A 56,913-nucleotide genomic window follows, 5' to 3' on the forward strand; every position below is an offset into this window, starting at 1 on the left:
GCTCTGGAACTGATCCTCCCCCGGACGTCGCGCGTCTTCCATGCGCGCCGCTTCCGGTGGCAGTACTTCTTCGATGCCATCTGGCAGCAGCCAGCGGTCTACCGTTGCCATTACGCCATTCCCCTTTGATCCGGGCGGCCAGCCTGCGGGCGAGCCTTGAGTGAAGCAGAAAATGACCGACCCGTTCAAAACGCACGCGCATGAACGACGCGGCGAAAGGCCTGTTACCGGCTTCGCCCATCACTTTCCTCGAAATACTCTCGGGCCATTCAACCCGATGCCTGCAACAAAAAACAGCAATCAAACGTGCAGACGCAAAAAAGCCGGGAATTTCCCGGCTGCCGCATCATACACACGTTTTCCCAAAGGATCACCCCGCCCGAGGTTTTAGCCGCCGGGCGGAATGATTCAGGTCAACGTCGTATCAAGGCTTGGACTTTTCCAGGTAACGGAAGAAGTCGCTGCTTGGGTCGAGGACCAGGACGTCGGATTTGTTCGCGAAGCTTTCACGGTAGGCGCGCAGGCTACGGTAGAAACCGTAGAACTCCTGATCCTGACCATAAGCCTTGGAGTAGATCGCAGCGGCCTGGGCATCACCATCACCGCGAACCTCTTCGGATTCACGATAGGCTTCAGCCAGCAACACGCGGCGTTGACGGTCGGCGTCGGCACGGATGCCTTCAGCCAGCTCGTTACCCTTGGCGCGGTGCTCGCGAGCTTCACGCTCACGCTCGGTGCTCATACGTTCGAACACGCTGCGGTTCACTTCTTTCGGCAGATCGATGGCCTTGACCCGGACATCGACGACTTCGATACCCAGCTCTTTTTCCGCCATCTTGTTCAGCGACGCGGTGATGTCAGCCATCAGCGCATCACGCTCACCCGACACCACTTCGTGCAGGGTGCGCTTGCCGAACTGGTCACGCAGGCCGGATTCCAGACGACGGGACAGACGCTCGTCGGCGATTTGCTTGAGGCCGGAAGTCGCGGTGTAGAAGCGCTCGGCATCTTTCACGCGCCACTTGGCGTAGGCATCGACCATCACGGCTTTCTTTTCCAGGGTCAGGAAGCGCTGCGTCGGTGCATCGAGCGTCATCAGACGTGCGTCGAATTTACGCACCTGGTTAACGTAAGGCACTTTCACATGCAAGCCTGGCTGAACATCGGCCTGAACCACACGACCGAATTGCAGCAGCACCGCACGCTCGGTCTGAGCGACGATGTAGAAGCAGTTCCAGCCGACCAATACCACAACGACGCCAACGATCAGGGCGATCAGCGATTTATTGCTCATCAGCGGGTCTCCCTTGTGCGCGACTGCGGCAGGTCAGTGACGTGCGGCGTGACATCCGTGTTGTTGCCAGCGGCGGCCGAACCGGTCACCGGCCCACTGCTACCCGGATTGTTCTGGATCATTTTGTCCAACGGCAAGTACAACAGGTTGCTCTGGCCGTTCTTGTTGCCGGTCACGAGTACTTTGCTGGTGTTGCTGAAGACTTCCTGCATGGTGTCGAGGTACAGACGCTGGCGGGTCACTTCAGGTGCCTTGCGATACTCGGCGACCAGTTTGGTGAAGCGGTCGGCCTCACCCTTGGCGCGCGAGACCGTCTCGTCACGGTAGCCGTTGGCATCTTCGAGGATGCGCTGGGCCTGACCACGGGCTTCCGGCACGACGCCGTTGGCGTAGGTTTCAGCCTGGTTGCGCGAACGCTGCTCGTCTTCACGGGCGCGGATCACGTCATCGAAGGCTTCCTGTACTTCACGCGGTGCGGCTGCGCTCTGTACGTTGACCTGAGTGACGGTGATACCGGTGCGATAGGTATCGAGGAAACGTTGCAGACGCTCCTTGATTTCGCTGGCCATCAATTCACGACCTTCGGTCAGCACCTGGTCCATGGCGGTCGAACCCACCACGTGGCGCAGGGCGCTGTCGGTCGCATGCTGCAGGCTGATTTCCGGCTGATCGACGTTCAGCACGAAATCCTGCAGGTTGCTGATCTTGTACTGCACGGTCAGCGGCACTTCGACGATGTTCTCGTCTTCGGTCAGCATCTGGCCCTGCTTGGTGTACGCACGCTCACGCGTTACGTTTTCCATGTACTTCTTGTCGATCGGCGGGAAGTAGATGTTCAGACCCGGGCCAACGGTTTCGTAGTACTTGCCGAAGCGCAGCACCACGGCTTGCTCCTGCTCGTCGACCACGTAGACCGCGCTGTACAGCCAGACGGCCGCCAGCACGACGAGGCCGATGCCGAGCAGACCGCCGAAGCCGCCACTGCTCTTGCCCGAACCACCGCCGTCATCACCACGTTTCTTACCACCACCGAACAACCCGTTCAGGCTTTCCTGCAGCTTTCGGAAGGCCTCGTCGAGATCTGGTGGCCCCTTGCGGTCGCCGTTATTGCGGCGTTTGCCACCCCAAGGATCCTGATTATTCGAGTTGCCACCCGGCTCATTCCAAGCCATAGCGCTCTCCATCTGATAAAGCAAAGACGCACCCACGGCGCGCCGACCAATGCTACAGAATGCCTGCCGTTACGGCACAACCGCTTTTTCAGGCTTTTATTGCAAAGTGTGTTGCTCGATGAATTCCATCGGCTGCAATCCTTCGCGGCTTACCAGTCGATTCAACTCGACACGGGGCAAACGAACGGCCAGCAAACTGATGCCTTCTTCGTCGTGTTCTTCTTTCTGCACCGCACCGAGCTCGAAGAACTGCGCACGCAGTCGAGCGAATCGTTGCGGCAAGCGCAAGGTACCGATGAACAAATCACTGCCAAGTAACTCGGCAATCGCTTGTTCAAGCAGCTCCAGACCCGAACCATCACGCGCCGACAGCCAGACCCGCTGGGGCTTGCCGTTTTCGTCGCGCTGGATTTGTGGCTCAACGCCTTCAAGCAAATCGAGTTTGTTATAGACCTCGAGGATCGGCAAGTCCTGGGCGCCAATCTCGCCGAGCACCACCCTCACCTGTTCAATCTGCAACATGCGATCCGGTTCGGCCGCATCGATCACGTGCAACAGCAGGTCGGAATTGCTCGACTCTTCGAGCGTAGACCGAAATGCCTCGACCAGCTTGTGCGGCAAGTGCCGAATGAATCCCACCGTGTCGGCCAGGACAATCGGCCCCAGGTCGTCAATATCAAGACGGCGCAGGGTCGGGTCAAGCGTGGCGAACAACTGGTCAGCCGCGTACACGTCGGACTTCGTCACGTTGTTGAAGAGTGTGGATTTACCGGCGTTGGTATAGCCCACCAGAGACACGGTAGGGATATCCGCACGGGAGCGGCCACGTCGCGATTGCTCGCGCTGGCTGCGCACTTTCTCCAGTCGGCCCTTGATCTGGCGCAGACGCACGCGCAGCAAACGGCGGTCGGTTTCGAGCTGGGTTTCACCCGGGCCGCGCATACCGATACCACCACCCTGACGCTCAAGGTGAGTCCAGCCACGAACCAGCCGCGTGCTCATGTGGTCAAGCTGGGCCAGTTCTACCTGGAGCTTGCCTTCATGGGTACGGGCGCGCTGGGCGAAAATATCGAGAATCAGACCGGTACGGTCGATCACGCGACACTCGAAAACACGTTCGAGGTTACGTTCCTGACTGGGCGTGAGGATGTGATTGAAAATCACCAGATCGGCTTCTTCGGCTTTGACCAGGTCGCGCAACTCCTCGACCTTGCCGCTGCCAATCAGGAACTTGGCGGTAGGCCGATGACGCGGCACGTTAAAAAACGCAACGGTCTCGGCGCCCGCCGAATTAGCCAGTTCCTGAAACTCCTGCGGATCTTCGCGCGCCTCAGGGTCCTGTCCATCCAAGTGAACGAGGATGACCCGTTCACCACCACCGTGGCGCTCAAAGAACAAAGGAGACTCCTATCAGGCGTTACCTGGCTCAGCGTCACCTGCTTCGGATTCGGTTGCGCTAGGCAGACGAATTGGACGCACTGGCACTACTGTCGAGATAGCGTGTTTGTAAACCATCTGGCTTACGGTGTTTTTCAGCAGGATCACGAACTGGTCGAACGACTCGATCGTGCCTTGCAGTTTGATACCGTTGACCAGGTAGATGGAAACCCCAACTTTCTCTTTACGTAAAGTATTCAAGTAAGGGTCTTGTAGCGAATGCCCTTTTGACATGTGCCGCACTCCTTTAAGGATTCAATAATAAAAAATAGGTAATTCAGATGGCTTTAGCCGCCACACCCCCAAGGATAGACGGCAATTGCAAGGACTCAGCTCAATATGGAGATGGTCCCAAGGTATTTCAAGGCGCGTGGCAGATTGTCGCAATCAAGACTGTCCAGCCAGTGTAAATCTTCCCAGCTGCGCAGCCAGGTGAACTGGCGTTTGGCCAACTGACGCGTGGCAATGATGCCGCGTTCCTGCATTTCAGCTAACGACAGCGTGCCATCCAGGTAATCCCAGACTTGGCGGTAGCCTACCGCACGTATAGACGGCAACCCCGAATGCAGGTCACTTCTTTTACGCAGGGCTACGACCTCGTCGATGAATCCCTGTTCCAACATATTTGTGAATCTTTGTTTAATGCGCTCGTGCAGTACCTGCCGATTTGCCGGAGCAATGGCCAAGTTCGCGACAGTATAGGGCAATTGTTGCAGTCCCGAAGCGGCTGCTTCAGTACTTTGCGCAGATTGTTGCTGGCGCAGGGCAGTCATGCTCTGACCGCTGACGCGATAAACTTCCAGCGCGCGACTCAAGCGTTGCGGATCGTTCGGGTGAATCCGCGCAGCAGATACCGGGTCGATGACCGCCAATTGATCGTGCAAGGCCTGCCAGCCAAGGCGTGCAGCTTCTTCTTCGATCTGCGCGCGGATCTCCGGATCGGCCGCTGGCATATCCGCGAGACCTTCGACCAAAGCCTTGTAATAGAGCATTGTGCCGCCGACCAGCAGCGGAATTTTTCCGCGCGCGGTGATCTCAGCCATGGCCTGCAAGGCATCGCGACGGAAATCCGCAGCCGAATAGGCTTCGGCCGGATCGAGAATATCGATCAGACGGTGCGGAAATTCGGCCAGCAGTTCTTTCGAAGGCTTGGCGGTGCCGATGTCCATGCCGCGATAGACCAGCGCCGAATCGACACTGATCAGCTCGCAGGGCAGCACTTTGGTCAGTTCGATGGCCAGGTCGGTCTTGCCCGCAGCGGTCGGGCCCATCAGGAAAATCGCTGGAGGGAGCTGGTTCATCAACGACCGCGCAGGAACAGTTTGTCGAGATCGTCCAGGCCCAGTTGGGTCCAGGTCGGTCGGCCATGGTTGCATTGACCGCTGCGCTCGGTGTTTTCCATGTCACGCAGCAGGCCGTTCATTTCCGGCAGGGCCAAGCGCCGGTTGGCGCGGATCGCGCCGTGGCAGGCCATGGTGCCGAGCAATTCGTTGAGGTGCGCTTGAATGCGGTCGCTGGTACCGTATTCCATCAGGTCCGACAGCACGTCGCCGACCAGACGGTTGGCTTCAGCCTGCTTCAACAAGGCCGGAATCTGCCGGATCGCCAAGGTCTCCGGGCCCAGACGCTGCAATTCGAAGCCCAGGCGCTGGAACCATGCCGCGTGCTCTTCAGCACAATCGGCTTCGCGCTGACTGACCGCCAGCGACTCCGGGACCAGCAACGGCTGGCCGCTCAAGCCTTCGCTGGCCATGGCGATTTTCAGGCGTTCGTACATGATCCGCTCGTGGGCGGCGTGCATGTCCACCAGCACCAGGCCTTGGGCATTCTCGGACAGAATATAGATGCCCTTGAGTTGCGCCAGTGCGTAACCGAGCGGGGGAATGTCTTCCTGCCCGGCCGGCAGCGCATTGGCATTGGCCTCAGGCAGCGGTGCGAAAAACTCGCGATACGCAGCCTGAGCCTCGGCAGCCGGCGGCATCGCCGATTGCGGACGCGGTGTGTATTGATACTGATAAGCGCCACCGGCACTGGCGCCGGACGCGGTATTGAACGCCGGTTGCGCCTGCGGCTGCTCCAGCAAAGCGTTGGCCGCCAGACGCATTTCACCTTGCGGACCGAATTCACCGGCATCAAGGCCGGTCGGGCGGACGATGGCAGTGGTCACCGAGCCGGCCAACTGATCTTCCGGACGCACATCGCCCAATGCGCGGTGCAGCGTGCCATAAAGGAAGTCATGCACCATGCGCCCGTCACGGAAGCGCACTTCGTGTTTGGTCGGATGCACGTTGACGTCGACGGCTGCCGGATCCACTTCAAAAAACAGCGCAAAGGTCGGATGACGACCGTTGAACAGCACGTCGCGATAGGCCTGACGCACGGCGTGAGCGACCAGTTTGTCGCGCACCGCCCGGCCATTCACGAAGAAATACTGCAAATCCGCCTGGCTGCGGTTGAAGGTCGGCAAACCGACCCAGCCCCACAGGTGCAAACCGTTGCGCTCGATCTCGATCGGCAACGCCTGCTCGAGGAAACCCGAACCGCAAATCGCCGCCACACGCCGGGCGCGGGCCGCATCATCGTGGGCCTCGTGCAGGCTGAGGATGGTTTTGCCGTTGTGGCGCAGATGGAACGCGACGTCGAAACGCGCCAGCGCCAGACGCTTGATCACTTCTTGCAGGTGATCGAATTCGGTTTTTTCGGTCTTGAGGAATTTGCGCCGCGCCGGGGTGTTGAAGAACAGGTCGCGAACTTCCACCGAAGTGCCGACCGGGTGCGCCGCCGGTTGTACCCGAGGGGCCATGTCGCGGCCTTCGGTTTCAACCTGCCAGGCTTGATCGGCATCGCGGGTGCGCGAAGTCAGGGTCAGGCGCGCCACAGAACTGATCGACGCCAGTGCCTCACCGCGGAAACCGAGGCTCATCACTTGTTCAAGATCTTCGAGGTTGCGGATCTTGCTGGTGGCGTGACGGGCCAGCGCCAGCGGCAGGTCATCGGCGGAAATACCGCTGCCATCGTCGCGTACACGCAGCAGCTTGACGCCGCCCTGCTCAACGTCGACATCGATACGCTTGGCACCGGAGTCGAGGCTGTTTTCCAGCAACTCCTTGATCACCGAGGCCGGGCGTTCGACCACCTCACCGGCGGCAATCTGGTTCGCCAGCCGTGGGCTGAGCAGTTCGATGCGCGCGGCAGCGTTCAGCACTTCGTTCATTCTTTGGACGCCAGTTCGGTGCCAGGAATGGTCAGGTGCTGGCCGACTTTCAACTCATCGCTTTTCAGGTTGTTCGCGCTGCGCAATGTGGCCGGCGACACCTGATAGCGCACGCCGATCATCGCCAGCGTTTCACCCGGGCCGACGCGGTGATCGCGCGGGCCTTGGGCGATTTTGCCGGAATCACGCAGCCAGGCGATGTAGGTGCCCGGTGGCGGATTCTGCTGGAAGAACTGACGCACGCCGCTGCTGATCGAACGCGCCAGCGCTTGCTGGTGGCTCGATGCCGAGAGCTTGTTGGCTTCGTTGGCGTTGGAGATGAACCCGGTTTCGACCAGGATCGACGGAATATCCGGCGACTTCAGCACCATGAACCCGGCCTGTTCCACGCGCTGTTTGTGCAGCGGCGTAACGCGACCGATGTTGGTCAGGACCTTCTGGCCGACGTTGAGGCTGGAAGTCAGCGACGCGGTCATCGACAGATCGAGCAGCACGCCGGCGAGCATGCGGTCCTTGTCGTCGAGGCTGACGTTGCCGGCACCACCGATCAAGTCAGAACGGTTTTCGCTGTCGGCCAGCCAACGCGCGGTCTCCGAAGTGGCGCCACGATCAGACAAGGCAAACACCGATGCACCGAAGGCTGCGGCGGATGGCGCGGCGTCGGCGTGGATCGAGACGAACAGGTCGGCGCCCTTCTTGCGGGCAATTTCGGTACGGCCGCGTAACGGGATGAAATAGTCGCCGGTACGGGTCAGTTCGGCGCGGAAGCCTTTCATGCCGTTGACCTGACGCTGCAATTCGCGGGCGATCTGCAACACCACGTCTTTCTCACGCTGGCCGCGCGAGCCGGACGCACCAGGGTCTTCGCCACCGTGGCCGGCGTCGATCACCACGACAATGTCGCGCTTGCCGGCCGGTGCTGGCGGCAGCTTGATTGCAGGTTCTGTCGGCGTCACCGGGACTGCCGGCAGGGTTGCCACCTGTGGCGTTGGTGTTGGCGCAGGTGGCGGCGCGGCGTCGGCCGGGTTGTCGAACAGATCGACCACCAGACGGTTGCCGTACTGCGCATTAGGCGCCAGCGAGAAGCTTTTCGGGGTGACGGCTTTCTTCAGGTCGATGACCACCCGCAGGTCGGTCGGCGTACGCTGGGCCGAGCGCATCGCAGTGATCGGCGTGTTTGCGGTCGGCACATTCAGTGGCGCACCGAGGGTGGCGCCATTGATGTCGATCACCAGCCGATCCGGAGCGGTCAGGGTAAAAACGCTGTGCTGCACCGGGCCGCTGAGGTCGAAGACCAGTCGCGTGTTATCCGGCGCCCGCCACAGGCGCACGCTGTTGACCTTTGAATCGGCCACAGCGTTGACGGTTACTGCCATCAACATCAGTCCAGCGGCAGCCACCAACGCGCGAAAGCGCATACCTAACCCCATCATTTAATTGGATTCCAATGCCAAAGCGGCACACCAGGCCTCGCCACGCGAGCCCTGGGATAAAATTTTCAGCGAACGCCCGCTGTCTTGCGGGCTAATGGTAATGGTCAGGTCGGGCTTTGGCAAAAAGCCTGCACCTTTATCGGGCCATTCGATCAGGCACAGGGCATCGTCGTCGAAGTAGTCGCGGATGCCGAGAAACTCCAGTTCTTCCGGATCGACCAAGCGATACAGATCAAAGTGGAAAGCGCGGATGTCACCGATTTCGTAGGGCTCGACCAACGTGAAGGTCGGACTTTTTACCGCGCCAACATGGCCCAACTCGCGAATGATGCCCCGCGACAGGGTGGTTTTGCCCATTCCCAGGTTGCCTTCGAGGAAAATCAGGCCATGGCCCTGGGTCACGCGGGCGATCCGTGCGCCAAAGTCGCTCATCGCCTGTTCATCGGCCAGGTACAGGGTTACTTCAGACACGGTGCTTGCTCCTCCAACAACTGACGAATGGCTGGAATCAGATCACTGGCCGCCAGCCCACGGCCGAATTTTCCTTGTTGCATGCCCGCATTGGCGTGCAGCCAGACCGCCAGGCAGGCGGCATCGAAACCGTCCATGCCTTGCGCCAGCAGCGCGCCGGTCAAGCCGGCCAGTACATCACCGAGACCCGCCGTCGCCATGGCCGGATGACCTTGGTGACACAACGCCAAACGGCCGTCGGGATGAGCGATCAGGCTACCGGCGCCCTTGAGCACCACCACCGCTGTATATTTTTTGCTCAATGCCAGCGCCGCCGCCGGGCGATCAGCCTGCACCTCGGCAGTACCGATCCCCAGCAACCGCGCCGCCTCGCCCGGATGCGGCGTGATCACACAATCCTTCGGCAGATCGACGAAACCGCTTGCGAGCAAATTCAGTGCATCGGCGTCCCATACCTGCGGCAATGCCGCATTGGCTGCCGCCGACAGTAACGCACGGCCCCAACTGGCCTGACCAAGACCGGGACCGACGACCAATACCGACACCTTTTCCAGCAGTCCCATCAATTGATTGGCCGACGATGTACCCAGCGCCATGGCTTCCGGGACTCGGGTCAACGCTGCCGGGACGTGCTCAGGGCGGGTCGCCAGCGAAACCATGCCCGCGCCGCTGCGCAAAGCGGTTTCAGTGCTGAGCAGAATCGCGCCGCCAAAACCGTGATCGCCACCGATCAGCAGCACATGACCGAAGTGGCCCTTGTGCGCAGCCGAGGCACGCGCCGCCAGCCTCGGAAGATTAGCCGGGCTGAGCCGTCGGGCGATCACGGGAATGTCACGATAGATGTCGGCGCTGGCTTGCAGATCATTAAACAGTAACGAGCCGACGTGGTCCGCCGCGTCGCCGGTGAACTGGCCGATTTTCAGTCCGATGAAGGTCACCGTCAGATCGGCCTGCACAGCAACGCCCAGCACATGCCCGGTATCGGCACACAACCCGGAAGGAATATCGACGGCCGTCACCGGCAAACCGCTGGCGTTGATAGCCTTGATCGCCGACAGGTAGGGTTCGCGCACATCACCGCTCAGACCGGTACCGAGCAAAACATCAAGGATGACCCCGCGCAGTTCGCTCCGGGCTTGCCAGCCTTGCACCGCAACACCTTCGGCCACAGCTTCGGCATGGGCTTGCGCCGCATCGCCCTGCAAACGTTGAGGCTCGCCAACCGCCAAAACCTGCACCTGCCAGCCGGCCCGCTGCGCCATCGCCGCAACCAGATAACCGTCACCGGCATTGTTGCCATGCCCGGCCAGCACGGTCAGCTCAGTCGCCGCCGGCCAACGCCGCACCAGCGCTCGCCACGTCGCATGCGCGGCGCGCTGCATCAATTCGAAGCCCGGCGTGCCGGCGGCAATCAGCCGTGCATCGAGCTCGCGCACCTGTGCAGCGCCATACAGCGCGTCGGGTAATTGATCTTTCGTGTGCGGCATGCGTCTTCAGGCTCCGATGTCTGGCAGAATTATACGCACCTCAGCTCCGGTTTCTCTCGCCTCATGTCCGCCATTACCACAGACCTGCCCGCCCTCGCCCAATCGATCAAGGATTGGGGCCGCGAGCTGGGCTTTCAACAAGTCGGCATCAGCGGTCTGGATCTCGCCGAACATGAGCAGCATCTTGCGCGCTGGCTTGAGGCCGGCTACCACGGCGAAATGGATTACATGGGCGCCCACGGCAGCAAACGCTCGCACCCGGAAGAACTGGTGCCGGGCACTTTGCGCGTGGTCTCGCTGCGCATGGACTACCTGCCCGGCGACACACAAATGGCACAAATGCTCGCGCAACCGGAAAAAGCTTACGTGTCGCGTTATGCCTTGGGTCGCGATTACCACAAATTGATCCGTAAACGCGTGCAACAATTGGCCGACAAGATTCAATCCGAGATCGGCCCCTTCGGTTTTCGTGCGTTTGTCGACAGCGCGCCGGTACTGGAAAAAGCCATCGCCGAGCAGGCCGGGTTGGGCTGGATCGGCAAAAACACTCTGGTGTTGAACCGCAAGGCCGGCAGTTATTTTTTTCTCAGTGAGTTGTTCGTCGATCTGCCGTTGCCGGTCGACGAGCCACACAGCACTGAACACTGCGGCCGCTGCACCGCCTGCCTCGACATTTGTCCGACCAATGCCTTTGTCGGCCCCTATGTGCTGGACGCGCGACGCTGCATTTCGTACCTGACCATCGAACTGAAAAATGCCATCCCCGAAGATTTGCGCCCGCTGATCGGCAACCGGGTGTTCGGCTGCGATGACTGCCAGATTTGCTGTCCGTGGAACCGCTTCGCCAAACCCTCTGGCGAAAGCGACTTCAAGCCACGGCACAATCTAGACAACGCTGAACTGGCCGAGCTGTTTTTGTGGGATGAGGACAAGTTTCTCAGCAGCACCGAAGGCTCGCCGCTGCGCCGCGCCGGGTATGAGCGCTGGTTACGCAATCTGGCGGTGGGACTGGGTAACGCGCCGTCGAGCATTCCGGTGCTGGAAGCGTTGAAAGCGCGGCGGGACTATCCGTCGGAGCTGGTGCAAGAACACGTCGAATGGGCCCTGAAACAACACGGAATCGCGTAACACCCCTGGAGCTGCCGCAGGCTGCGATCTTTTGATCTTGAAACAACGTCAAAAGATCGCAGCCTGCGGCAGCTCCTACATGGGATATTGCGTTACGGCTGATCGTTATAGACGAACTTCGGCATTTCCCAGTGAAAACGGATCGCCAGCAAGCGCAGCAGGAAGCCGCCAAACAGAGTGATCAAAATCGCCTGCTCGCCCGGCACGTTCAGATACAGACACAGCATGTAGCACCACGCCGCCGCGAACGAGACGCTGGCATACAGTTCCCGGCGGAAGATCAGCGGGATGTCGTTGCAGAAGATGTCGCGCAGGATGCCGCCGAAGACCCCGGTGATGACGCCGCTGACCGAGGCCACCAGCATGCCGTGGCCCATTTCCAGTGCAGTCATGCAGCCGATCAGGGTGAAGGCCACCAGGCCGACCGCGTCGAGCACCAGAAACAGTGAGCGCAGGTGACGCATCCAGCGTGCCGTGAACACGGTGAACATCGCGGCGACCGAGGTCAGCACCAGGTATTCCGGGTGTTTGACCCACGTCAGCGGATAATGCCCAAGCAGCACATCGCGCACCGAACCGCCGCCCAACGCCGTGACGCAGGCGATCAGCACCACGCCAAACCAGTCCATGCCACGACGGCCGGCAGACAGCGCGCCGGTCATGGCTTCAGCGGTGATGGCGACGAGATAGAGCATCAGCAACATGGTGGCGATCCAGGCAAGAAGGCGCGCAGTCTAGCCATTTCGCGGCGGCACCAAAAGAGGGCGTCGCAGCAAACACAAAACCCTGTAGGAGCTGCCGCAGGCTGCGATCTTTTGATCTTTGTTTTAAACCTGAAAATCAAGATCAAAAGATCGCAGCCTTCGGCAGCTCCTACCGGGATCGCATCAGAATTTGATGAAGTGCTTGCGGTAGTGCTGCAGCTCGGCGATCGATTCGCGGATATCGTCCAGCGCCAGGTGCGTGCTGCCCTTCTTGAAGCTGTCGCGTACGTCCGGTGCCCAGCGTGCCGCCAGTTCCTTGAGCGTGGAGACGTCGAGGTTGCGGTAGTGGAAGTAGCTTTCCAGCGCTTTCATGTGGGTATAAAGGAAGCGGCGATCCTGGCAGATGCTGTTGCCGCAGATCGGCGACTTGCCCTTCGGCACCCACTTTTCCAGGAAGGCGATGGTTTCGGCTTCGGCTTCGGCCATGCTGATGCGGCTATCGCGCACGCGCTGGGTCAGGCCGGAATTACCGTGGGTGCGAGTGTTCCATTCGTCCATGCGCGCGAGAACTTCGTCGCTGTGGTGGATAGCGATCACCGGGCCTTCGGCCAGCGTGTTGAGGTCGCTGTCGGTGACGATGGTGGCCATTTCGATGATGACATCGTTGTCCGGGTCCAGACCGGTCATTTCCAGGTCGATCCAGATCAGATTCTGCGGGTTTTGCATATTTCGGCTCCTAGGCAATGCTGCGCAGTTTAGCCTAGGCCAGTGGCCGGGCGTGCTAAACTCGCGACCGTTTTACCTAATCGCTGCATTCTTCAGACGGAACACCCATGGCCAAACGCCAACTCAATCGTCGTCAAAACTGGCGCATCGAAAAGATTCAGGGCGAGCGCGCAGCACGCGCCGCCAAACGCGAGTCCTCGGCTGTCGAAGCCCTGGAGGGTGGCGACCTGGGCCCGGAACAGACCGGCCTGGTGATCGCCCACTTCGGTGTGCAAGTCGAGGTCGAGGCCACTGATGGCGATCAGGCCGGCCAGGTATTCCGTTGCCACCTGCGCGCCAACCTGCCAGCCCTGGTGACCGGCGACACGGTCGTCTGGCGTGCCGGCAACCAAGGCATCGGTGTGATCGTCGCGCAATTGCCGCGCACCACCGAACTCTGCCGCCCGGACAGCCGTGGCCAGTTGAAACCGGTGGCGGCCAACGTCGACATGATCGTCATCGTCTTCGCCCCGCTGCCCGAGCCGCATGCCAACCTGATCGACCGCTATCTCGTCGCCGCTGAACACGCCGGCATTCGCCCGTTGCTGCTGCTGAACAAATTCGACCTGATCGACGAGCAGAACGCCCCGGCGCTCAACGCGCTGCTGGCGGTGTATCGCACGCTGGGTTATCCGGTGTTGGAAGTCTCGGCGCACCACGGCAACGGCATGGAACAACTGCAACAGCAGCTCGACGGGCGCATCAGCGTGTTCGTCGGCCAGTCCGGCGTCGGCAAGTCGTCGCTGGTCAACAGCCTGCTGCCAGAAGTTGAAACCCGCGTCGGGCCGTTGTCCGAGCTGTCCGGTCAGGGCACGCACACGACGACCACCGCGCGCCTGTTCCACTTCCCTGGCGGTGGCGAGTTGATCGACTCCCCGGGTATCCGTGAATTCGGCCTCGGCCACGTTAGCCGCGCCGACGTTGAAGCCGGTTTCATCGAGTTCGACGACCTGCTCGGCACTTGCCGTTTCCGCGACTGCAAGCACGACCGCGAGCCAGGCTGTGCACTGCTCAAGGCGCTGGAAGAAGGCCGCGTGCAGCAACAACGCATGAACAGCTACCGCTCGATCATCGCCAGCCTGCCTGAAAACGGCTATTAAACAGCTGCACCGGCGGCTCTCGCCCGAGGGCTGCCGGATGTCGGTCTGCATCTGACACAGCCCTGTCCTTTTTAAACATCAGGCTTTTCTGTAGGACTTCTGCACGCCTGATTGCAGGACATTTCTCTTTGTTCCTGCACACCTTGTCGGCGCGTTTCACAGGCCTACATTCAGTTCCTCTTCGCACTTTCGCGTCCTTGAGGATCTGCCATGCAAACCTACCATTTGTTCATCAGCCACTCGTGGAACTACTCCCACGCCCACGACAATCTGGTGCGCCTGCTCAGTGCCCACCCCGACTTCACTTATAAGAATTTTTCGGTGCCGACGCACAACCCGATCATGGGCGCACAGACCGACAAACAGCTTGAAGAAGCCATCGAAAACAAGATTCGTCCGTGCTCGGCGGTGCTGATCATGGCTGGCATGTACTCGACCTATAGCAAGTGGATCAACAAGGAAATCGAGATCGCCAAGCGCATGGGCAAGGTGATCATCGCGGTGAAACCGTTCGGCGCCGAGCGTATTTCCACGGTGGTGCGTAACGCCGCCCACGCCGAATGCGCGTGGAACACCAACAGCATCGTCGGCGCGATCCGCCTGCACACGGCGGCCTGAACATGCGCAAGGGACTGTTTATCGGCATCAACGACTACTCGCATATTTCGCGCCTGAGCGGTTGCAGCAATGACGCCATGGCCATGGCCTCGGTGCTGAAAACCGACGCCGACGGCGACCCAAACTTCAAGAACGTCGTGCTGACGTCCGCTGAGGATTACCTGAGCCGGGAGATGCTCGAAGATCAGATCCGCGAGCTGTTTTCCGGCGACTGCAACGTTGCGCTGTTGTATTTCGCCGGGCACGGCGGCTTCGACACCGACAATGACGAAGGCATGCTGCTGCCCCAGGATTATCGCAACGCCAAGGACGGTATCCGCATCAGCGACATCCTCAACTGGGCGAGCAAAGCCACGCGCATCAAGAACAAAGTGATCATCCTCGATTGCTGCCAAAGCGGCGCCGCCGGCGAGGTGCGCGCGTTGCGCAGTGAAAGCAGCGTGGTCGGCGAAGGCATGACCATTCTCACCGCTTGCAAAAAGGAAGAGCCGGCCATGGAAGGTGCGCAACACGGCGTGTTTACCGGGTTGCTGCTGCAGGCCTTGCACGGTGGCGCGGCGAACATCCTCGGCAAGATCACTCCCGGCAGCCTGTATTCCTTCGTCGACAACGCGCTCGACGCCTGGGAACAACGTCCGGTGTTCAAGACTAACGTCTCGCAATTCATTTCCCTGCGCGAAGTCTCGCCGCTGATCCCAAAAGAGATCCTGCGCAAACTGCCTGACTGGTTTGCCGAAGCCGAATCGACTTACCCGCTCGACCCGAGCTACGAGCCGACCGAAGCCAACTTCAACCCGGACCACGGCGAAATCTTCGCGCAACTGCAAAAGTGCAATCGCCACAGCCTGATCGAACCGGTCGACGCCGAGCACATGTACTACGCCGCCCTCCACTCCACCGGCTGCCGCCTCACCGCCCTTGGCGCCTACTACCGCGAACTCGCGCTCAAAGGACATTTCTGATACCTGTCTTCATCAGCTATCGCCATATGGATCGCCTGCATGCCGTGGCGATCAACAATCGCCTCAAGCAGGCCAACATCAAGACTTATCTGGATGTGCTGGACCCGGAGTCGCAGACCACCGACGACATCACCGGCGTGATCACGCGCAACATCACCGAATGCACGCACTTGCTCGCGGTGGTGTCGGAGAGGACTGCTTTGTCGTGGTGGGTGCCGTTCGAGATTGGTGAGGCGACGATTAGCAACCGGCGGATCTGCTCGTTCAAGACCGGGCCGGCGGAGCTGCCGTTATATCTGGATAAATGGCCGAAGTTGAGTACGGACAGAGATCTGGATTTCTTTATCGATGCTTATCGTGAGGAAGTGATGAACAAGCGTTCGGTGATGCTGGATTCGATGAGTGAGTCGATGAAGGGCACTTACAAGAGGAATGCCGAGCAGTTTCATGATCAGTTGAAGAGCAGGATTCGGCGGGGGTTTTGATGGTCGGTTTGACTTGAGAGCCCCTCACCCTAGCCCTCCCGAAACGTCGGACCGCCCGGAGGGAGAGGGACTGACCGTGGTGAATGTTCGAGGTACGCCGACCTGAATTCCTGAGTCGTACGCAGATTCTGAACAGCATGAAGATCGGCTCCCTTTCCCCCTCTACCCCTTGGGGGAGAGGGCTGGGGTGAGGGGGATGGATCTCAAGTCCCGCACAATAACCAAACCGACAGCCACAAAAAAGCCGACATCTCTGTCGGCTTTTTCGTCTTTTACTGCTTCGGCGCAGGAGCCGGCGCTGGCACCGCACTCCCCGGCACAGCCGGCTTCGGTGCGGCGTCATCGAACAGGTTCAATCGCTCGCGCAACTCATGCGCGGGCACCGGTTGCTGATCCGCTGGCAGTGCGTTCGGGTCGACCGGCGTCGCCGGAGCGCCGCCGTTCTGGCCTTGATCCGCCGGTTTCGCCGGATCGGCACCTTGCGAGCCTTCGATGGCAGCCTGGGCTTTCTTGGTCAGCACGACGATGTCGATACGACGGTTGACCGGGTTGAACGGGTTTTCCTTGTCGAACAGCGCCGACGAGGCATAACCGACGACCCGCGCCACTTGCGCATCCGGATAGCTACCGGCGACCAAGGCTCGACGGGCCGCGTTGGCACGGTTGGCCGAGAGTTCCCAGTTACCGAAATCGCCGGTGCCGGTGTACGGCTTGGCGTCGGTGTGGCCGCTGATGCTGATCTTGTTCGGCACCGCTTTGATGGTGTCGGCCATGGCCAGCAGGATGTCTTCGAAGTACGGCTTCAGGCGTGCAGAACCCGAGTCGAACATCGGCCGGTTCTCGGCGTCCATGATCTGGATGCGCAAGCCGTTCGGCGTGATCTCGAAGAGGATCTGATCCTTGAATTTCTGCAGTTGCGGGTTCTCGTCGACCTTGTTCTGCAGTTCTTGCAGGAGCAGTTCGAGGCGTTCCTTCTCGACCTGTTCGGCCATGCCTTCAACCTGCTCGGTGTCGACCGTGACCTTGTCCGGTTGCGGCTGCGACTTCACTTCCGGGTTGAGGGTGTTTTCCGGCGCCAGGGTCGGCGTGCCGCCCAGATCGATGATGTACGGCGTGCCGCTTTCGGAAAAGCCGACCGGGTCCTTGAAGTAACCGGCGATGGCGATCTTCTGCTCAGGTGTGGCGGTGGACAACAGCCACAACACCAGGAAGAACGCCATCATCGCCGTGGCGAAGTCGGCGAAGGCGATTTTCCACGCCCCGCCGTGATGCCCGCCGGCTATGCGCTTGACGCGCTTGATGATAATCGGCTGATTATTTTCCATGGCTTAGCGACCGCGAACGGCTTGTTCCAGCTCGGCAAAGCTTGGACGGTGGGCCGGGTACAGCACCTTGCGACCGAACTCGACCGCCAGCGATGGCGGCATGCCGGAAGCCGAAGCCACCAGCGAGGCCTTGATGGCTTCGTAGACGTTCAGCTCTTCCTTGGCATCGTGGGCCAGCGAGTGCGCCAGCGGGCCGAAGAAACCGTACGCCGCGAGAATACCGAAGAAGGTACCCACGAGTGCCGCACCGACGTGCAAGCCGATGGACTTCTGATCGCCTTCACCCAGGGATGCCATGGTCACCACGATACCGAGTACCGCCGCAACGATACCGAAACCGGGCATGGCATCGGCAATGCCGTTTACCGCGTGGGATGGGTGTTCGAGGTCTTCTTTGAGGCTGTACAACTCCATGTCGAACAGGCCTTCGAGTTCGTGCGGGGCCATGTTGCCGGACGACATGATGCGCAGGTAATCGCAGATGAACGCGGTCATGCGCTCATCTTTGAGCACTGCCGGGTACTTGGCGAAGATCGGGCTCGCAGCGGCATCTTCAATGTCGCCTTCGATGGCCATCATGCCTTCGCGGCGGCTTTTGTTGAGAATCTCGTAGATCAGGCCGAGCACTTCCAGATAGAAAGTGTGGCTGAAGCGCGAACTGAACATGCTCAGGGATTTCTTGAGCACGTGCATCGTCATGTAGCCGGGGTTGGCCTGGAGGAATGCGCCAAGGGCCGCACCGCCGATAATCATCACCTCGAAGGGCTGGATCAGGGCGGCAATCTTGCCGTGGGAGAGCACGTATCCGCCGAGCACGCTCGCGAATACGACGATGATGCCGATAATTTTAGCCATAGGTAGGAAAGTACTTACTGAGTCGGGTTCAAGGTCATATTCGGAAGTTAAAAAATCTCTTCTTCTACTTATCGGCAAAACTGCGCCAGACTATAGCCAGTTCAGGCGAAAAGCCAATTTAGCCCATGCCGGGCGCGTCTACAGTCAGTGAAGATCCCCTCCAGACATGGCTAATGAAACGAACGTCCCACACGCAAAACCGACTACGCTCGACGGCTGGGTCAAGCTGCTCGACAGCGTTCGACTGCCCGTACCGCAAGAGGCTCACGACAAGGTTTGCCGGGCGATTCGCGACAATCGCAGCTCGCTGCGCGACATCGCCGATCTGATGCAGGACAGCCCCGCACTGGCCTTGAGCATCATCCGTGAGGCCAATCGTCACACCCACGGCAATATGGCTTCGCCGGCGGAAAATCTTGAAGTGGCGATCAACCGTCTCGGCCTGGCGCGTACCGAAGAGTTGCTCGCGCGCTTGCCCGCCGAGCCACTGATGCAAATTCCCAAGGCCCTGCGCCAATTGCAGATGATCAGCCAGCACGCGACGCAACAGGCCAACGGTTTTTTCGCCAGCCGCCTGGCGCGGCTGTGGCAGGACATTCATTGGGGCAGCCTGCTGTTTCTGTCGCCGTTGTGGCCGCTGGCGCTGACCTATCCACAGTTGCTGGAAGAATGGGAACTGCGGGTTATCCACAAGGGCGAGTCGGCACGCACCGTCGAAAAGCAATTGTTTGGCGTGCGCCTGTTGAGAATCGCCGACGCGCTGGTCGAAGCCTGGCATCTGCCGATCTGGGTTCAGCAGGGCTACAAACTGCTCCTCAGCGAACAACGCGAATTGGTCAAAGTGCTGCGCATCGCTCGCGACAGCGAACATCCGTTGCGCCAGCAAAACCGCCTCGACGATGATCCGACATTGCGCCGCTGGCTCAATCAGCCGGCCAACACAGTGCTACTGGCCAATGGTCTGGCGCTGTCGGCGCAACAGGCCTGGGACAGTCCGCACAGCGAACGCTGGCAGTACCTGACCAGCCTTTACCTGCAAATTTCGATGGATGAAGTGCAGCAACAATTGCACCAGCAGGCCGCCAACAGCGCCCGTCATCATGCAATGCCAGACTTGTGGCACCCGGCGGTTTCGCTGTTGTGGCCGTGGGGCACCCGGCGCTTACCGGCCGGCATGTTGCCCGCCGCAGCGCCCAACGCCGAAGACCTGACGCAATGGCGCAAGCAGTGCGCCGAACTGCTGGCAGAACCGAGCCGCTTCACCAATGCCATGAGCCTGACCGTTGCGGCCCGCGATGCATTGGTTGCCAGCGGCATGCGTCGGGTGCTGATCCTGATGGCCGACCGCACGCAATCCAGTCTGCGCGTGCAACAAACGCATGGTTTGCCAAAAGAAGCCGCTGCGCTGACGTTCGCCGTCAGTCAAAGTACCGTGCTGCAACGCCTGCTCGCGCAACAAGCGCAGGTGCGCATCAACCAGGACAACAACGCACAGTTTTCCGCCCTGCTGCCTCCGAGCCTGCGCGCACTGTTTCGTGGCGAGCATCTGCTCTTGCGTTCATTGGTCAATAACGGCCGGGTGATCATGATCGTCGTCGCCGACCAGGGCGGCGGGCCGTTCGCCGATATCAGCGTGCAAGCCTTTGGCAAAACCGCGCAATGCATCGAAAAAGCCCTGCAAAGCTTTAGCAGCCGTGGCCGATGAGGCTGCGCTACAATCCTCCCCTTTGTGCTCTGGAGACCTCACATGTCTGACTTCTCTGGCTTGCCGCTCGTCATCGAACCGAGCGACTTGCTTCCTCGGCTTGAGGCCAGCAACCTGATTCTGGTGGACCTGACCAGTCCCGCCCGCTACACCGAAGGTCACCTTCCCGGTGCACGCTTTGTCGACCCGAAACGTACCCAGCTCGGCCAGCCGCCGGCGCCAGGTTTGCTGCCGGCCAAAGCCGATCTGGAAGCATTGTTCGGTGAGCTGGGCCATCGCAAGGACGCGGTCTACGTGGTGTATGACGACGAAGGCGGCGGCTGGGCCGGGCGCTTCATCTGGCTGCTCGACGTGATCGGTCACGACAAGTACCACTATATAGACGGTGGTTTGCCGGCATGGCTGGCAGATGGCATGCCGATGTCGATCCAGGTGCCACCAGCAGTGGGCGGCCCGGTCGCGCTGACCTTGCACGACGAGCCGACCGCAACCCGTGAATACCTGCAAAGCCGCCTCGGTGCTGCCGATCTGGCGATCTGGGACGCGCGCGGGCCGCTGGAATATTCTGGCGAGAAAGTGCTGGCCGCCAAGGCCGGGCACATCCCCGGTGCGGTTAATTTCGAATGGACCGCCGGCATGGACAAGGCCCGTCAGTTGCGCATTCGTACGGACATGCCACAGATCCTCGAAGACCTCGGGATCAGCAAGGACAAAGAAATCATTACCCATTGCCAGACCCATCACCGGTCGGGCTTCACTTATCTGGTGGCCAAGTCCCTCGGGTATCCGCGGGTCAAGGGCTACGCCGGTTCCTGGGGCGAATGGGGCAACCACCCTGACACGCCTGTCGAGATTTAAGGTTTTTAAGGACAACTAATGAAAGAGCGTCTGTTTATCCTCAGCCAGTACCTGCTGCCTCATCACCTGCTGTCGCGCCTCGCCGGCTGCATTGCCGAGTGCCGCGTGCGCTGGTTCAAGAATGCCTTCACCCAGTGGTTCGCCAAGCGTTACCAGGTGGACATGTCGCAAGCGCTGGTCGAAGACCTGACCGCTTACGAGCACTTCAACGCCTTCTTCACCCGCGCTCTGAAAGACGGCGCGCGCCCACTGGACGAAACCCCGGGCGCGATCCTCAGCCCGGCCGACGGTGCGGTCAGCCAGCTCGGCCCGATCGAGCACGGTCGCGTATTCCAGGCCAAGGGCCACAGCTTCAGCGTGCTGGAATTGCTCGGCGGTGATGCCGCCAACGCGGCGCCGTTCATGGGCGGCGATTTTGCCACCATCTATCTGTCGCCGAAGGACTACCACCGCGTGCACATGCCGTTGGCCGGCACTTTGCGCGAGATGGTTTACATCCCGGGCCGGATCTTCTCGGTCAACCAGACCACCGCCGAAAACGTGCCGGAGCTGTTTGCCCGCAACGAGCGCGTAGCGTGCATTTTCGACACCGAGCGCGGGCCGATGGCCGTTGTACTGGTGGGCGCGATGATCGTCGCTTCGATCGAAACCGTCTGGGCCGGTCTGGTCACGCCGCCGAAGCGTGAACTGAAAACCTTCCGTTACGACGAAGCCGCGCGTGCGCCGATCCATCTGGAAAAAGGCGCCGAGCTGGGCCGCTTCAAGCTGGGTTCGACTGCCGTCGTGCTGTTCGGCCCGGATCAGGTGAAATGGGCTGAAGAACTGGTAGCCGGCTCTCCAGTACAGATGGGCCAAGGCCTGGCAGTGCCAAAAGCCTGATTCTAGAAACACACAATCCCTGTAGGAGCTGCCGCAGGCTGCGATCTTTTGATCTTGGTTTTTAAAATCAACATCAAAAGATCGCAGCCTTCGGCAGCTCCTACACGTTGTTATGTGTGCATCGTCAATGACGAAGCGTTGAGGCAGAACACCAGTTCGCTTATTTGCTGCTATGGTTTTTGGCATGAGCCAGGCCATTTCCCCACCGCAGCTACGCGCACCGACCCCGAGTCAGCCACGCCTGTCGTTTTGCGAAGCCAGCCCGCGCGACCTCAAGCGCTGGATCGCCGACTTGCCCAAGGCCAACATCGGCGAAACCGCCCGCCTGCTGTATCAAGGCCTCGGCGAACTCAACCAACTGCTCACCCCCAGCGACAACCGTCTGCAGTTGCTCGAATTGCTGCGCCCCGAGGTTTACTTCGTCTGCCAGCATCTGGAGCGACACTTTCTTCATCAGGCGATCATGCTCGACGAGCGCTCTCGCAAGATCAGCAATCTCTGTCAGGCGCTGCAAAGTCATCTGGCCATCGGCTACAAACAGATCGTCCTGCGCATTGCGCCGAAGTACGCCAAGGATCGCGCAGCGCTGCTCAGCACCGCACTGCAACGCGCAACGCACGCGTCGAAAGGCCAACTGGTCCGCGCGACTCAACTCTATAGCCCGCCACCGGAACACCTGTGGTTTGAGCTGCATCAGCTGTATCGCACAGCGTGTGAGTTGCAACTGCAACAGCGTCGAGTGCATGACGATCTGGCCAGCCTGACCACCGAATTGAGCCTGGAGCAGACCTACATCGCCGCCCTGCTGCTGGGCAGCGCCCGCTGCAATCAACTGCGCCAGAACCAGATCGCGCGATTGGCAGAAGTGCTCGAACCATGGAGCGCTCTGCTCAAGCTGCATCCCGCCCGCCCGGACGACGGTCTGTTTGCGGTCAGCGCGCAAATCGACGCCGGGCCGCGTTATCGCAACATGTTTCGCAGTGAGCAACAGGCCGGATTGCTCGGCTTCGATCCACAGCCGCTGGTAAACGCCATCGAAGCGCATTTGCTGCACCAGGACACGTCGACACCCTTGCCGATCCCGACCGGGCTCAGCTTCGACACCTTGCAACACCTGCATGCCGCATGGGGCCAGGCCGCCGAGCGCAGTTTTCAGCGCACCGTCGGTCAGGGCAATCTGACCGTGTGCGTGGGCATGAGCGCCCTGCACTTCTACCTCGGCGGCGAGCGTAGCTTCAGCGATATGCTCAAACACCCCGGCGCCCGCGCGGCGAATTTCAGCCACGCCGTGGCAAAAGGTGAGAAGGACAGCTGGAGCCAGGCTTTCGACGCGGCGCCGCAGAATAACGAGCAGTTTTTGCCCTACGAAGAAATCCAGTACGACCACCTCGTCGAAGACGAAAGCAGCGCCGATGCGGCGCCGCACTACCCGACTTACGCATTGCCCGTGATCAATCACAGTCCCGGCGGTTACTGCCTGGGCTGGCCGAAAGAAGTGCCTGCCGAATTGCAGGCCGGAGAAATGCTCGGCATTCAGGACAGCGTCAGTCTGGGCTGGAGCATCGCGGTGATTCGCTGGATTCGTCAGGTGCGCGGCGGCGGTACGCAAATGGGCATTGAACTGGTGGCGCCACATGCGCAGCCCTGCGGCTTGCAACTGGTGCGTTCACGCGACGATCACAGCCAGTATTTGCGCGGATTATTGTTGCCGGAGATCAGCGCGATCGACGTGCCCGCAACGCTGCTGGCGCCACGCTTACCGTTTCAGGAAGGCAATAAAGTGCTGATCAACACTCAGGGCGAAGAACACCGCGCCGGCCTTGATCGACGGGTGGCGAGTACGCACAGTTTCAATCAGTTTGCTTATCGCTCGCTGGAGGCCGCGCAGAATGGCGCGAGCGAGGAGGATTTTGATTCGTTGTGGAAATCGCTTTAAAGCAAAAGATCGCAGCCTGCGGCAGCTCCTACAGGAAACCTATGTAGGAGCTGCCGAAGGCTGCGATCTTTTGCTCTTTATTTACAACTGCCCGTCGCGATCACGAAAGCCCAGCAGATACAGCACGCCATCCAGACCCAACGTCGAAATCGCCTGCTTCGCCGATTGCTTGACCAGCGGCTTGGCACGGAACGCCACGCCCAACCCGGCAATCGCCAGCATCGGCAAATCGTTCGCGCCATCGCCCACGGCAATGGTCTGCTCCAGACGCAAACCTTCTTTGTGCGCCAGCTCTTTCAACAGATCCGCCTTGCGCTGCGCATCGACAATCGGCTCGATCGCCACGCCCGTGCACTTGCCATCCACCACTTCCAGTTCGTTGGCGAACACGTAGTCGATGCCGAGCTTGGCCTGCAACTGTTTGGCGAAATAGGTGAAGCCGCCAGACAGGATCGCGGTCTTGTAGCCCAGACGCTTGAGTTCGGCGAACAGCGTTTCGGCGCCTTCGGTCAGACGCAGCGAAGCACCGATCGAGTCCAGTACGCTGACATCCAGACCTTTGAGCAAGGCCAGACGCTCTTTGAAACTGGCACGAAAATCCAGTTCGCCGGCCATTGCCCGCTCGGTGATCTCGGAAACCTGATCACCCACGCCGGCAGCCTTGGCCAGCTCATCGATGACTTCGGCTTCGATCAGCGTCGAATCCATGTCGAACACCGCCAGGCGACGGTTACGACGGAACAGCGAATCTTCCTGGAAGGCGATATCGACATTCAGTTCCTGCGCGACACTGAGGAATTCGGCGCGCAGCGCCTGCGGATCAGCCGCTTCGCCACGCACGGAAAATTCGATGCAACCTTTGCCTTTATCGGCCGGAGTGTCCAGCGGCATACGACCCGACAGACGGTCGATATGATCGATATTCAAGCCATATTTAGCGGTGATCGAACTGACGGCCTGCAATTGGCCGGCAGTCACTTTGCGGGTCAGCAGGGTGACGATGTGGCGTTTCTTGCCCTGATTGCCCACCCATTGCTGGTAGTCCTCTTCGGACACCGGGGTGAAGCGCACCTGCTGGTCAAGCTCGTAGCCCTTGAACAGGATGTCCTTGAGCACGGATTTACCTTGCTCGGAGTCAGGAATTTCAACCAGGATGCCGAACGACAGGGTGTCGTGGATCACCGCCTGACCGATATCGAGAATGTTCACACCACCTTGTGCCAGAACACCGGTAATGGCTGCCGTCAGACCCGGACGGTCGACTCCCGTGATGTTAATCAGGACGATTTCGCGCAACGCGCACCCCCGCAACTGGAAAAAAACCGCATTCTACCCACTTTCAGTGACCATCGGGCACCGCGAGCGCTTTGCCGGTCTAGGGCCTGTCGCTATACTGCGCGTCAACTTCACGGACAAAAGAGCCGAGCTCAGTGAACCGGCCCACGCCAGTTAAAACCGATAACTTCTTCCTGCTGATCTTCCGTGCACTGCGCCACCGCCGTGTACCGATTGCATTGCGCATTGCCAGCCATAACGTGATCCTGGTCGCTCTGGCCCTGGTGATCTATGCCGGCGTGATGGGTTTACAATTCAAGCAGGCCATGCACCAGCAGGCCGATGCGCTGGGCGAAAGCCTGACCACGCAGACCGCGACCTCTGCCACCGAGCTGTTGGTGTCCAACGACATCCTCAGCCTCAACGTGCTGCTCAACAACCTGACCAAGAACAAACTGGTCGCCCACGCGGCGATCTACAGCGTGGATAACCGCATCCTCGCCGAGTCCGGTCAGCGGCCCAAGCACAGCCTGCTGGGCGAAGCCGAAGGCATGTACGAGAGCAAGATCACTTTCCAGGACGTGACCGCCGGGCAACTGCGCATCAGCCTGGACATGGATCAGTTCCAGCAGCCAATGACCATCAGCCTGCAAAGCATGGGCATTCTCAGCGGGATTCTGCTGGCGCTGTCGCTGGCCTTGAGCCTGCGCATGGGCCGCTATCTGTCGACGCCGCTGCTGCAATTGCGCGTCTGGCTGCGCAACATCGACGAATACACGCCGGGCACTGATCGCCAGGACGAGATCGGCGATCTGGCGCGCCAGTTGCACGCCAACTACGCCCCGGAGCCCGCGCCTAAACCTGAGCCGGAACCCGAGTTCGAAGAAGAAGAAGAGGACGACGAGCCGGAGTTCGAAGTGCGTAACCTGCGCGACCCGAGCTTCGACGAAACCCGCCCCCTGGCCGCCCAAAAGCCGGCGCCGCGCCACGTGGTCAGCACCGTTGAAGACGATGAAGACGACGACGCCTTCGCCGATCTGCGCGACGAATCCCTTGATACCGCGCCCCAGCCGGTAATCCGCAAGGCCACGCCAAGCGTGCCGCAACACAGCGCTGTGCTGGCGGTGCAATTGGGCTCGCAGGAGCAACTGCGTCGTCTGCCGCGTGCGCGTCTGGAAGAGTTGCTGGAGCGCTATCGCGATTGCCTCGATCAAGCGGCGTCGCTGTATCAGGGCGAAATCGAAACCCTGAACGACGGCAGCACGCTGATGCTGTTCCACACCGAAGACAGCGGCGACGATTACCTGACCAACGCGATTTGCTGCGGCGAGTTGCTGCGGGCGCTGGGTCATCAGTTGCAGATCGAGGTCGCAGACAGCGGCATCACCCTGCAATTGCAACTGGGCCTGACCCTCGGTGACGAGTTGTTCGGTTTGAGCCAGATCGATCTTTTGCTGACCGATTCGGCCCAGGACGCGTTGGCCTTGTCGCAACATAGCCGCAATCTGTTGCTGGTTGAGCGCAAGATCAGTGACGATGCGCTGATCCGCCAGCGTGCGCGGATCCGCCCGATTGCCAGTCCTGAGGGGGCTTGCTGTGTCGAGCGGTTGATGGAGCCTTATCCGTCGATGCTGGAACGGCAGCTCGCGCGGATGCATGAACGCCGGGCGTAGCCTCAAGCCCGATGTGAAAAAGCCCGCAGACAAGCGATTGTCTGCGGGCTTTTTTGTAGGTGACTGAAGAGCCCCTCACCCTAGCCCTCTCCCAGAAGGAGAGGGGACCGATTGGGGGATATTCTGGAGCTACACCGACTTGAACGTCTTGCTTTGAATCCATAATCGCCAAGATCTTTCAGGTCGATGTAGAGCGCAAGACACCTCGGTAAGTCCCCTCTCCCTCCGGGAGAGGGTTAGGGTGAGGGGCTTTTGATCTTGCCTACCAAACCCCAGACACAACAAAGCCCGCACAAGGCGGGCTTTGTCTTGAATCGATCCAGACTTAGAAGCGGAACACTTCCATGTCCGTACGAATCGGCGAGGCCATCGGGATCTTCGGCTGCTTCTCGGCTTCCGCCGCCGGCGCTGCTGGCTTCGGTGCCGATTTACGCGGCGCTTCAGCCACTGGTGGCTGGTTGGCCAAGGGTTTCAGCGCCACCGACAATTGCTCGGCCAGACGCTGCAACAGAATCCCCTGCGCCTGTACCTGCGACGCCGTGCTGCCGGCGTGCAACTCTTGCAAATGAACAATGCGGTTATCGCGCACCTGACCACGACGGTCGATCAAGCGCCACTGCGCATCGAGAATAGCCGGCTGCTTCTCACCAGAGTCCAGACGGGTGATGGTCAGCAAAACCTGCACATCCGGGGTAAATCCGCTGGTGGCCGGTGCCAGCACTACACGTTGGCTGTCGAGGTGACCAGCAACCTGACGCATCAACAACTGATCGATATCCGACGAAAGGCTCCCTGCCCAACGACCATCGGTCGCTGCTTGCAGGCTGCCGTCCGGTTGACGTTGCAGCAAAGTCTCACGTTGCAGGTAATCAGCCACGACTACCGGGCCCAACAAAACTGCCATGCCCGCGCTTTGCGCAGGCTGAACCGGACTTCCGCTGTCCAGTTGATACAGCGACACCGGCTGGTGAACACTGCAACCCGCCAGGCCAAGAACGCCGGCGAGCAACAAAATAAGTGGAAGGCGCAGCGCAGTCATCATCCCGTCCAGGTGGCCGCCACAAGGCTGACCACAGTGAAAATACTCAATAAATATGAAGAACGCTCGGCCACGCCGGCGCTTGGAAAGGCCATATCATCCGTGAATATGCGTTCCGACTCCAGCGCCAAAGCGTCGATCTACGCGTTAAATCGTAGATCGAACGCTCTAGGGCGCCTAATTGAGGTTTTCGACGAGCAGCGCATCTACCCGCTGGAAGCCCCGTGGGAGTTTATTCCCGCGACGTCCACGCTCACCTTTGTAGTGTTCGAGGTCGTCGGCTTTCAGCGACAAGGTACGTTTTCCGGCCTGCAACACCAAGGTGGCGCCTTCCGGAATGACGGCGATGTCCGTGACATATTCTTCGCGACTGGCCACACGTTCACCGGGAATACCGATGATCTTGTTGCCTTTGCCCTTACCTAATTGTGGCAGATCGCTGATTTTGAAGATCAGCAGGCGACCTTCGGTCGTCACCGAGGCCAGCCAGTTGTGCTCACGATCGGCCACTGCTCGCGGCGCGATCACCTTGGCGTTGTTCGGCAGGCTCAACAGGGCTTTACCGGCCTTGTTCTTGGCTTGCAGGTCTTCGCCTTTGACGACAAAACCGTAACCGGCGTCGGAAGCGATTACGTACAACGCTTCGTCTTCCGGCATCAGCACGCATTCGAACGTCGCGCCCGGTGGCGGGGTCAGACGACCGGTCAACGGTTCGCCCTGGCCACGCGCCGACGGCAGCGTATGCGCAGCAACCGAATAACTGCGGCCGGTGGAGTCAATCACCACGGCAGACTGGTTGGAGCGCCCCGCCGTCGAGGTCTTGAAGCCGTCGCCAGCCTTGTACGACAGGCCGGTGGCGTCGATCTCGTGACCTTTGGCCGAACGGATCCAGCCCTTTTCCGACAGCACGACGGTGACTTTCTCGTTCGGCAGCAGATCGTGTTCGGTCAACGCTTTGGCTTCGCTGCGCTCGACGATTGGCGAGCGGCGGTCGTCGCCATAGGTTTCGGCATCCTTGATCAGCTCGGTGCGCACCAGCTTCTTCAGCTTGGCTTCGCTGCCCAGCAAAGCTTGCAGTTTGGCTTGTTCCTTGAGCAGTTCGTCCTGCTCATCGCGCAGCTTCATCTCTTCCAGTCGCGCCAACTGACGCAAACGGGTGTCGAGGATGTAGTCGGCCTGGATTTCGCTGAGGGCGAAACGCTCGATCAGCTTGGCTTTCGGGTGTTCCTCGGTACGGATGATGTGGATCACTTCATCCAGGTTGAGGTAAGCGATCAACAAACCGTCCAACAGGTGCAGGCGACGTTCTACCTTGTCGAGACGAAATTGCAGGCGGCGACGCACGGTCTGCACGCGGAATTCCAGCCACTCGACCAGCAGCGCGCGCAAATTCTTCAGCTGCGGCTTGCCGTCCAGACCGATGATGTTGACGTTGACCCGGTAGGTCGACTCCAGCTCGGTGCTGGCGAACAGGTGCTGCATCAGCGCATCGTGATCCACGCGGCTGTTGACCGGAATGATGACGATGCGGCACGGGTTTTCGTGGTCGGATTCGTCGCGCAGGTCAGCGATCTGCGGAGCTTTCGACGGTTTCGCCTGCATCAGCGCGGCGATCTGCTCCAGCACTTTCGCACCGGAGACCTGGTGCGGCAGCGCGGTGACAATGATGTCGCCGTCCTCGACGTGGTAAACGGCGCGCATGCGCACCGAGCCCTTGCCGGTTTCGTACATTTTCAGCAGGTCGGCGCGCGGCGTGATGATTTCCGCTTCGGTCGGATAGTCCGGGCCCTGAATGTGTTCGCAGAGCTGTTCAACCGTGGCTTTCGGCTCATCGAGCAGACGCACACAAGCAGTGGCGACTTCGCGCAGGTTGTGCGGCGGCACGTCGGTGGCCATGCCCACGGCGATGCCGGTGGTGCCGTTGAGCAGAATGTTCGGCAGACGCGCCGGCAGCACCAGCGGCTCCTGCAGGGTGCCGTCGAAGTTCGGGCCCCAGTCGGCAGTGCCCTGGCCAAGCTCGCTGAGCAGTACTTCGGAATAACGCGACAGACGCGCTTCGGTGTATCGCATGGCGGCGAAAGACTTCGGATCGTCCGGCGCACCCCAGTTGCCCTGGCCGTCGACCAGCGTGTAGCGATAGCTGAACGGCTGAGCCATCAACACCATCGCTTCGTAGCACGCCGAGTCACCGTGCGGGTGGAATTTACCGAGCACGTCACCGACCGTACGCGCCGATTTCTTGTGCTTGGAATCAGCGTCCAGCCCCAGCTCGCTCATCGCATAAATGATGCGACGCTGTACCGGTTTCAGACCGTCGCCGATATGCGGCAGTGCACGGTCCATGATCACGTACATGGAGTAGTTGAGGTAGGCACTTTCGGTGAAGTCAGCCAGCGACCGGCGTTCTACACCGTCCAGGCTGAGATCAAGGGGATTGCTCATGCAGGCCTCATCGGTTCGTTGTCTGGCGCAGCAACATGGTGCCACCGCGCTGAGTAAATTCAAGTTTGTTCAGGGCGCTCATGCCGAGCAGCACCTGATCGCCATGCAGCCCCGGCGCCACCAGTGCGCGAACATCCCGCAGCACAATGTCGCCCAGTTGCAGGCGGTCGATTTTGCTCCGATAGCCCTGGCTCAGGCCGTTGGCCGTGCTCAGGGTCACACCGAAACCCTCTTCCAGCTTCAAGCGTTTGGCCAGATCCGCCGGGATCGCCACGTCAGTGGCGCCGGTGTCGAGCATGAACTCGACCGGCTCACCGTTGATCTGACCGCTGGCGACAAAATGCCCTTGAGCGTTGCCGGCCAGTTTCACTTCGATAAAACCTTCACCCTGCTCCGAACTGACCACCACGTTCGGATTCTGCTGGCGCTGCTCCCACTGGCCGAAAAACCGCGTGGCCAGAAACAACGCCGCGCACCATGCCAGAATCATCAGCACCCGCCCGGCGCGTTTGCCCGCAGGTTGCTGGCTCACGGCTTGGCGCTCCAACCGCCATCCGGCGCGGCGAAGCGCCAGATGATCGGGCGTTTTTCGCCGTCGGCGCGGACGCCTTCATTGTTGTCGATACCGATCCACGCGCCCTGCGCATCCACCACCAATGCTTCTGCCAGACCGTAGGCCTGTGAGTATTGGCGCTGCGGTTGCAAGGCATCTTCAGCATACGACCAGCAATGTTCGACTTTAGCCGTGACTGCATCGCGGCGGCAGATCTGGAAGGCGTTGCGCTCCAGCGTGAACAGTTTGCCGCTGAACAGTGACAGGTCGGCGAAATCACGGGTCACGGCGCGCGCCTTGGGAAACTGCGACGGCTGCATTTCGACCCCGGCTTCGCTGAGCAGCACACAAGCACCGTCACAATCCCAGACCGTTTGCTGGCGCTTGATCTTCAGCAGGCCGCGACGCTCGCGCTCGGCCGCCAGCCATAACTGATCGCCCGCCGGGTTGATCGCCAAACCTTCGAACAGCGCATTGAAGTGCAGCAACATGCCACTGGCACGGGCTTCTTTCACCAGCATCGGCGAGATTTTCAGCCATGACGCCGGGCCTTGTGGCGGCACTTGCAAAACGGCCGCATGAGCTTCGCTGACAATGAAGCGATTGCCGGCGTTGTCGCAGGTGATGCCTTCGAAGTCCAGATCGCCACCGCGAACAAATGATGCCGCCCAGGTGCGCGAACTCAAGCCCCACGGCAAGCCGCTGTCGGGCACTGGCGGGACGTCGATGTGCACGGTTTCGGCCTGCCAGACCTGGTCGCGGGTGTCGAGACGGTAGATCTGATCGTCATCGCGATCCGACACCGTCCACAACTCGTTACCGCACAGCGCCAGGCCCGAAAGATTGCCGCCGCGCATGCCGTCGACCGGATGCTCGGCAAGCAGGCGCAACTCCTGTAACGGCTCGGCCGATACTGTCATCGCACTCAGCAGCAACGCACCCGCCAAGGCCCAGCCAAACTGCATCAGGTCAGCACCTCGGCGAGGTTGCCTTTGGATTCGAGCCAGGTCTTGCGGTCACCGGCGCGTTTCTTCGCCAGCAGCATGTCCATCATTTCCGCGGTTTCGGCAAAGTCTTCGCCCAGCGTCAATTGCACCAGACGCCGAGTGTTCGGGTCCATGGTGGTTTCACGCAGCTGCGGCGGGTTCATTTCACCCAGACCTTTGAATCGGGTGACCTGCGGTTTGCCGCGTTTCTTCTCGGCGACCAGACGGTCGAGAATGCCGTCGCGCTCGGCTTCGTCGAGGGCGTAGTAGATCTCTTTGCCCAAGTCGATGCGGTACAGCGGTGGCATCGCCACGTAGACGTGACCGGCATCCACCAGCGGGCGGAAATGCTGGACGAACAGCGCGCACAACAAGGTCGCAATGTGCAGACCGTCGGAGTCGGCGTCGGCGAGGATGCAGATCTTGCCGTAACGCAGCTGGCTCATGTCCGCCGCACCCGGATCGACACCGATGGCCACGGCAATGTTGTGCACTTCCTGACTGGCGAGCACTTCGCTGCCATCGACTTCCCAGGTGTTGAGGATCTTGCCGCGCAACGGCAGGATCGCCTGGAATTCCTTGTCCCGCGCTTGTTTGGCGGAACCGCCGGCGGAATCACCTTCGACCAGGAACAGTTCGGAACGCATCGGATCTTGCCCGGCGCAATCCGCCAGTTTGCCCGGCAATGCCGGACCTGCGGTGACGCGTTTGCGCTCGACTTTCTTGCTCGCCTTGAGGCGACGGCCGGCGTTGTTGATCGCCAGTTCGGCCAGGGCCAGACCGGTTTCCGGGTTGGCGTTGAGCCACAGGCTGAAGGCGTCTTTAACCACACCGGAGACGAATGCCGCCGCTTCACGGGACGACAGTCGTTCTTTGGTCTGGCCGGAGAATTGCGGCTCCTGCATTTTCATCGACAGGACGAACGCAATGCGCTCCCAGACGTCTTCCGGCGCCAGCTTCACGCCGCGCGGCAGCAGGCTGCGGAACTCGCAGAACTCGCGCATCGCATCGAGCAAACCCTGACGCAAACCGTTGACGTGGGTACCGCCCTGCGCCGTCGGGATCAGGTTGACGTAGCTTTCCTGTACCGCGTCGCCACCTTCCGGCAGCCACAGCAGTGCCCAGTCGACCGCTTCTTTATTACCGGCGAAGGCGCCGCAAAACGGCTCGTTCGGCAAACGTTCGAATTCGCTGACGGCGTCGACCAGATACGAGCGCAGGCCGTCTTCGTAATGCCACTCGACTTTCTCGCCGGTGCCTTTGTCTTCGAAGCTGACCAGCAGCCCCGGGCACAGCACAGCCTTGGCCTTGAGTACGTGCTTGAGGCGGCTGATGGAGAATTTTGGTGAATCGAAATATTTCGGATCCGGCGCGAAGTACACGCTGGTGCCGGTGTTGCGCTTGCCGACGGTGCCGACGATTTCCAGCTCGGAGGCTTTGTAGCCATCGGCGAAAGTCATCTGGTATTCGTTGCCGTCACGCTTCACACGTACGCGCACTTCGGTCGACAAGGCGTTGACCACGGAGATACCGACGCCGTGCAGACCGCCGGAGAACTGGTAGTTCTTGTTGGAAAACTTGCCGCCGGCATGGAGTTTGGTGAGGATCAGTTCGACGCCCGACACGCCCTCTTCCGGGTGGATGTCGACCGGCATGCCACGGCCGTCGTCGCTGACTTCCAGCGAGTGGTCAGCGTGCAGGATGACCTGCACCGATTTGGCGTGACCGGCCAGGGCTTCGTCGACGCTGTTGTCGATGACTTCCTGGGCGAGGTGGTTCGGCCGACTGGTGTCGGTGTACATGCCGGGGCGTTTGCGCACCGGGTCGAGGCCCGAGAGGACTTCGATGGCGTCGGCGTTATAAGAGCTAGCGCTGGGAGTGGCCATAGGGTCTCGTCGTCAGTCATTCATGAAATAGGGGCAAGACTTCACAGTGCGGTGAAATCGATTGCCTTATACAAATCGGCGCCAATGCCGGCAAAACTCAGCAACGCCGGCAACTGCCCGACGAAACCCTGAAAACTGTGGTCGCCGCCGGCCTGAATGCGCAAGGCACAGGCCCGGTAATACTGCTGGGCGAGGCGATAATCCAGTGTTTCATCGCCGGTCTGCAACCAGACCTGATAGCGCTGGGCATCCTGAGGCGCCGGCACTTCCAGTTCGGCCAGGGCCGTGACGTGGTCGTGGGTCAATTCCCAGGTTTCATCGGTATACAGGTTTTTCTGCGTGCCCAGATAGCCGTCGAACATCCGGTGCGGGCTGACCGCCGGGTTGACCAGCAGGGCTTTCAGGCCATGGCGTTCGGCAAGGTGAGTCGCATAGTAGCCGCCGAGTGAACTTCCCACCAGCAATGGGCTGCCCAGCTCGGCGATTGCCTGCTCCAGCTGACCGATGGCTTCGCGCGGATGGTGATGCAGCGCCGGCACCCGCAATTGCTCGCTCAAACCCAGCCGCTCCATCACCGCGACCAGCTGACAGGCCTTTTTGGAGGCCGGGGCGCTGTTGAAACCGTGGATATAGAGGATCGAACCGGACATTTGAGCTCCCTGAGTGTCGGCCAAAGATAGCGGAGTTTACAGGGAGTCAGGGCAGGATGGGCCATCCAAATGATGCCCGCCTGCATCCTGTAGGAGCTGCCGAAGGCTGCGATCTTTTGATTCTGTTTTTAAAATCAAAAGATCGCAGCCTGCGGCAGCTCCTACAGGGATTATCAATAGCCGTTGGAGCCGTAGTCGACGGTGAAGGCGAAATTGATGACGCGTTCGACGCCAGTTTCCAGCCGCCCATCCGGCAACAACCTTAACCACCGATACCCCGGTGCCTGCTCTCCCACTTTGAAGTCCTCACTGCCCGGCTCGAACTGAATGCACGTCGAAGGCGAAGCCATCAGGCGCACGCCATTGCGCTCGCGATCAATCTCTTGATGCACATGTCCCCACAGCACCGCGCGGGCCTGTGGAAAACGATCCAGCACCTCGAAAAACGCTTCAGGATTGCGCAAGCCGATCGGCTCCATCCATGCGCAGCCGATCGACACCGGATGATGATGGAAGCACACCAGATGATGACGCTCCGGCGCTTCGCTCAGCGAACGGGCCAACAGTTGCAGTTGATCGTCCTGCAAATACCCCGGCACCGAACCCGGCACCGCCGAATCCAGTAGCGTCACCCGCCAGCTGCCGATATCGACCACCGGTTCGAGCAGCGCGCTCTGCACGGCGGCCTCGGCCATGATCATCGGTTCGTCGTGATTGCCGGGAATCCAGCGCGCCGGGGCGTCAATCTGCGCGCTCATCTGGCGAAACTGCTGATACGACTCCAGCGTGCCGTCCTGGGAAATATCCCCGGTAGCCAGAATCAGATCGATCTGCGGTTGTTGCCCCAGCACCAGCTCAATGACCTTTTGCAGGCTCTCGCGGGTATTCATGCCCAGCAGCGTACCGTCCGCTTCAGCGAACAGATGGCTGTCGGACAACTGCACCAGCAGCGCCGCATCGGCGGTGGTCAACGTGGATACGCTCGGCAAGGCGTCCTCCCAAGGCAAAAGCACGGAATCGATCGAGTGCCGCAATTATGCTGGGGGATCAGTCAAAGAGGAAACCGCCGAACCGGACGCAGTTCACAACTAGCGTACGACTTCGTACTCATGCCCCAATGCCAGGCAATGACTCAGCCATTCCCCCAGGAACAGATTGAGCTGGGCCTTTTCATCTGGCTGATGCATGGCCGCGTTCGGATAAGGATAGATGCCGCGAAAGCGTCGTGCATGTTCGGCGCTGACCACTTCGGCCATGCGTGCGTCGTGATAGACCTGCACTTCCAGTTGCGGCACCGGCAGCCACGGCAGGCTGTGCTCCTGACGCACTTGCAACGTCGTGGTGTACGGACAGGTTTGCAGCACTTCGAGGGCCAGCACGCCGAGCATCTGCTCGCCCTGGGTCACGGCGATGCGCCGCGCCTCCGGGTCGTTGCGCATGTCCGGGACCAGTCGCATCAGGCGCGCGTAGTTGGCCTCGCAGGCGGCTTGCAGCCCCGCGAGGTCGACTCGATAACGATCGCGCAACTTGTTTACGACCATAACCCCCTCACTTCGGCGCGGTTCAGCGCCAGCCACTGCAAAGCGATGATGCTCGCCGCGTTGGCAATGCGTCCGTCGCGGACGGCCTGCAAGGCATCTTCAAAAGCCCAGACCGTGACGCGGATATCTTCTGCCTCTTCTTCCAGGCCATGCAGACCGCCAACGCCCTCGGTGCTGCAACGCCCCAGATACAAATGCACGAACTCGTTGCTGCCGCCCGGCGACGGGAAGTATTTGGTCATCGGCCAGAGGGCCTTGATGTCCAGTCCAGCTTCCTCCTGCGCCTCGCGGTGAGCAACTTCTTCCGGTTGTTCATCCTTGTCGATCAGACCAGCGACCAGTTCGACCAGCCACGGGTTGTCGGTCTTGCCCATGGCGCCAACGCGAAACTGCTCGATCAGCACCACTTCGTCGCGCTGTGGATCGTAGGGCAGCATGCACACGGCATCGTGACGGACAAACACTTCACGGTTGATCTCGCGGCTCATGCCACCGGCGAACAATTCATGGCGCAGGTGCAAACGGTCGAGCTTGTAGAAGCCCTCGTAGCAGCGTTCGCGCCGTACGACGTCGACGGTGGTCGGAATAGCATTGGCAAAATCAGTCATGAGCATCCTCTTTACTGCACATCCATTACGAAGTTGCCGTGTGTGAATGGCAACCTCGACTTCGCGCCATCCTAACGCGCCCGAACGGTTTGATGCAGCCCCTTTACCGTCAGCGGGATGGACGGTGGCGGCGAAACGCACTCTAATTAGCTTAGTGGCGAACTGACTGCTTCGTTGAGAGTCGAAGCGGTAACTTTTTGCCTTCCCTTGCTTTCGAAAGGACGCCCATGTCGCTTTTCAAAATTGCCTCCGTGGCCGCCATTGCCCTGACTCTGGGCGCGTGCGCAAGCCTGTTCCAACCCAACTACCGCACGCCGCTGGAAACTACCCGCGATGCGTCGGAACAACTGAAACCGGGCTGTTCAAATCCGGATTGCCCGCTGGTCAACATCGACACCCTGCGCTTCCCGGCAGAACCTGCGCTGGACGGCATCATCGAAAAACGTCTGCTGCAAATGACCCGCACCGAGAAAAACGCCCCGGTAGCGCCAACCCTGGCGGCTTATCGCGATCAGTTTCTGGCCAGCGCCGGCCCGCGCAACAGCAGCTACCTGCAAGCGAAAGTACGCGAGCAGCATGACGGCTTGGTGATCATCGAGTTGTCGAGCTACCTCGACACCGGTGGCGCGCATGGTACCCCGGGGCGCGGCTTCATCAACTATTCGCGCCAGCAGCACAAGGTACTGAACCTGTCCGACATGCTGATGCCGGGTCAGGAAGACGCTTTCTGGAAAGCGGCGCAGGTTGCGCACAACAGCTGGTTGATCAGCACCAAGCTCGATCAGGAAGCGGAGTTCGTGAAGAACTGGCCGTTCGTGAAAACCCCGAACGTGGCGCTGACCTATGGCGGCGTGGTCCTCAAGTACGACGTGACCACCATTGCGCCTTACGCGCTGGGCCACGTCGAACTGAAGATTCCTTATCCGCGTCTGAACGGCATTCTCAAGCCCGAGCTGTTTCCTGGCCGTAACTGAAGGCCCGGCCCAGCACTAGCTGCAACAGCCCTGCCAGCACCAGCGCCGGCAGGGTTGCGCCGACATCCGGATACAGATTCGCCAGCAAATGGTAGGTGCTGACGCCACCCAGCCACGCCAACAACGCCGGCCAGCGCAATGCGGCTGAAGCGACCTGAGCGCTGCGCTTGCGCAGGATGAAGTGATCCACCAGCACCACGCCAAACAGCGGCGCAAACACCGAACCAATCAACAACAGGAAATTCTGGTACTGCGCCAACGGCGCCAGCAGGGCGATCAGCGTGCAGATCACGCCGATGGCCAAGGCCAGATGCTCGACTTTCAGGCGCAACAGAATCCCGCTGGAGACCGCTGCCGAGTGAATGTCGGCGAAGGCGTTTTCCGACTCATCGAGCAGAATCAGCAACAGCGGAATGCCCAGCCCGGCACCGGCCAGTGCCAGCAACAGTGCGTTGACTTCACCGCTCGGCGCGAACGCCAAGGTGTAGGCAACGCCGAGGCTCATCAGCCAGAAATTACCGATGAAGAAACCGACGGCCGTGCCACCGAAGACATTCTTCGCGCGCTTGCCGAAACGCGAGTAGTCGGCGATCAGCGGCAGCCACGACAGCGGCATCGCGATGGCAATGTCGAAGCCCACGGCGAAGGGCATCGAACCGTCACCGGCGCGCGACCAGAGATCGGCCAGATCGGCTTTGGCAAACAGGTTCCAGGTCAGCCAGAGGCACGCGGCGAGCAGCAGCCAGATGCCCCATTTGCGCAGGATCTGCCGGACGAAAGTCAGCGGCCCGCTAACCGCAAGCAAGGTCGCCAGCGCGCCGAAAAACAGTGTCCACAACACCGGGTTCGACCACAGCGAACCTTCGCTGAACGCGCGGGTACCGAGCAGGCTGGCCGCATCGCGCATGACGATGATTTCGAACGAGCCCCAACCGATCAGTTGCAGCAGGTTGAGCAGCGCCGGCAGGCTCGCGCCTTTGCTGCCGAGGCTGAGTTTCAGCGCGGCCATCGACGACAGGCCGGTGTCGCTGCCGATCACGCCGACAGCGGCCAGCAGCAGCACGCCGACCAGCGTGCCGAGGAAAATCGCCAGCAACGAACCGGACAGGCCCAGACCCGGCGCGAGCAATGCGCCGGTCTGCAAGACCATCAGGCCGATGCCGAGGGAGAACCACAGGGAAAACAGATCGCGACCGCCGAATACACGCTTGTCGGCGGGCACGGCGAGGTCAGGGGAATAAGTGCTGGGTTGAATGCTCAAGGGTGTTATCTCAGAGGGACATTTGTTGTTGTGTTGTGATCGTTCCCACGCTCTGCGTGGGAATGCCTCTAGGCACGCTCCGCGTCCAGTGACGCGGAGCGTCACGGGCTGCATTCCCACGCGGAGCGTGGGAACGATCAGTACGGGATCAAACTTTTTTGTACAGCTGACTGCCTTCCTTCTTGAACCGCTCGGCCTGTTCCGCCAGGCCTTGGGCGATGTCCACGTCGACCGCTTCGATCCGCTGGTTGGCCGCGTATTCGCGGACTTCCTGCGTGATCTTCATCGAGCAGAATTTCGGCCCGCACATCGAACAGAAGTGCGCGACCTTAGCCGAATCCTTCGGCAGAGTTTCATCGTGATACGAACGCGCGGTGTCCGGATCAAGTCCCAGGTTGAACTGGTCTTCCCAGCGGAATTCAAAGCGCGCCTTGCTCAAGGCGTTGTCGCGAATCTGCGCACCCGGATGCCCTTTGGCCAAGTCCGCCGCATGCGCGGCGATCTTGTAGGTGATGATCCCGGTCTTCACGTCATCCTTGTTCGGCAGGCCCAAGTGTTCCTTCGGCGTCACGTAGCAGAGCATCGCGCAACCGAACCAGCCGATCATCGCCGCACCGATACCCGAGGTGATGTGGTCGTAACCCGGTGCGATGTCAGTGGTCAGCGGGCCGAGGGTGTAGAACGGCGCCTCGTCGCAGCACTCCAGCTGCTTGTCCATGTTCTCTTTGATCAACTGCATCGGCACGTGGCCCGGGCCTTCGATCATGGTTTGCACGTCGTGCTTCCAGGCGATCTTGGTCAGTTCACCGAGGGTTTCCAGCTCACCGAACTGGGCAGCGTCGTTGGCGTCGGCAATCGACCCCGGACGCAAGCCATCACCCAGCGAGAAGCTGACGTCATAGGCTTTCATGATTTCGCAGATTTCTTCGAAATGCGTGTAGGCGAAGTTTTCCTTGTGATGCGCCAGGCACCACTTGGCCATGATCGAACCGCCACGCGAAACGATACCGGTCACGCGTTTGGCGGTCAGCGGCACGTAGCGCAGCAACACGCCGGCGTGAATGGTGAAGTAGTCGACGCCCTGCTCGGCCTGCTCGATCAGCGTGTCGCGGAACAGCTCCCAGGTCAGGTCTTCGGCCGCGCCGCCGACTTTTTCCAGCGCCTGATAGATCGGCACCGTGCCGATCGGCACCGGCGAGTTGCGGATGATCCACTCGCGGGTTTCGTGAATGTGCTTGCCGGTGGACAAGTCCATGATGTTGTCCGCGCCCCAGCGAATGCCCCAGGTCAGTTTCGCCACTTCTTCTTCGATGGACGAACCCAGCGCGCTGTTGCCGATGTTGCCGTTGATCTTCACCAGGAAGTTACGGCCGATGATCATCGGTTCCAGTTCGGTGTGGTTGATGTTGGCCGGAATGATTGCGCGGCCACGGGCGATCTCTTCACGGACGAATTCAGGGGTGATGATTTTCGGCACGCTGGCGCCGAAGCTGTGACCCGGGTGTTGCTGATCCAGCAAGCCGGCGGCGCGGGCCACTTCGAGCTTCATGTTTTCGCGGATGGCAACGAATTCCATCTCGGGCGTGATGATGCCCTGACGCGCGTAGTGCATCTGCGTGACATTGCCACCGGCCTTGGCGCGGCGCGGATTGTTGACGTGGGCAAAGCGCAGTTTGGTCAGTTCAGGGTCGGCGAGGCGCTCGCGACCGAAGTTGGAACTCAGGCCCGTCAGACGCTCGGTGTCGCCACGGTCGTCGATCCACGCCGAACGCACATCGGCCAGGCCTTTGCGCACATCGATAATCACGTTCGGATCGGTGTACGGGCCGGAGGTGTCGTAAACGGTGACCGGCGCGTTGATTTCGCCGCCGAAGTCGGTCGGGGTCACGTCGAGGGTGATTTCGCGCATCGGCACGCGGATGTCCGGGCGCGAGCCCTGAACGTAGACTTTTTGCGAACGGGTGAACGGCTTGACCGATTGCTCGTCGACCTTGGCCGAGTCACTCAGGTTGATCGCGTTTTTTGATTTTGTAGTAGTCATCACGGGCTCTCCAGACAGCATCCAGGCAGTGGATTGTCGGAGCAGAACCTGAAAGGCACGGACGCACCAGGACTGGTGCTGTGCATCGTCGTCGAGCGTTCGATTGTCGAACAATTTCCCGGACGAAGCACAAGAGGACTCGCCGGGTGACGAGAAATCTTGTTCCCTACGCAGGCGCTAACCTGATCAGGTTCAACGGGATCCGAAATTATTCGATCTCAGCCTCATAGCAAGGCACCCCGACAAGAACCCGGCCAGTCTAGACACAACTGGCAAAGAACGCCAACACCGCAGCAATCACCATGATGAATGGCGCAAATACAGGGGCTTGGCCGATTGTTGTCATGCAAATGCGCAACTACACTCGCCTTGCCCCGTCACGCCTTGACGCTATGGGGCCTGCGCCTTACCTTTGGCGCCCGGATTACTTCCATAATATTAATGCTAGGGATCGCCTCATGCTGCGCAAACTTTCACTGGCTGTTGCCGTGTCTTGTGCGTCCAACGCAATGGCCTGGGCAGCAGAAGCGCCCTTGTCGACCAAAACCGATCTGGTCAGCGTCTATCAGGAAGCGGTCGACAACAACGCCGATCTGGCCGCCGCCCGCGCCCAGTACGGCGCCCAGAAAGAAGTGGTGCCACAGGCCCGCGCCGGTTTGCTGCCGAACCTGTCCGGTGGCGCCGAAACCGCCAACGTGCGCACCTCGATCGATCAGCCTTCGGCCGTCGCCAATCGCAGCGCTCACTCGTATCAGGCGACCCTCGCCCAACCGTTGTTCCGCGCCGATCGCTGGTTCCAGTACCAGGCGGCCAAGGACGTCAACGAACAAGCCGCGCTGCAACTGTCGGCGACCGAGCAGAACCTGATCCTGCAATCGGCGGAAGATTACTTCAACGTGCTGCGCAGCCAGGACAACCTCGCTTCGACCAAAGCAGAAGAAGCCGCGTTCAAGCGACAACTCGATCAGTCCAACGAGCGCTTCGATGTCGGTCTGTCGGACAAGACCGACGTCCTGCAATCGCAAGCCAGTTACGACACCGCACGCGCCAACCGCATCGTCGCCCAGCGTCAGGTCGATGATGCCTTCGAGGCGCTGATTACCCTGACCAACCGCCAGTACAACTCGATTCAGGGGATCGTCCACTCGCTGCCGATCCTGCCGCCGGCGCCGAATGACGCCAAGGCCTGGGTCGACACCGCAGCGAAACAGAACCTCAATCTGCTGGCGAGCAACTTCGCCGTCAGCTCGGCTGAAGAGACCTTGAAACAGCGTAAGGCCGGCCACTTGCCGACTCTCGACGCTGTGGCCAAATACGAAAAAGGTGACAACGACGCCCTCGGTTTCGGCAACCCAAGCGTGTTCGGCGCGCCGTACCATGGCAACGTCGAGCAGACCACAGTGGGCCTGCAATTGAGCGTACCGATTTACAGCGGCGGCCTGACCAGTTCGCAAGTGCGCCAGTCGTATGCGCAACTGGATCAGAGCGAGCAGCAACGTGAATCGCTGCGTCGGCAGATCGTCGAGAACACCCGCAACCTGCACCGTGCGGTGAACACCGATGTCGAGCAGGTGCAGGCGCGCAAGCAATCGATCATTTCCAACCAGAGCGCGGTGGAAGCGACGGAAATCGGTTATCAGGTGGGTACCCGCAACATCGTTGACGTGCTCGATGCGCAGCGCCAGCTGTACACCTCGGTGCGCAACTACAACAACACGCGGTATGACTACATTCTCGACAACCTGCGCTTGAAGCAGGCGGCGGGGACGTTGAATCCGGGGGATCTGGAAGATCTGCGGCGTTATCTGAAAGCCGACTACAACCCGGACAAGGATTTCCTCCCGCCGGATCTGGCCAAGGCGGCCGAAGCGCAGCTCAAGGCGCGCCCGTAAACAATCTGGAATGAATCCCCTGTGGCGAGGGGATTTATCCCCGTTCGGCTGCGCAGCAGTCGCAATACCGGTGAACAGGGTTTTCCTGAATCACCGCGGTGAATGGTTTTGGGGCTGCTTCGCAACCCAACGGGGATAAATCCCCTCGCCACAGTAATATTCCAAGCGACTATTTGATCAGCCGCGCCAAGCCATCCAGCAAGCGCTGCAATGCACCTTGATTGCGGCGCATCACTGCCAGCCCGGCGTCGGCCATGCGCTGCGCATCACGCGGCAATTCGAACAAGCGCTGCACTTCCACTGCCAACCCTTCGGCATCATCGACCTCGGCCAACGCCCCGGCTTGGCGCAATTGCGCGGCGATGTCGAGGAAGTTGAACAGGTGCGGGCCACTGAGCACCGGTTTCGCCAAGGCTGCCGGTTCCAGCAGATTGTGCCCGCCGTTCGCCACCAGGCTGCCGCCGACAAACGCGCTGTCCGCCAGGGCATAGAGAAACAGCAACTCGCCCATGGTGTCGCCGAGCAGCACTGACGTCTGCGCATCGACATCGATCCCGGTCGAACGCCGCACCGTGGCAAAACCTTCGCGCTGGCACAACTCGAACACCGAATTGAAACGCTCCGGATGACGCGGCACCAGAATCAGCAACGCATCCGGGTGATTGGCCAGCAAGCGACGGTGGGCGTCGAGCACCACTTCGTCCTCGCCTTCATGGGTACTGGCGGCGATCCACACCGGACGCTCCAGCGCCTGCCATTGGCTGCGGAGGTCGGCGGCGCGTTGCAGCAGTTGCGGGTCGATGGTCAGGTCGAACTTGATCGAACCAGTGACTTCGACCGTCTGCGCGCGAGCGCCGAGATCGCGGAAGCGCTGGGCTTCGGTTTCGGTCTGCACGGCAAACAGGCTCATCTCGGCGAGCATCGGTGCGGTCAGCTTGTTGAAGCGACCATACCCTTTAGCCGAGCGCTCGGACAAACGCCCGTTGGCCAACGCCACCGGAATCCCGCGCTTGGCGCACTGATGAATGTGGTTGGGCCACAGCTCGGTTTCCATGATCACCGCGAGTTTCGGCTGCACGCGGTCAAGAAACCGCGCCGCCGCACACGGCAAGTCATACGGCAGATAGCAATGCTGGATGCGCGGCTCGTTAGCGAACAGCGCCTGAATCCGCTCCGATCCGGTCGGCGTCATGCAAGTCACGGTGATCGGCAACTGTGGATAACGTTGCAGCAGAGCGCGGATCATCGGCGCAGCGGCGATACTTTCGCCCACCGACACCGCGTGCACCCAGATGCCGCCGGGTTGCAGCGTCGGCATGCCGTAGGAGAAACGCTCGCCTATGCGCTTGGCGTACGCCGGCGCCTTGCGCGCCCGCAGCCACAGCCGAATCGCCACCAATGGCAGCCCCAGGTAAAACAGCGCGGTGTACAGAGTTCTATTCATGGCGGCGGAGTTTATCGACTTTTCTCGCCGATCGCGCGCAAGTGCACGGCAAAACGCTCCGCCAGCCAACGTGCCGCCGGGCCTAAAGGCTCATCGCGGCGCCAGACCAGTTCGACCACCAGCGCCGGCGGCGTCCATTCGCTGTCGAGTTCGACCATCAAACCCTGATACGCCGAATACTGCACCACATGCCGCGGCAACCAGGCCCACCCCAGATCGCGCACCAGCCATTCGGCCATCACGTAGAAACTGTCGGCGCGCCAGACTTGCGGGCTGGCCGGTTCGTTGCCGGGGTAAACGCTGGTTTGCGTCGACATCAACAGTTGCCGGTGTTGCGCCAATTGCTGGCAGGTGACATAGGACTGCGTCGCCAACGGATGATTGATGCCGCAGACCGTGACCATTTCCACGCTGCCGAGCACTCGGCGCTCCAGCGCTTCGGGGATTTCGTCGTGATAGAACAGCAAACCCAGGTCGGCACGCCGTTCGACCAGTTTGCGCGCGACCTCGCCTTGGGCAGCGCTGGTCAGCTGTAATTCGAGGCTGGGAAACTGCTCGGCCAGTGCACCGAAACTTTCCACCAGCGCCTGATAAGGCATCGCTTCGTCCTGGGCCACCCGCAGTTGCGCTTCCTGGCCGCGCAGCATCGCCATCGCCCGACCATTCAGGCGTTCGCATTGGCGCAAGACTTCCCGCGCCTCTTCGAGCAGCGCTTTGCCCGCTTCGGTGAGCGTTGGCTGACGACCGCTGCTACGCTCGAACAGGCTGACACCCAGATCATCTTCCAGCATCGCAACCGCGCTACTGATCGCCGACTGGGCCTTGCGTTGCTGGCGTGCCACCGCCGAAAACGAGCGTTGCTCGGCGACATCGACAAACACCCGTAGCTGATCGAGATTCCATTGCATGCTGACTTACCAACCCATCTTCGAAACAGATAGGTAATGACTTTACCCCATCTGGGGAATCTCTAGAATGCCGCCTCAGTAAGCAACGTTTCACATGAGGATTTGAACCATGAACGCCTACGCCTACCTGGCCATTGCCATCTGCGCCGAAGTCATCGCCACCGTCTCGATGAAAGCAGTCAAAGGCTTCAGCACGCCGCTGCCACTGGTGCTGGTCATCGTCGGCTACGCGATTGCGTTCTGGATGTTGACCCTGGTGGTACGCACCGTACCGGTCGGTGTGGCCTACGCGGTGTGGGCCGGGATGGGCATCGTGATGGTCAGCGTCGCGGCGCTGTTCATATACGGGCAAAAACTGGATATTCCGGCGATGCTAGGGATGGCCTTGATTGTGCTGGGCGTCGTGGTGATCCAGTTGTTCTCGAAAACCGCGGGGCACTGAAGAAAAAGATCGCAGCCTGCGGCAGCTCCTACAGGGGATCGCATTCTCTGTGTAGGAGCTGCCGCAGGCTGCGATCTTTTTTCACATCTGAAGCCGAACTCCGAGTCTGTATACTGCGCCCTCGTCTTGAACACTGAGGTCGTTGCATGCCATCCGTTATTTCCACCGACGTTCTGATTGTCGGCGCTGGTGTCGCCGGCCTCTGGTTGAACGCACGTCTGCGCCGTCAGGGTTTTTCGACCGTGCTGGTGGAAAGCGCCAGCCTCGGCGGTGGGCAGAGCGTTAAATCCCAAGGCATTATTCACGGCGGCGCCAAATACGCGCTGCACGGCGCGCTGACGGGTGCCTCGGAAGCCATTGCCGACATGCCGCGCCGTTGGCGTGAAGCGCTGGCCGGCAATGGCGAACTGGATCTGACCGGCGTGCGCCTGTTGTCCGAAGCGCATTACCTGTGGTCGCCCGGCACCCTCGCCGGCAACCTCACCAGTTTCTTCGCCAGCAAAGCCGTGCGCGGCCGCGTCGATCAGGTCAAGGGCGAGCAATTGCCACCAGCCCTGCAGGACAAGCGCTTCAAGGGCAAGGTCTACCGCCTCGCCGAACTGGTGGTCGATGTGCCGAGCCTGATCCAGCGCCTGGCCGATCTGGCGGGCGACGGTCTGCTCGCCGGGCAAACCATCGAGCCACTGTTGGAAGCGGGTGTGCTGGTCGGTTTGAAAGTCGACGGCCGCGAGATCCGCGCCCAGCGCATCGTCCTCAGCGCTGGCGCCGGCACCGCGCAATTGCTTGAAGACCTCGGTCTGACGCAACCGGCCATGCAACGCCGGCCGCTGCACATGATCATCGCCAAAGGCCCGGGCCTGAAACCGCTGTACGCGCATTGCCTGGGCGGCGGCACCAAACCGCGCATCACCGTGACCACGCATCCGGCGGCTGATGGCCAGTGGGTCTGGTACATGGGTGGTGACATCGCCGAAAGCGAAGGCGTGCACCGCGAGCCGGCCGAACAGATCGCCACCGCGCAAAAGGAAATCGCTCAGTTGCTGCCATGGATCGACCTCAGCACCACGCAATGGGCGACCTTGCGCGTTGACCGTGCCGAACCGCTGCAAACCGGGCTGACACGCCCCGACAACGCCTTCCTCGCCGAACAGGGTCGTCTGCTGGTCGGCTGGCCAACCAAGCTGGCACTGGCGCCGGACTTTGCCGACCGGGTGATCGCCTCGCTGGAGCGCGACGCTATCCAGCCGCAAGCCAGCGAACCATTGCCAGCCCTGCCGAAACCACCGATGGGCGTTCCAGCCTGGGAGCAACTGCTGCCATGAGCATCGCCAACCTGCATGATCTGCATCGCCCACTGGGCAGCACCGGCCTGATGGTTTCGCCTCTGGGCCTGGGCACGGTCAAACTCGGCCGCGACCAAGGGGTGAAATACCCCAACGGTTTCCAGATTCCTGGCGACGATGAGGCGCGCATGCTTCTGCGCCAGGCGCGCGAACTGGGCATCAACCTGATCGACACCGCCCCGGCCTATGGCCGCAGCGAAGAACGCCTCGGCCCGCTGTTGCGTGGCCAGCGACAGGACTGGGTGATCGTCAGCAAGGTTGGCGAAGAGTTTGCCGATGGCTTGTCGCACCATGACTTCAGCGCGACACACACGCGAATGTCGGTCGAGCGCAGCCTGCAACGTCTTGAAACCGATTTTATCGATCTGGTGCTGGTGCATTCCGACGGCAACGACATGGCGATCCTCGAGCACGAAGAAGTTTACGCGACACTCGCGGCGCTCAAGGCCGAGGGCAAGATTCGTGGTTTCGGTTTCTCCGGCAAAACCGTCGAAGGTGGCTTGAAAGCATTGGAGCAAGGCGACTGCGCAATGGTCACCTACAATCTGAACGAACAAAACGAGAAGGCTGTCATTGACTATGCTGCTGCCCACGGCAAAGCCATTCTGGTGAAAAAAGCCTTGGCCAGTGGTCATGTCTGCCTGAGCCCCGGCGTCGATCCGGTGCGTGCCAGTTTCGAATTGCTGTTCGCGCAGCCTGGTGTGGCCAGTGCTATTGTCGGCACGATCAATCCGCTGCACCTCGCCCACAACGTAGCGACCGTTGCCCAGGTCCTTCGTGGTCACTGACGCCGCTTCGCGGCCTTAAGCAGGAGCCGATATGCCGCGCACGCTCATCAGAAAGAACCCGAGCAACTTCAAGACCCTGCCGCTGTTCGTCGAAGCCACGCCCGAAGGCCTTACCTATCAGAGCGTCGGCATGCCGCTGAATTTCGCCCAGACCTTGCAGCGACGCAAACCGGTGAGCGTCGCCGATGCCGAGCGTTTCTCGCTGGAACTGGCCAACCTTGGGGTGTCGGTGCGCCTGACCCTGCATTGGCAGAATCGCGATTACTGGGTGCTGGTGCGCCAGCGCCGGCAAGATCGCGGTGACGTGGTGCTCAAGCTTATTTCCGGGTACGTGCCAGCCCACGAGCTGAATATTCCGCTGCACACCGCCATTCAGGAGATTGCTGAAGAGTGCCTGCTGGAAACCCCGGAAGGCTGGCTCGGCGGGCGTTTCAATGACACCTGGCTGCCGGCGCCTTATGCGACGGCCCTGCATTATCGCGAAGCCCTGCCCTTTCGCCTGACGCCACTCTCCGGCTCGGCGCGGCCGGTGCGCTGCGCCAACCTGCAATTGCAGGAACGACCACGGGCCTATGTGCATTTGCCCACCGCCTCGCTGCAATTGATCTACGACCTGCGACTGGAAGTGCCCAAGGAAGCCAAGTCCCTGAGCCTGTTTCATGTCGATGAGCGACTGGAAGGCGATCAACTGGTGGCGCGGCTGGATCGCAAACGTCCGGATCTGTACTTGATGCCGCTGCAGGATGGCGAGCCGCTGGCCGAACTCTACACCCTGAAAAAAGGCCAGCTGTACCCGGCGGGTACCCGTGGACTTTATCTGGCTGAGAGTTTTGCCAAACAGGATGGCTGGCTGGTGCGTGAAGAGCGGATTCGCTGGAAGGACTGGTTGCGTCAGCAGGGTTTGACGCCGCCGGAGAAGGCTACTGGCCTGGCGCGGTTGCGCGGCAGGGCCAAACAGTTGCTGAAGAAGATCGTGCCGCGCAAGAAAGTGAATTCCTGAAAAGCAAAAGATCGCAGCCTGCGGCAGCTCCTACAGGGAAATATTGTAGGAGCTGCCGCAGGCTGTGATCTTTTGATCTTATTGGCCGCGGATTTTTTCGACGATCGCCGTGGTCGAGCTGTTTTCCACCAGCCCCAGCACTTTCACCGTGCCGCCGTAAGCGGCGACGATATCGGCGCCGACCACTTGGTCGATGCCGTAATCCCCACCTTTGACCAGCACGTCCGGCTTGACCTCGCGCAGGAGGTTTTCCGGGGTGCCTTCAGGGAAGCTGATCACCCAGTCCACCGCACCGAGTCCGGCGAGCACCGCCATGCGTCGGTCGACACTGTTGATCGGACGACCCGGTCCTTTCAGACGGCTGACGGAAGCGTCATCGTTGACCGCCACGATCAGACGGTCGCCTTGCGCACGCGCCTGTTCCAGATAGGTGACATGGCCGGCATGGAGGATATCGAAGCAGCCATTGGTGAAGACGATCCGCTCGTTGTGCGCGCGGGCATCGTCAACCGCCAACAGCAATTGCTCCAGACCCAGCACGCCGCGTTCGGAACCTTCTTCGCGCTGAATCGCGCGACGCAGTTCCGGCGCGCTGATCGCAGCTGTACCCAGCTTGCCGACGACGATGCCCGCCGCCAGGTTGGCCAGGGCTACCGCGTGCGGCAGTTCTTCACCGGCCGCAATCGCTGCCGCCAATGTAGAAATCACCGTGTCGCCGGCACCGGTCACGTCGAACACTTCGCGGGCGCGGGCCGGCAAGTGCAACGCCGGATGATCCGGGCGCAACAGGGTCATGCCGTGCTCGCCACGGGTCACCAGCAACGCACCGAGTTCGAGGTCGTGCATCAGGGTCGCGCCCTTGCTCACCAACTCGTGCTCGTCGGCGCAACCGCCAACGATGGTTTCGAACTCGCTGAGGTTCGGCGTGATCAGGCTCGCGCCACGATAGATCGAGAAATCCTTGCCCTTGGGATCGGCCAGCACCGGAATGCCCTTGGCGCGAGCAGCCTGGATCAAGGCCTGATGGTTTTTCAGCGCGCCTTTGCCGTAGTCCGAAAGCACCAGCACCTTGATGCCTTCGAGCAGGTCATCGACCTGCGAGGCCAAGGCCAGGGCATCGGTGGCGAACGGTTCTTCAAAGTCGATACGCAGCAATTGCTGGTGCCGGCTCATGACCCGCAATTTGACGATGGTCGGCTGATGCGCGATGCGCTGGAACAGCGCACGTACGCCCGCGCCCTTGAGACTGTTGCTCAGGCTGTCGGCGGCTTCGTCATCACCGGTCACACCGACCAGCGACGCCGGCGCACCCAGCGCGGCAATGTTCAAGGCAACGTTGGCAGCGCCGCCCGGGCGGTCTTCGATTTGCTCGACTTTTACGACCGGAACCGGCGCCTCAGGGGAAATCCGTGAGGTACCACCATGCCAGTAACGGTCGAGCATGACATCGCCGACCACCAAGACAGGGGCTTGATCGAATCGCGGCATGGACAACTTCATGGAGCAACCCACATACAAAATGAACAGGGGCGCGATATTAACACAGGGTTGGCGAAGGCTTGTGCGCGGGCTGCAACAGGATGAAACAGCTGGCTTTTTTGCTCATTTTTTGAGCAGCAACGCTGCCAACTGCTGACAGGCTTCGGGCAGTTCAAGGGCCTCGGTGTCGATTCGGCATTCCGCACTCAGCGGAGCCTCATAAGGACTGTCGACGCCGGTGAAGTTGTTGATCCGGCCCTCGCGAACCGCTTGATACAACCCTTTCGGATCGCGCCGCGCACAGACTTGCAACGAGGTACTGACGTGCACCTCGATAAAATCCTCCGGTGCAAAAAGTCGGCGTGCGGCGTCGCGCTCGGCGCGAAACGGCGAGATGGCCGCGACGATCACGATCAACCCGGCATCGACCATCAGCCGCGCCACTTCCGCCATACGCCGAATGTTCTCGCGGCGACAGCTATCGCCCATGCCCAGATCGCGACACAGGCCACTGCGCACATTGTCGCCATCGAGTAAAAACGTGTGCAGGCCATACTGATGCAGATACAGCTCCAGCGCATTGGCCAGTGTCGACTTGCCTGCACCGGAAAACCCGGTCAGCCACAGGCAGCGCGGACGCTGCCCCTTGATCATGGCGCGGGCCTGATGCGACAACGCCAAGCCATAAGGGCGAATGGCCGGCGCTGGCGACGGCAGCGACAGGGATTCATTCATAACCGAGCAACTCATAATCGCGCTGATAAGCCCGTTTCACCAACCGCCGGGTGCGCGCGGTGCAAAACTCGCGTGCGGGCATTGGCTGACGTTGCCGAGAGCTGTTGACGTGGGGCAACTGACTGGCCAATCCCAACTGTTCGCAGACCAACTGAAAGTCGCGCTGCAGATGTTCTTGATAGCCGATGAAATCCAGCGCCAGATGGCCTAGCGAGTCAGTGAGAAAATCGGTTTGCGCAGCGAAGTGCAATTGCCGAGAGATGTTGTCTGGATGTAGCCAGCGCAAAACAAAATCGTCGAAATCCCGGTACTGCCTGACCAGTTGCTGCGCCGCCTGATCGCGGCCACTCAGTTCATTACCACGCAGAAACGCGAAGGCCGAGTACGCGCGCTCCAGCGGATCCCGCACGAAAGCGAACTTCCAGGCCGTGGCGAATTGTTGCGGAAACTGTTGCTGATACCAGTACAAGGGCAGATGCCCCGGACGCCAGCCGTCGAACATCGCCTCGCAGACACTGCTGCCAGCGCACTTGGGCACATGAATGAACAGACACCCGTGCTGCTGGAAAGCCTTTGGAAACACCACACAGGCCGACAACGACTTGTTCACGACCTGCCGGTCAACCACCGACAAGCGCCCAAGCAGAAAGGCTCGCTGCGGCTTGGGCAGCAGTTTCCACAGATAGCGTTGCAACATGAGAGTACCCGCGCGACGGGGATAGCCCCTTCGATAGATGTAAGAGTTCGTTGAAGAACCTTAACAAGCGCGGTGCCCGGTTTTATGCCGGTTTGGTCAAGAAGGGTAAAGGTCTGGATACAAACAACGGCCCACAACTGCAATGCACTTTCCCTGTAGGAGCTGCCGCAGGCTGCGATCTTTTGACCCTGCTTCTAGAAAAACAGATCAAAAGATCGCAGCCTGCGGCAGCTCCTACAGGGCCGCGTGGGCATTCTCAGGCGATGTCTTCAGCCGGGGCATCGAGGCCCATGGCGTTGAGGCGTGCGTAGTAGCCGTTCTGCGCCAGCAATTGATCATGCGTGCCGCGCTCGACGATACGGCCCTGATCCATGACCAGGATCAGATCGGCTTTCTCGATGGTCGACAGACGGTGAGCAATCACCAGCGTGGTACGGCCCTTCATCACTTGATCCAGAGCGGCCTGAATGTGCCGCTCGGATTCGGTGTCGAGTGCCGAAGTGGCCTCGTCGAGAATCAGCAGCGGAGCGTTCTTCAGCAAGGCGCGGGCAATCGCCAGGCGCTGGCGCTGGCCGCCGGAGAGCAGCACGCCGTTTTCGCCGACCTGCGTATCGAGGCCTTCGGGCAATTGCGCGATGAAGTCCATCGCGTAGGCATCTCGTGCAGCCTTCTCAATGTCTTCACGCGGCGCACCGGCCAGATCGCCGTAGGCAATGTTATTGGCCACGGTGTCGCTGAACAGGGTCACGTGCTGGGTCACCTGTGCGATATGACGACGCAGGTTCAGCAGCTTGTAGTTTTCGACTTCGACACCGTCGATAAGGATTTCGCCCTTGTCGTGGTGATAGAAACGCGGAATCAGATTGGCCAGCGTCGACTTGCCACTGCCGGAACGGCCGACCAGCGCGACCATCTGCCCCGGCTCGACGCTAAAGCTAATGTTGTCGAGCACCTGGCGCTCGGTGTCCGGATACGTGAAGCTGAGATTGCGCACATCCAGACGACCGGTGACCGCATCGCGTTCGACCGTGCCGGCGTCTACTTCAGGCGTCACGTCCAACTGTTCGAAGATGCTTTCCGCACCGGCCACGCCCTTCTGGATCGTCGAGCTGACTTCGGACAATTGACGAATCGGTTTCGGCAGCAGGCCGGCCAGGGTGATGTAGGCAACCATGTCACCGGCCGAGGCGTCACCGCGCAAGTACAGGACGAGGAACATCAGCACGGCCATGGCGCTGTAGATCACCAGTTGCAGCATCGGCGTGTAGATCGCGCCGGTGCGGGTCATGCGCAGCTGTTTGTCGGTGTTGCTCTGGCTGGCCTTGAGGAAGCGCTTCTCTTCGTAGACTTCGCCGCCGAAGCTGCGCACCACGCGATAGCCCTGGATGGTTTCCGAGGCCACGTGCGTGACGTCGCCCATGGCCAGCTGGATCTTCTTGCTCTGCTTGCGGAATTTCTTGCTCGCGGTGCGCACCATCACGGCGATCAACGGCAGGATGGCGACCATCACCAGCGTCAGCTTCCAGTTCATGAACAGCAGGGAGGCGAAGAGGAAGATCACCGTCATGCCTTCACGGATTACGACCTTGATCGCATCGGTTGCCGCCCCTGTGACCATGGTCACGTTGAAGGTGATACGCGAAATCAGATGACCGGAGTTATGCTTGTCGAAGTAGCGGTTCGGCAGCACCAGCAGGTTGTTGAACAACTGCACCCGCAGGTCGTGCACCAGACCGAGGGAAACCTTGGCCAGAAAGTAGTTGCCCAGATAAGATCCCAGACCCTGCCACGCGGCAATCAGGATGATCAGCAGCGGAACAGCCTGCAACAGTTGCAGATCGCGCAGGTATGGGACGCTTGGAAACAGCACCGCCTCAGGGTTGGACAGGCCGTCGACGAAGTACTTGAGGATGTAGCCAAGCATCGGCTGGGTCGAAGCGAAAATCAGGAAACCGACGATGCTGATCAGGAACAGACTGATGTACGGCCGAACATAGCCGAGCAGGCGGAAGTAGATTTTCAAGCTCGAAGGGCTTGCGGCGGTACTGGAGTCAGTCATATCACGCGAAAGTCGATAAAAAGGACGCTGACTTTAGCACAGCTTCTTCAGGGTTCTGGCAAACGGCGAAAGGCTGTTATTGTTAGGCACGTTTTTCAGCATCAAATAGCCATCACCCGAATGGTCGATCAACTTCAGGATTGAATCTCACAGCATGCAACTTCGCGGCTTTAACAGTACGTCCAATCGAGTCTTCGATTTCATTAGTCTGTGGATTCTTCCCGCCGGCTATTTCCTGCTCTTGTGCGCGCTGTTTTTTCTGCCGGGCCGAAGTCTGCATCACAAGCTTTTTTACGGCTTGTTCAGCATTCCGACATTGATCGCTTTGTGCCTGCGTCCGCGTGAACTCAAGGAGTTGCTACGCGAGCCGGTGTTCGTGGCGCTGCTGGTGTTTGTCGCCTGGGCCTTGCTCAGCCTCAGTTGGGGACCGCGCGACGAAGGTATCGCCGGGATGTTCAAACCGTCACTGCACACCTTGCTGCTGTTTGCCGGCACCTATCTGCTGGTGCGTTATCGCAGTGAGATTCTGCAACCTCTACTGTTCGGCGCCGCGTTGGTGGCGCTGGTCGCAACGACGTGGTTCTTGTTCAGATTCGCCCATATTTACGAACCCGGCATGCGTCTGATCGGCGGTGGCGCTTTTGACAACCCATTGCTCAGCTCGCACCTGTTCGGTTTCTTCAGCGCCTATTGGCTGAGCGTGACCATGACCTGCAAACGCCGCCAGATGATGTGGCTGAGTGTGCCGGCAATGGCAATCATGTTTATGGCAGTAATCGGCACCGGGTCCAGAACGCCGCTTGTGGCGCTGACCATGGCCGCGTTGTGGCTGTGCTTCATTTGCTGGAACCGTCGCTCGATAGGCTTGTTGATCGGCCTGGCGCTCAGTGGTGTAACGGTCGCCTTCCTGTTTGCACAAATGATCATCGAACGTGGCGATTCGTATCGACTGGAAATCTGGAAACAGGTGCTGCACATGATTGCCGACCATCCTTGGATCGGTCACGGCTACAGCGCCACGCTGTCTGTCGACCCCGGTGTCGGCATCAACTTCCAGGAGCCGCACAGTTTCGTGCTGGGCGTTCTCTATTACGTCGGCATCTTCGGCCTGTTGCCGTGGCTGTTCTTCATTTTCTGGGGCCTGCTGAGCAGTTGGCGCCAGCGCGTACAACCACTGTTGATTGTTGCCTCGACGCTGCTGATCTTTGGCATCGGCGCCGGACTGACCGAAGGTGGCGGAATCATTTCACGGCCCAAGGAGCACTGGTTCCTGTTGTGGATTCCGCTGGCACTGATCGCGGCACTGAGCATCAATCAACGTGCGCGGCGACTGCTGACAATGCCGGTGCAAAAACTCACCGTCACCGGCCTGCAAAATCTGAGCAACGCCGCTCAGGTGATCGAAGAGGATGGTTTGGGCCCGAAAGTCTTGCGCCTGACCGATGGCAGCTTCCTCAAGCTGTTCCGCCGTCGTCGCTGGTACACCTCGGGCAACTTCAATCCGTATTCCGAACGCTTTGCCGTCAACAGTGAACAGTTGCGCCTGATGGGCATTCCAACCCCGCAAGTGCTCAACCTGTATCGCCTCAACGATGGCAGCAGCGCCGTGCACTACGCCCCCCTGCCCGGCCACACGCTGCGTCAGGTATTGCAGAGCATTACCGCACCGGCCGTTCGTCAGGCGCTGGTGGAACGTTTTGGCAAGTTCATGGCGCAACTGCATGAGAAAGGTGTCTATTTCCGCTCTCTGCATTTGGGCAACGTGTTGGTGCTGGAGGATGGCGAGTTCGGCTTGATTGATCTGGCTGACCTGCGCGTTTACCCTAGCCCGCTCAGTCTGGCCCTGCGCCAGCGAAATTTGCGCCATATGCAGCGCTATACCGTCGACAAACGCTGGTTGTTCGAAGAACACTTCGAAGCACTGCTTCAGGGCTACGCCGTCACGGCGTCGCAATCTGCGGTGGATAATCTGCACAGGCAAGTGCTGGCCGGCAATACTCCGGCCCGAGTTCACTGATGATCGAGACTAACCCCCTGATTGCGCTGGCCGCCTACGCGCTGGCCATCGTATCCGCCGCGCTATTGCTGCGCGTTGTGCCGAAAATCGCCCGCCATCTGCAGCATTCCGGTGAAAGCCGCTATGCCAGCATCGATGGCTTGCGCGGCTATCTGGCGTTTGGTGTTTTCGTGCACCACGCGGTCATTACCTGGATTTTTCTGCGCACTGGAGAGTTCGGATTTCCGCCAAGCAACTTTTACTCGATGATCGGTCAGGGCAGCGTTGCGCTGTTTTTCATGATCACCGGATTTCTGTTCTGGAACCGTCTGCTGACCCAAGGACGTCAGCACGATTGGTTGGCGTTTGGCATTTCGCGGGTTTTTCGACTTTATCCGCTGTACCTGCCGCTGATGCTGATTGTGTTTGTCACCGTGTTCCATTTGCAGAACTGGGAGCTGAAGGAGCCTGGCAGCGCCCTGTTCAAACAGATTCTGGCGTGGCTGACTTTTGACCGCCCCGACATCAACCAATATCCGCAAACCGGCATGCTGATCTCCAATGTCACCTGGACGCTGGCCTATGAAGTGTTCTTCTATCTGGCGCTGCCGCTGGCCGGGATGGTCTTCATCTACCGCGGCAACTGGATACACGTGGTGCTGTGCCTGATCGGCATCTATGCGCTGTATCAAGTGGTCGGTTGGGAGCATTCGCTGAAGAAGCACTTCATCGCCAGTTTTCTCGGCGGCATCGCGGCGGCGTACTGGATTCGCCGACCGGCGTTGGTGGCGTGGAGTCGTACCCCTCTGGCGGGGATCATTGCGTTACTGGCGCTGGTGATTGCGTTCACCGCGTTCAACCGTGCCTTCAAGACCGGGCCGCTGTTCCTGCTGTCACTGTTTTTCGTGATCGTGGCGTCGGGCAACAGCCTGTTCGGTGCGCTCAAGCCACGCAGCATCCGCTGGCTCGGCGAGATCAGCTACAGCACCTATCTGCTGCACGGTTTCGTGTTGTGGCTGATGGTGCAGCGTCTGCCGCTGCTGCTGAATCTCGACGCGCGGGAGGCGGATGTTTATCTGCCGCTGATCGCGATCTGCACGTGCCTGCTGATTCTGATCAGCAGCCTGAGCTTTCTGTACATCGAGTTGCCGGGCATGGCCGCCGGCAAAAAAGTCCTGCTGTGGATTCGCTCGCGCCAGAAAGGCGATAAGCAGCTCCCGGAGAAAGTCGCCCGCTAAGCGCGGGCGACCGCTGTTTCAGCTCTTTTCCTGCGGCGAAAACAGTAACCGCCCAAGACCGCGCCAGGTCTTCTTGTTCCACGCCTTGAACGGGATCTGCTTCAGCAGCTCCCACGCCAGCTTGCGATTGCGGTT

The 56,913-nt window shown here is 60.3% G+C and carries 51 protein-coding genes and 1 riboswitch (1 of these 52 only partly in view); of the genes, 18 read left to right on the forward strand and 33 right to left on the reverse strand.

Annotation, left to right across the window (positions count from 1 at the left end):
* From ACIPZE_RS22975 to ACIPZE_RS23020, 10 genes are all read right to left on the reverse strand, one after another.
* The coding region (locus tag ACIPZE_RS22975) for a hypothetical protein (protein ID WP_400775545.1) at window positions 1-111 on the reverse strand (111 nt) is incomplete at its 3' end.
* A 313-nt stretch (window positions 112-424) separates the two neighbouring features.
* The gene (gene hflC / locus ACIPZE_RS22980) at window positions 425-1,294 is read right to left on the reverse strand and encodes a protease modulator HflC (RefSeq protein ID WP_034151639.1); all 870 of its coding nucleotides are present in this window, start codon (window positions 1,292-1,294) and stop codon (window positions 425-427) included.
* Window positions 1,294-2,466 carry an FtsH protease activity modulator HflK gene (gene hflK, locus ACIPZE_RS22985; protein ID WP_400775476.1) on the reverse strand — a complete coding sequence of 391 codons (1,173 nt, stop codon included), beginning with the start codon at window positions 2,464-2,466 and terminating at the stop codon, window positions 1,294-1,296. Before hflK ends, hflC begins: the two co-directional genes overlap by 1 nt.
* Before the next feature lie 96 nt (window positions 2,467-2,562).
* Complete coding sequence (hflX, locus tag ACIPZE_RS22990; protein WP_400775478.1) at window positions 2,563-3,864, reverse strand: ribosome rescue GTPase HflX; 1,302 nt, start codon at window positions 3,862-3,864, stop codon at window positions 2,563-2,565.
* 12 nt (window positions 3,865-3,876) lie between these two features.
* Complete coding sequence (gene hfq, locus ACIPZE_RS22995; protein ID WP_007902656.1) at window positions 3,877-4,137, reverse strand: RNA chaperone Hfq; 261 nt, start codon at window positions 4,135-4,137, stop codon at window positions 3,877-3,879.
* Between the two features lie 95 nt (window positions 4,138-4,232).
* Window positions 4,233-5,204, reverse strand: coding sequence for a tRNA (adenosine(37)-N6)-dimethylallyltransferase MiaA (gene miaA, locus ACIPZE_RS23000; RefSeq protein WP_129388299.1), 972 nt, complete (start codon window positions 5,202-5,204; stop codon window positions 4,233-4,235).
* Window positions 5,204-7,105 carry a DNA mismatch repair endonuclease MutL gene (gene mutL, locus ACIPZE_RS23005; RefSeq protein WP_400775548.1) on the reverse strand — a complete coding sequence of 634 codons (1,902 nt, stop codon included), beginning with the start codon at window positions 7,103-7,105 and terminating at the stop codon, window positions 5,204-5,206. Before mutL ends, miaA begins: the two co-directional genes overlap by 1 nt.
* A gap of 8 nt (window positions 7,106-7,113) precedes the next feature.
* Entirely contained in the window at window positions 7,114-8,499 is a 1,386-nt protein-coding gene (locus ACIPZE_RS23010; protein WP_400775550.1) for an N-acetylmuramoyl-L-alanine amidase, read from the reverse strand.
* Window positions 8,500-8,550: 51 nt separating this feature from the next.
* On the reverse strand, window positions 8,551-9,021 hold the full coding sequence (gene tsaE / locus ACIPZE_RS23015; RefSeq protein ID WP_283437909.1) for a tRNA (adenosine(37)-N6)-threonylcarbamoyltransferase complex ATPase subunit type 1 TsaE: 471 nt from the start codon (window positions 9,019-9,021) through the stop codon (window positions 8,551-8,553).
* Complete coding sequence (locus ACIPZE_RS23020; RefSeq protein ID WP_400775484.1) at window positions 9,009-10,508, reverse strand: NAD(P)H-hydrate dehydratase; 1,500 nt, start codon at window positions 10,506-10,508, stop codon at window positions 9,009-9,011. The genes tsaE and ACIPZE_RS23020 overlap by 13 nt, the downstream gene beginning before the upstream one ends.
* A gap of 63 nt (window positions 10,509-10,571) precedes the next feature.
* Here ACIPZE_RS23020 and queG point away from each other — a divergent pair, with 63 nt between their 5' ends.
* Window positions 10,572-11,636 carry a tRNA epoxyqueuosine(34) reductase QueG gene (gene queG, locus ACIPZE_RS23025; RefSeq protein ID WP_400775487.1) on the forward strand — a complete coding sequence of 355 codons (1,065 nt, stop codon included), beginning with the start codon at window positions 10,572-10,574 and terminating at the stop codon, window positions 11,634-11,636.
* A gap of 92 nt (window positions 11,637-11,728) precedes the next feature.
* Here queG and ACIPZE_RS23030 read toward each other — a convergent pair whose 3' ends face one another.
* Window positions 11,729-12,340 (reverse strand): trimeric intracellular cation channel family protein, encoded by a 612-nt coding sequence (locus ACIPZE_RS23030; protein ID WP_129388284.1) that lies wholly within the window; start codon window positions 12,338-12,340, stop codon window positions 11,729-11,731.
* 183 nt (window positions 12,341-12,523) lie between these two features.
* Window positions 12,524-13,066 carry an oligoribonuclease gene (gene orn / locus ACIPZE_RS23035; protein ID WP_053116764.1) on the reverse strand — a complete coding sequence of 181 codons (543 nt, stop codon included), beginning with the start codon at window positions 13,064-13,066 and terminating at the stop codon, window positions 12,524-12,526.
* 107 nt (window positions 13,067-13,173) lie between these two features.
* Here orn and rsgA point away from each other — a divergent pair, with 107 nt between their 5' ends.
* The 4 genes from rsgA to ACIPZE_RS23055 all read left to right on the forward strand — a co-directional run bounded on the left by rsgA (window position 13,174) and on the right by ACIPZE_RS23055 (window position 16,270).
* Entirely contained in the window at window positions 13,174-14,205 is a 1,032-nt protein-coding gene (gene rsgA / locus ACIPZE_RS23040) for a small ribosomal subunit biogenesis GTPase RsgA (protein WP_129388278.1), read from the forward strand.
* Between the two features lie 210 nt (window positions 14,206-14,415).
* Entirely contained in the window at window positions 14,416-14,823 is a 408-nt protein-coding gene (locus tag ACIPZE_RS23045) for a TIR domain-containing protein (protein ID WP_283437911.1), read from the forward strand.
* A gap of 2 nt (window positions 14,824-14,825) precedes the next feature.
* Window positions 14,826-15,785, forward strand: coding sequence for a caspase domain-containing protein (locus tag ACIPZE_RS23050; protein ID WP_400775491.1), 960 nt, complete (start codon window positions 14,826-14,828; stop codon window positions 15,783-15,785).
* Complete coding sequence (locus ACIPZE_RS23055) at window positions 15,785-16,270, forward strand: toll/interleukin-1 receptor domain-containing protein (RefSeq protein WP_400775552.1); 486 nt, start codon at window positions 15,785-15,787, stop codon at window positions 16,268-16,270. The genes ACIPZE_RS23050 and ACIPZE_RS23055 overlap by 1 nt, the downstream gene beginning before the upstream one ends.
* Window positions 16,271-16,542: 272 nt before the next feature.
* On the opposite strand, the gene motB is transcribed toward ACIPZE_RS23055, so the two are convergent.
* Together motB and motA are read right to left on the reverse strand one after the other, a co-directional pair.
* Complete coding sequence (motB, locus tag ACIPZE_RS23060) at window positions 16,543-17,595, reverse strand: flagellar motor protein MotB (protein ID WP_400775493.1); 1,053 nt, start codon at window positions 17,593-17,595, stop codon at window positions 16,543-16,545.
* A gap of 3 nt (window positions 17,596-17,598) precedes the next feature.
* Window positions 17,599-18,450: a flagellar motor stator protein MotA gene (gene motA / locus ACIPZE_RS23065; protein WP_007952169.1), complete on the reverse strand. Its 852-nt coding sequence runs from the start codon at window positions 18,448-18,450 to the stop codon at window positions 17,599-17,601.
* 166 nt (window positions 18,451-18,616) lie between these two features.
* On the opposite strand from motA, the gene ACIPZE_RS23070 reads away from it, so the two are divergent.
* From ACIPZE_RS23070 to ACIPZE_RS23085, 4 genes are all read left to right on the forward strand, one after another.
* On the forward strand, window positions 18,617-20,155 hold the full coding sequence (locus ACIPZE_RS23070; protein WP_283437913.1) for an HDOD domain-containing protein: 1,539 nt from the start codon (window positions 18,617-18,619) through the stop codon (window positions 20,153-20,155).
* A gap of 42 nt (window positions 20,156-20,197) precedes the next feature.
* Entirely contained in the window at window positions 20,198-21,013 is an 816-nt protein-coding gene (gene rhdA, locus ACIPZE_RS23075; protein ID WP_129388259.1) for a thiosulfate sulfurtransferase, read from the forward strand.
* 18 nt (window positions 21,014-21,031) lie between these two features.
* Window positions 21,032-21,892 carry an archaetidylserine decarboxylase gene (asd, locus tag ACIPZE_RS23080; RefSeq protein WP_283437915.1) on the forward strand — a complete coding sequence of 287 codons (861 nt, stop codon included), beginning with the start codon at window positions 21,032-21,034 and terminating at the stop codon, window positions 21,890-21,892.
* A gap of 184 nt (window positions 21,893-22,076) precedes the next feature.
* Window positions 22,077-23,828 carry a molecular chaperone gene (locus ACIPZE_RS23085; RefSeq protein WP_400775496.1) on the forward strand — a complete coding sequence of 584 codons (1,752 nt, stop codon included), beginning with the start codon at window positions 22,077-22,079 and terminating at the stop codon, window positions 23,826-23,828.
* Window positions 23,829-23,909: 81 nt separating this feature from the next.
* On the opposite strand, the gene serB is transcribed toward ACIPZE_RS23085, so the two are convergent.
* Window positions 23,910-25,124, reverse strand: a complete 1,215-nt coding sequence (gene serB, locus ACIPZE_RS23090; RefSeq protein ID WP_129388249.1) for a phosphoserine phosphatase SerB — start codon at window positions 25,122-25,124, stop codon at window positions 23,910-23,912.
* Window positions 25,125-25,258: 134 nt separating this feature from the next.
* On the opposite strand from serB, the gene ACIPZE_RS23095 reads away from it, so the two are divergent.
* On the forward strand, window positions 25,259-26,776 hold the full coding sequence (locus ACIPZE_RS23095) for an AhpA/YtjB family protein (protein WP_400775499.1): 1,518 nt from the start codon (window positions 25,259-25,261) through the stop codon (window positions 26,774-26,776).
* Between the two features lie 325 nt (window positions 26,777-27,101).
* Here the strand turns inward: ACIPZE_RS23095 and ACIPZE_RS23100 are convergent, their stop codons facing one another.
* From ACIPZE_RS23100 to ACIPZE_RS23140, 9 genes are all read right to left on the reverse strand, one after another.
* A complete protein-coding gene (locus ACIPZE_RS23100) occupies window positions 27,102-27,815 on the reverse strand; it encodes a membrane integrity-associated transporter subunit PqiC (protein WP_129388243.1) in 714 nt (237 codons plus the stop codon).
* A 177-nt stretch (window positions 27,816-27,992) separates the two neighbouring features.
* Window positions 27,993-30,257: a DNA topoisomerase IV subunit A gene (parC, locus tag ACIPZE_RS23105; RefSeq protein WP_400775502.1), complete on the reverse strand. Its 2,265-nt coding sequence runs from the start codon at window positions 30,255-30,257 to the stop codon at window positions 27,993-27,995.
* 7 nt (window positions 30,258-30,264) lie between these two features.
* Entirely contained in the window at window positions 30,265-30,789 is a 525-nt protein-coding gene (locus tag ACIPZE_RS23110; protein WP_400775505.1) for a TIGR02281 family clan AA aspartic protease, read from the reverse strand.
* The gene (locus ACIPZE_RS23115) at window positions 30,786-31,775 is read right to left on the reverse strand and encodes an esterase-like activity of phytase family protein (RefSeq protein ID WP_129388233.1); all 990 of its coding nucleotides are present in this window, start codon (window positions 31,773-31,775) and stop codon (window positions 30,786-30,788) included. The genes ACIPZE_RS23110 and ACIPZE_RS23115 overlap by 4 nt, the downstream gene beginning before the upstream one ends.
* Window positions 31,775-33,682: a DNA topoisomerase IV subunit B gene (gene parE / locus ACIPZE_RS23120; protein ID WP_129388230.1), complete on the reverse strand. Its 1,908-nt coding sequence runs from the start codon at window positions 33,680-33,682 to the stop codon at window positions 31,775-31,777. Before parE ends, ACIPZE_RS23115 begins: the two co-directional genes overlap by 1 nt.
* Before the next feature lie 41 nt (window positions 33,683-33,723).
* On the reverse strand, window positions 33,724-34,332 hold the full coding sequence (locus ACIPZE_RS23125; RefSeq protein ID WP_283437919.1) for a YqiA/YcfP family alpha/beta fold hydrolase: 609 nt from the start codon (window positions 34,330-34,332) through the stop codon (window positions 33,724-33,726).
* 173 nt (window positions 34,333-34,505) lie between these two features.
* On the reverse strand, window positions 34,506-35,321 hold the full coding sequence (cpdA, locus tag ACIPZE_RS23130) for a 3',5'-cyclic-AMP phosphodiesterase (protein WP_283437920.1): 816 nt from the start codon (window positions 35,319-35,321) through the stop codon (window positions 34,506-34,508).
* Window positions 35,322-35,420: 99 nt separating this feature from the next.
* Window positions 35,421-35,873: a DUF1249 domain-containing protein gene (locus ACIPZE_RS23135; RefSeq protein ID WP_053116744.1), complete on the reverse strand. Its 453-nt coding sequence runs from the start codon at window positions 35,871-35,873 to the stop codon at window positions 35,421-35,423.
* Window positions 35,864-36,481, reverse strand: a complete 618-nt coding sequence (locus tag ACIPZE_RS23140) for an NUDIX domain-containing protein (protein WP_093430152.1) — start codon at window positions 36,479-36,481, stop codon at window positions 35,864-35,866. The genes ACIPZE_RS23135 and ACIPZE_RS23140 overlap by 10 nt, the downstream gene beginning before the upstream one ends.
* A gap of 227 nt (window positions 36,482-36,708) precedes the next feature.
* On the opposite strand from ACIPZE_RS23140, the gene ACIPZE_RS23145 reads away from it, so the two are divergent.
* The gene (locus ACIPZE_RS23145) at window positions 36,709-37,455 is read left to right on the forward strand and encodes an RsiV family protein (RefSeq protein WP_283437921.1); all 747 of its coding nucleotides are present in this window, start codon (window positions 36,709-36,711) and stop codon (window positions 37,453-37,455) included.
* On the opposite strand, the gene cytX is transcribed toward ACIPZE_RS23145, so the two are convergent.
* Window positions 37,424-38,716 (reverse strand): putative hydroxymethylpyrimidine transporter CytX, encoded by a 1,293-nt coding sequence (gene cytX, locus ACIPZE_RS23150; RefSeq protein ID WP_283437922.1) that lies wholly within the window; start codon window positions 38,714-38,716, stop codon window positions 37,424-37,426. The genes ACIPZE_RS23145 and cytX overlap by 32 nt on opposite strands.
* 148 nt (window positions 38,717-38,864) lie before the next feature.
* Window positions 38,865-40,757: a phosphomethylpyrimidine synthase ThiC gene (gene thiC / locus ACIPZE_RS23155; protein WP_129388215.1), complete on the reverse strand. Its 1,893-nt coding sequence runs from the start codon at window positions 40,755-40,757 to the stop codon at window positions 38,865-38,867.
* Window positions 40,758-40,903: 146 nt separating this feature from the next.
* A riboswitch (TPP riboswitch) is annotated at window positions 40,904-41,009 on the reverse strand.
* 206 nt (window positions 41,010-41,215) lie between these two features.
* On the opposite strand from thiC, the gene ACIPZE_RS23160 reads away from it, so the two are divergent.
* Window positions 41,216-42,649 (forward strand): TolC family outer membrane protein, encoded by a 1,434-nt coding sequence (locus tag ACIPZE_RS23160; protein WP_129388213.1) that lies wholly within the window; start codon window positions 41,216-41,218, stop codon window positions 42,647-42,649.
* Between the two features lie 169 nt (window positions 42,650-42,818).
* Here ACIPZE_RS23160 and waaA read toward each other — a convergent pair whose 3' ends face one another.
* Window positions 42,819-44,093 (reverse strand): lipid IV(A) 3-deoxy-D-manno-octulosonic acid transferase, encoded by a 1,275-nt coding sequence (waaA, locus tag ACIPZE_RS23165; protein ID WP_400775512.1) that lies wholly within the window; start codon window positions 44,091-44,093, stop codon window positions 42,819-42,821.
* 11 nt (window positions 44,094-44,104) lie between these two features.
* Window positions 44,105-45,001, reverse strand: a complete 897-nt coding sequence (locus ACIPZE_RS23170; RefSeq protein ID WP_283437924.1) for a LysR family transcriptional regulator — start codon at window positions 44,999-45,001, stop codon at window positions 44,105-44,107.
* Between the two features lie 109 nt (window positions 45,002-45,110).
* Here ACIPZE_RS23170 and ACIPZE_RS23175 point away from each other — a divergent pair, with 109 nt between their 5' ends.
* From ACIPZE_RS23175 to ACIPZE_RS23190, 4 genes are all read left to right on the forward strand, one after another.
* Complete coding sequence (locus ACIPZE_RS23175; protein ID WP_016985677.1) at window positions 45,111-45,443, forward strand: multidrug efflux SMR transporter; 333 nt, start codon at window positions 45,111-45,113, stop codon at window positions 45,441-45,443.
* A gap of 146 nt (window positions 45,444-45,589) precedes the next feature.
* The gene (locus ACIPZE_RS23180; RefSeq protein WP_129388204.1) at window positions 45,590-46,765 is read left to right on the forward strand and encodes an FAD-binding oxidoreductase; all 1,176 of its coding nucleotides are present in this window, start codon (window positions 45,590-45,592) and stop codon (window positions 46,763-46,765) included.
* Window positions 46,762-47,574 (forward strand): aldo/keto reductase, encoded by an 813-nt coding sequence (locus tag ACIPZE_RS23185; protein WP_283437925.1) that lies wholly within the window; start codon window positions 46,762-46,764, stop codon window positions 47,572-47,574. The genes ACIPZE_RS23180 and ACIPZE_RS23185 overlap by 4 nt, the downstream gene beginning before the upstream one ends.
* A 31-nt stretch (window positions 47,575-47,605) precedes the next feature.
* Window positions 47,606-48,574, forward strand: coding sequence for a metal ABC transporter ATPase (locus ACIPZE_RS23190; protein ID WP_400775515.1), 969 nt, complete (start codon window positions 47,606-47,608; stop codon window positions 48,572-48,574).
* Between the two features lie 78 nt (window positions 48,575-48,652).
* On the opposite strand, the gene hldE is transcribed toward ACIPZE_RS23190, so the two are convergent.
* From hldE to msbA, 4 genes are all read right to left on the reverse strand, one after another.
* Window positions 48,653-50,074: a bifunctional D-glycero-beta-D-manno-heptose-7-phosphate kinase/D-glycero-beta-D-manno-heptose 1-phosphate adenylyltransferase HldE gene (gene hldE, locus ACIPZE_RS23195; protein WP_129388195.1), complete on the reverse strand. Its 1,422-nt coding sequence runs from the start codon at window positions 50,072-50,074 to the stop codon at window positions 48,653-48,655.
* 102 nt (window positions 50,075-50,176) lie between these two features.
* Window positions 50,177-50,788: an adenylyl-sulfate kinase gene (gene cysC, locus ACIPZE_RS23200; protein WP_283437927.1), complete on the reverse strand. Its 612-nt coding sequence runs from the start codon at window positions 50,786-50,788 to the stop codon at window positions 50,177-50,179.
* A complete protein-coding gene (locus tag ACIPZE_RS23205; protein ID WP_400775517.1) occupies window positions 50,781-51,485 on the reverse strand; it encodes a sulfotransferase family 2 domain-containing protein in 705 nt (234 codons plus the stop codon). Before ACIPZE_RS23205 ends, cysC begins: the two co-directional genes overlap by 8 nt.
* Window positions 51,486-51,741: 256 nt before the next feature.
* Complete coding sequence (msbA, locus tag ACIPZE_RS23210) at window positions 51,742-53,544, reverse strand: lipid A export permease/ATP-binding protein MsbA (protein WP_283437929.1); 1,803 nt, start codon at window positions 53,542-53,544, stop codon at window positions 51,742-51,744.
* 154 nt (window positions 53,545-53,698) lie between these two features.
* On the opposite strand from msbA, the gene ACIPZE_RS23215 reads away from it, so the two are divergent.
* Together ACIPZE_RS23215 and ACIPZE_RS23220 are read left to right on the forward strand one after the other, a co-directional pair.
* Complete coding sequence (locus ACIPZE_RS23215) at window positions 53,699-55,561, forward strand: O-antigen ligase family protein (protein ID WP_400775519.1); 1,863 nt, start codon at window positions 53,699-53,701, stop codon at window positions 55,559-55,561.
* A complete protein-coding gene (locus ACIPZE_RS23220) occupies window positions 55,561-56,778 on the forward strand; it encodes an acyltransferase family protein (protein ID WP_400775521.1) in 1,218 nt (405 codons plus the stop codon). The genes ACIPZE_RS23215 and ACIPZE_RS23220 overlap by 1 nt, the downstream gene beginning before the upstream one ends.
* An 18-nt stretch (window positions 56,779-56,796) precedes the next feature.
* On the opposite strand, the gene ACIPZE_RS23225 is transcribed toward ACIPZE_RS23220, so the two are convergent.
* Window positions 56,797-56,913 carry the final stretch of a glycosyltransferase gene (locus ACIPZE_RS23225; protein ID WP_283437932.1) on the reverse strand. It continues 768 nt past the right edge of the window, so 117 of the gene's 885 nt are visible here — the last part of the coding sequence; the start codon falls outside the window, past its right edge — the gene reads right to left on this strand; the stop codon is at window positions 56,797-56,799.

This window comes from Pseudomonas sp. NPDC089741, assembly GCF_044748825.1.
Taxonomy (GTDB): Bacteria; Pseudomonadota; Gammaproteobacteria; order Pseudomonadales; family Pseudomonadaceae; genus Aquipseudomonas; species Aquipseudomonas helmanticensis.

What these genes read in the sequence shown, in the direction of transcription:
- motA (WP_007952169.1), bottom strand. Translation starts at nt 18,450, where the DNA reads ATGGCTAAAATTATCGGCATCATCGTCGTATTCGCGAGCGTGCTCGGC.
- parC (WP_400775502.1), bottom strand. Translation starts at nt 30,257, where the DNA reads ATGAGCAATCCCCTTGATCTCAGCCTGGACGGTGTAGAACGCCGGTCG.
- queG (WP_400775487.1), top strand. Translation starts at nt 10,572, where the DNA reads ATGTCCGCCATTACCACAGACCTGCCCGCCCTCGCCCAATCGATCAAG.
- ACIPZE_RS23175 (WP_016985677.1), top strand. Translation starts at nt 45,111, where the DNA reads ATGAACGCCTACGCCTACCTGGCCATTGCCATCTGCGCCGAAGTCATC.
- hflC (WP_034151639.1), bottom strand. Translation starts at nt 1,294, where the DNA reads ATGAGCAATAAATCGCTGATCGCCCTGATCGTTGGCGTCGTTGTGGTA.
- ACIPZE_RS23205 (WP_400775517.1), bottom strand. Translation starts at nt 51,485, where the DNA reads ATGTTGCAACGCTATCTGTGGAAACTGCTGCCCAAGCCGCAGCGAGCC.
- ACIPZE_RS23145 (WP_283437921.1), top strand. Translation starts at nt 36,709, where the DNA reads ATGTCGCTTTTCAAAATTGCCTCCGTGGCCGCCATTGCCCTGACTCTG.
- ACIPZE_RS23125 (WP_283437919.1), bottom strand. Translation starts at nt 34,332, where the DNA reads ATGTCCGGTTCGATCCTCTATATCCACGGTTTCAACAGCGCCCCGGCC.
- parE (WP_129388230.1), bottom strand. Translation starts at nt 33,682, where the DNA reads ATGGCCACTCCCAGCGCTAGCTCTTATAACGCCGACGCCATCGAAGTC.
- ACIPZE_RS23140 (WP_093430152.1), bottom strand. Translation starts at nt 36,481, where the DNA reads ATGACTGATTTTGCCAATGCTATTCCGACCACCGTCGACGTCGTACGG.
- ACIPZE_RS23085 (WP_400775496.1), top strand. Translation starts at nt 22,077, where the DNA reads ATGAGCCAGGCCATTTCCCCACCGCAGCTACGCGCACCGACCCCGAGT.
- ACIPZE_RS23170 (WP_283437924.1), bottom strand. Translation starts at nt 45,001, where the DNA reads ATGCAATGGAATCTCGATCAGCTACGGGTGTTTGTCGATGTCGCCGAG.
- ACIPZE_RS23220 (WP_400775521.1), top strand. Translation starts at nt 55,561, where the DNA reads ATGATCGAGACTAACCCCCTGATTGCGCTGGCCGCCTACGCGCTGGCC.
- rhdA (WP_129388259.1), top strand. Translation starts at nt 20,198, where the DNA reads ATGTCTGACTTCTCTGGCTTGCCGCTCGTCATCGAACCGAGCGACTTG.
- ACIPZE_RS23020 (WP_400775484.1), bottom strand. Translation starts at nt 10,508, where the DNA reads ATGCCGCACACGAAAGATCAATTACCCGACGCGCTGTATGGCGCTGCA.
- ACIPZE_RS23070 (WP_283437913.1), top strand. Translation starts at nt 18,617, where the DNA reads ATGGCTAATGAAACGAACGTCCCACACGCAAAACCGACTACGCTCGAC.
- ACIPZE_RS23050 (WP_400775491.1), top strand. Translation starts at nt 14,826, where the DNA reads ATGCGCAAGGGACTGTTTATCGGCATCAACGACTACTCGCATATTTCG.
- cysC (WP_283437927.1), bottom strand. Translation starts at nt 50,788, where the DNA reads ATGAATGAATCCCTGTCGCTGCCGTCGCCAGCGCCGGCCATTCGCCCT.
- ACIPZE_RS23030 (WP_129388284.1), bottom strand. Translation starts at nt 12,340, where the DNA reads ATGTTGCTGATGCTCTATCTCGTCGCCATCACCGCTGAAGCCATGACC.
- ACIPZE_RS23010 (WP_400775550.1), bottom strand. Translation starts at nt 8,499, where the DNA reads ATGTTGATGGCAGTAACCGTCAACGCTGTGGCCGATTCAAAGGTCAAC.
- hldE (WP_129388195.1), bottom strand. Translation starts at nt 50,074, where the DNA reads ATGAAGTTGTCCATGCCGCGATTCGATCAAGCCCCTGTCTTGGTGGTC.
- ACIPZE_RS23180 (WP_129388204.1), top strand. Translation starts at nt 45,590, where the DNA reads ATGCCATCCGTTATTTCCACCGACGTTCTGATTGTCGGCGCTGGTGTC.
- waaA (WP_400775512.1), bottom strand. Translation starts at nt 44,093, where the DNA reads ATGAATAGAACTCTGTACACCGCGCTGTTTTACCTGGGGCTGCCATTG.
- ACIPZE_RS23115 (WP_129388233.1), bottom strand. Translation starts at nt 31,775, where the DNA reads ATGCAGTTTGGCTGGGCCTTGGCGGGTGCGTTGCTGCTGAGTGCGATG.
- ACIPZE_RS23215 (WP_400775519.1), top strand. Translation starts at nt 53,699, where the DNA reads ATGCAACTTCGCGGCTTTAACAGTACGTCCAATCGAGTCTTCGATTTC.
- hfq (WP_007902656.1), bottom strand. Translation starts at nt 4,137, where the DNA reads ATGTCAAAAGGGCATTCGCTACAAGACCCTTACTTGAATACTTTACGT.
- motB (WP_400775493.1), bottom strand. Translation starts at nt 17,595, where the DNA reads ATGGAAAATAATCAGCCGATTATCATCAAGCGCGTCAAGCGCATAGCC.
- rsgA (WP_129388278.1), top strand. Translation starts at nt 13,174, where the DNA reads ATGGCCAAACGCCAACTCAATCGTCGTCAAAACTGGCGCATCGAAAAG.
- ACIPZE_RS23045 (WP_283437911.1), top strand. Translation starts at nt 14,416, where the DNA reads ATGCAAACCTACCATTTGTTCATCAGCCACTCGTGGAACTACTCCCAC.
- hflK (WP_400775476.1), bottom strand. Translation starts at nt 2,466, where the DNA reads ATGGCTTGGAATGAGCCGGGTGGCAACTCGAATAATCAGGATCCTTGG.
- miaA (WP_129388299.1), bottom strand. Translation starts at nt 5,204, where the DNA reads ATGAACCAGCTCCCTCCAGCGATTTTCCTGATGGGCCCGACCGCTGCG.
- ACIPZE_RS23185 (WP_283437925.1), top strand. Translation starts at nt 46,762, where the DNA reads ATGAGCATCGCCAACCTGCATGATCTGCATCGCCCACTGGGCAGCACC.
- asd (WP_283437915.1), top strand. Translation starts at nt 21,032, where the DNA reads ATGAAAGAGCGTCTGTTTATCCTCAGCCAGTACCTGCTGCCTCATCAC.
- ACIPZE_RS23160 (WP_129388213.1), top strand. Translation starts at nt 41,216, where the DNA reads ATGCTGCGCAAACTTTCACTGGCTGTTGCCGTGTCTTGTGCGTCCAAC.
- orn (WP_053116764.1), bottom strand. Translation starts at nt 13,066, where the DNA reads ATGCAAAACCCGCAGAATCTGATCTGGATCGACCTGGAAATGACCGGT.
- ACIPZE_RS23135 (WP_053116744.1), bottom strand. Translation starts at nt 35,873, where the DNA reads ATGGTCGTAAACAAGTTGCGCGATCGTTATCGAGTCGACCTCGCGGGG.
- msbA (WP_283437929.1), bottom strand. Translation starts at nt 53,544, where the DNA reads ATGACTGACTCCAGTACCGCCGCAAGCCCTTCGAGCTTGAAAATCTAC.
- ACIPZE_RS23190 (WP_400775515.1), top strand. Translation starts at nt 47,606, where the DNA reads ATGCCGCGCACGCTCATCAGAAAGAACCCGAGCAACTTCAAGACCCTG.
- ACIPZE_RS23100 (WP_129388243.1), bottom strand. Translation starts at nt 27,815, where the DNA reads ATGACTGCGCTGCGCCTTCCACTTATTTTGTTGCTCGCCGGCGTTCTT.
- thiC (WP_129388215.1), bottom strand. Translation starts at nt 40,757, where the DNA reads ATGACTACTACAAAATCAAAAAACGCGATCAACCTGAGTGACTCGGCC.